This window comes from Ruegeria sp. BB5 (assembly GCF_056539405.1).
The window spans coordinates 1-56912 of sequence record NZ_JBQFUX010000011.1; the positions used below are offsets into that span (position 1 = coordinate 1).

The following is a 56912-nucleotide window of genomic DNA, read 5'->3' on the forward strand; positions in this document are numbered from 1 at the left end:
CGGTGGCGTCGGACCGATGACCATTGCCTGCCTGCTGGCCAACACACTGACCGCCTGCTGCCGCGCAAACGCCTTGCCAGAGCCCGAAGGCCTGACAGCTTGATCTAAGGGAAAATAAAACTGAACAAATGGACCAAAGAGCAAACGCTTTTTGGTCCATTTGCTTTCTGAAGATTGAATTAAGTTTCAAGGGCCGGGTTTGAATGTCCGGTAAATTGGTGATAAGTAAGCTATTCCAGCCGGTTACGAGAGATTGGTGAAAGCCGTGTGGTGTTGGGCTGGAACCTGTAGTCTTGTTTGTTGAGTACGTATGATCGAAGTGCCCAGACCAATTCTGGCCGAATTCACGTTACGCCGAGTGATTGCAGGCGTTGGTTTCCCGCCTTTGTTGGCCAGTGCGTTCCAGCCTTTTCCGGCCATCTACCTGACCTATCCCCAGCGGCTTGTTTTCTGGATCGGTGTACTGGGATTGGCCCTGTGCGTGACCTGGATCGTCAGACGCGTGAGCCGGAAATTTTTCGCAGAAGCCCATTTCAGCTGGCGTGACATTGCGCTGGTTTTCTTCATTCTGGTTCTGTTCGTGCCATCTATGTGGCTTATGTCATATCTGCTGTTCTCTGCCGGGGGGCAACAGGCGCCGGATGTTCTGGCGGTGGCCCCTTATGGTGCCCTGTTTGCAACCGGGCTGGTCCTGGTGCGCGGGTATAGCCACGTTGATGAGCCGGTGCAGGATCAGATCGAGCCACCCTCGCCACGCCTGACCAAGCGTTTGCCAGAGTCGTTTTCCGGTCAGATCTATCGACTGACAGTCCGCGACCATGCGGTTGATGTGGTGACTTCAGCGGGGACATTCACCATCCGATCCCGCCTGACCGATGCGATCGCCGAGATGGAACCGGTACCCGGCCACTGTACGCATCGTTCCCATTGGGTGGCAGACGATGCCATTGTCGGGGTTGAAAAGCTGGACGGAAAAACCTTCTTGCGTCTGAAAAACACCGATCTGGTTCCGATCAGCCGAAAATACAAACCGGGGCTAGAGCTAGACGGCCTTATCTAAGCCACTCTATCTGGGCATTGGAATGACCCGAGGATGCGATCCGGTGAGTATGGCTATGGCCTGACCATCCATCAAAGCGTCCAGTGTATGATCCGAACTGCGTAACCCGCCAGTATATGTGCCGTAGGCCGGTAGGATCAGCCGCGTCTTGTCCACCAAAAAGGCGGGTCGGGTGATGGTTCGACCTCGCGCGTTCAGACGTGCTTTGGGGTGGTAGTGGCCTGACACCTCGGCTTGCGCTGGTGCCTGCGCGATATGGCGGAAAGTCAGCGGGGCAATCTTACACTCGGACAGATGCGTACCGCCCAGATCAATCGGACCAGGGTCGTGATTACCCTCGATCCAGATCCAGCGCCGACCAGCCTGCAGGGCCGTGATATCACGCTGTTCTTCCGCTTGCATTGCGGCCGAAGCTTTCAGATCGTCGAAGCTGTCGCCCAGGCAGATCACGGTGGCAGGATTGGTTCTGGCAATATCCACGGCCAGCCGGTTCAGGGTTTCTTGACTGTCATAAGGCGGCAGACTCGGGCCGCCCCGCCGAGCGATGCGCTCAGACTTGCCCAGATGCAGGTCGGATACGCACAGCAATTGCTGATCCGGCCACCACAAGGCCCCTGATCCCAATGCCTTCAGGGTCTGTCCCGCAAATGAAAACGCCACTTCGTTCATGATGCGTTCTTTGCGTGTTTCACCTCCGGACGCAAGCCGTATCAATCAGGTGTTAACCCCGCCGCCTTCAACAGACGTGCGCTTTCTTCTGCCAATAGCCGTTCTTCGGCCGCGCCCTTGACCGGAACCTTGCCGACCTCAAGAAACAAAGGGGCGGCAAGAGGCGATACGCGATCCAGCCGCAGCAGATCAATACGGTCTCCGATCCGGGCGATCATCGCTTCGATCCGCCCGAAATCCACCAGCCCGCGCATGGCCTCTTCGCGGGTGATCTGCATCAACAAATGATCCGGGTCGTATTTCAACAAGGTGTCATAAAGGATATCCGACGAGAACGTCGCCTGACGACCGCTTTTGCGCTGACCGCCCATGTTCCGTTCGATCAGCCCAGCAATCGTGGCCGAGGCGCGAAAGGTCCGTTTCATCACGGCATTTCCGGCCAACCAAGTCTCAAGCCCGTTACGCAGGGCATCCAGTTGAAACAGTGGCCGCGGGTCGGTCACTGCATCCAGCCCCCAGATTAGTGTGGCATAATCGGTTGCGACAAAACCCAGCGGGGCGAGCCCGGTTTCCTCCATACGTTTGGTCAGCAATAGGCCCAGCGTCTGCTGTGCGTTGCGGCCAGCGAAACCGTAGACGCACAGATTCTCGCGCCCGTCATTCGGAAAGCTCTCGATCAGCAGCCGGTCGCGTTGAGGCAGGCGAGACATGTCGCGCTGCAGAGACAGCCAGTCGGCAGTGTGTTTAGGCAGTTGCGGCCAATCCGGCTGGGCAAACATCCGCAGAACCCGGTCGCTTAACTGCGTCGAGGTGGCGAATTTCGTGCCCGCAAAAACAGCAACTTTCGGTTTTCTGTCCGCACGGCGGCTGACCTCAACCACCATCTCGCGCAGGCCCTCATAGCGGACAATCTGCCCCCCGATCAGAAAGGTATCTCCGGGCGTTAGCGAGGCAGCAAAGGCCTCTTCCACTTCACCCAGCGGTTTGCCTCCGCGGTTGCGTTTCAAACGTACCTTCAGCGTGTCGGTGTCCTGAATAGTGCCCAAGTTCATGCGGATACGCTGCGCTGCGCGCGGGTCGCGCAGCTGCATTTGTCCGTCTGCGCGCTGTTGCAAGCGCTGCCAGCGATCATAGGCGCGTAGGGCGTAACCTCCGGTCGCGCAGAATTCCAGACAGGCGTCGAATTCATCGCGTGACAGATGCGCGTATGGCCCCGCTGTGGTCATTTCCGTAAAAAGCGCGCTGGCGTCGAACGGGCCTGCCGAAGCCGCTATCAAGATATGCTGGCATAGCACATCGCGGGGGCCAGAGCCGCGCGGTTCACCGTCCAGATCACGCGCTCTGGCGGCCTCAAGTGCCGCGACGCATTCCACCACCTCAAAGCGGTTGGCAGGTACCAGCAGGGCCTTGGAGGGCGCGTTGTAGCGGTGGTTTGCCCGCCCGATCCGTTGCACCAGTCGTTTGACATTTTTAGGCGCACCAATTTGGATCACAAGGTCCACGTCACCCCAATCGATGCCAAGGTCCAGGCTGCCGGTACATACTATGGCGCGCAGGTCGCCCCGCACCATTGCGTCCTCGACCCGCTCGCGTTGCTGCCGGTCCAGACTGCCGTGGTGAATGCCGATCGGCAGGCCGTCATCGTTGGCAAGCCACAGATTGTGAAAGAAAATTTCGGCCTGCGCGCGGGTGTTGTGGAAGATCAGCGTCGTTTTGTGTTGTTTGATCTGCTTGAGCACCGCCGGGATCGAATAAGCAGCGCCACCACCGGACCAGGGGGGCATTTCCTGCGTTTCCAGCATGCGGATATCCGGATCAGGTCCGGGATCGGCCTGCACAATCTGACAAGGGTCCGGGTGCCGGGCCAGAAAGCGCGCGATGGCCTGCGGGTCCTCGACCGTAGCTGAAAGACCGACCCGGCGCAGGTCAGGGCACAGGGTTTGCAGCCGCGCCAAGGCCAGCATCAGTTGATCTCCTCGCTTGCTTTCGGCCAATGCGTGGATTTCGTCGACAATCACCCGTTGCACCCCCGCAAACATCCGAGGCGCGTCCTCGTAAGAGGTCAGCAGGGCCAAGCTTTCAGGGGTGGTCAGCAAAATATGGGGTGGGTCTACACGCTGCCGCTTTTTCTGCGTGGCCGAGGTGTCGCCGGTGCGGTCTTCGATCCGAATGGGAAGGCCAATCTCATCGGCAGGGCCGCGCAGGTTGCGGCGGATATCGGCGGCCAGTGCCTTGAGCGGAGACACATAAATCGTGTGCAACCCCTCATGCGTGCCATCTGCAAGTTCCGCCAATGTCGGCAAAAACCCGGCCATTGTCTTACCGCCCCCGGTCGGCGCGATCAGCAACGTGGCCGGGTCCAAGGCCCGGTTGAACATATCTTGTTGATGGGGGTGAATGGACCAGCCCTTGGCGGCAAACCAAGATGTGATCCGGGCGGGAATCTGCGTCATACGCGCAGACTACCCGGCCCTTTACCGAAATGGCACGGCGTTATTTGACGATAGTCTCGTCCTTGACGAACATGTTGGACCATGCGCGGTCGATCAGGTCAGGGCTCATCTGATAAGGGATGCCCTCAAACTCGCAGATCGAGATCATCTGGTCGATCAGGAAGATCGGCTGATAATTCGCATAGATATTGTTGATGGTCGGGTATTTAACCTTCAACAGATGGACCAGAGCAGCCTCGTCAAGCGGCATGCCGCGTTTGCGCGCCACCATGGCAAAGATTTTCAGGAAGTTCTCCTGGTTCGGGCCGTCGATCTTGATCTTGAAGAAGATCCGGCGCAGGGCCGCTTGGTCGAAGATTTCATTCGGGTGGAAGTTGGTCGAGAAGATGACCAGCGTGTCGAAGGGAACTTCGAACTTTTCACCCGACTGCAGGCCAAGGATATCCTTGTTCTCTTCCAGCGGAACAATCCAACGGTTAATCAGGGCCTGCGGTGGTTCCTGCTGACGGCCAAGGTCGTCCACGATGAAGATACCGCCGGTCGATTTCAACTGCAAAGGGGCCTGATAGGTTCGCGCTGTGGGGTTATAAACCAGATCCAGCATACCCAGCGTCAATTCACCACCTGTAACCACGGTTGGACGTTCGCACTGAACATAGCGTGTGTCGAACCGTTTGCGGCGGCGCAGGCTGTTGGGATCGTCTGGCTCCTGTTCAATCGCAGTATGAACGATCGGGTCATAAACCGTAATCACCTGACCGGCATATTCGATGGCGAAAGGCACATAGACATTATCGCCCAGTGCATCGCGAATCCCGTTTGAAATCGAGGATTTACCGTTGCCCGGAGGGCCATACATCAGGACCGAGCGACCGGCGCTGACCGCCGGGCCCAATTGATCCAGCAAGCTGTCGGGCAGAACCAAGTGGCCCATTGCGCCAATCAGCTGGTCGCGGGTCACCTGAATGTTGCGGATCGACTGGCGTTTCACCTGTTCGCGGTAGACGTCCAGCGGTACGGGCATGGCGCCGAAATATTCTGACTGGCTCAACGCGTCCAGTGCGCGGGCCTTGCCGGCATCAGTTAGCTGATAACCCATCTCATTGCCGCTGTTGGCATTCAGGGTGCCGGTGGCCTCGATCAGCTTTTGCTCGCGGGCCATGTCGATCAGTTCCTGCGTGACGGAGCCCGGCAGACAAATCGCCACGGCGATCTCGGACACAGTGTCTACATTCTTGCGAAAGATCGTTTTCAACATGATATCGCGCATCATGACGATGGGCAGTCTCATTTCGCCCAAACCCTTTGGGGCAGGGGGGGCCATTACCGAAGTTGTCTGCATATTCATGAGCGTCGCCCGTCTATCCAGTATTCACGCCAATGGCCCCAAAAAGGGCCGCTTAGGGGAAATCTGGCCCGGCTTTGTGGCAGTACCAAGGCGGCGACAAGGCGCGTTAATGATAGTTTACGAGCCGTAAACAGTGCCTAAGATCAGGTAAATAGCCAGGCTGCCACCAAGAGGCAGGCCCATTGGAAAGTGCTTCTTCCTGTTCCAGCTTTCCCAATTTGGCGCAACGTTGCGCAACGCTGTATGCATGGCCAGTCGATGTGTGACAAAGGCAGCAAGCGTGGTGGCTGCCAGAATAAACATCACCAAAACCCAATCCCCAGACCAGACAAAAGGTGAGGCGGCGGCCATGAACTTGGCATCCCCGGCACCCAAAACGCCAGCGGCATTAAACAGAATGCCCAAAATCAGCACGGTCACAATATGCAGCAAGTGCCAGACGTAAGGGGGAAGTGTCACCGAGAACGACCAGATCGTTAGTGAGGTCCACTGGGTGGACCACGGGGGCAGCACAAACAACCCGACAATGGCGAAAATGACGGCCAGCGCAACAACGGCGTGGTTCTTGATCAGCATGTCCCGCAAGTCTGTAAACGCCACGTAAAAGCAGATCGGCAGAACAAACGGAAGAAACCACAGCGCAGCAAACGCGGGAATACTCATCAATCAGGCATCCTCAAGCGCGCGCAGCGAGCGGACAGCCTCGTCAAAATGCTGTGGATGGGTGGCGATGGCTTCGCGGAACAGGTTTTTGGCTGTCGCCACATCCCCTTGCTTGACCGCAGAGATACCCATCGTGTTCAGCAGCCTGGCGCGTTCCACCTGTGTCATGGGAACAACCGGCAGGCTGTAATTTCCTTGCGCAGCTCGGGCCAGAACCAGATTGTTCTTGGCGGTGAACAGGGATTTGTCCTGACGGATCGCCTCGGTAAACAGGCGTTCGGCTTCGGCAAACTGGCCGCGTGTCAGCTTGGAATAACCCCAATTGTTCATGACACCACCGGGGCGCGTGGTCAGGCCGACCGCGGTTTCATAAAAGTGGTCTGCGCGTTTCCAATCCTGTTTGGAGTCTGCGACCACCGCTTCAAGCCGATACCGTTTGAAGGTTTCATAAGTGGGTGGAATGGTATCCAGAACCGATTTAGCCTGCCCCCAATTGCCGGCACGGACAAGCGCGTCAGCATATTCGAGCTTGTCGACGTTTCCGGCGCCTTTCATCGTCGTCACCTTTTTCCAGGCGGCGACGGCTTCGGTCGACCGTTTCGCACGAGACAAGGAAATCGCCAGTCCCCGCTGCAGGTCAATCCGACCCGGATTTTTGGCAGCGGCGCCTTGAAAGTAAGTGACCGCCTCATTTGGATCGGCGGCGGTCAGCAAGACCTCGTTCAGGTTGGTCTCGTCAATGACGTTGACCTCCTGATAGGTACGCTCGACCTTTTCTTCCTCGGTTTCTTTTTCGCAGGCAGAAAGGATCAGCCCGCACATCACGATTGGCGCAATCAAGAATTGTTGGCGCATTTTTTGCGTCCCTTACTGCTCTTGCCTGTTTTACGGGAGCTTGCGCAGCTTGAATTGCCCGTCGCCTTGCTGCTCCAACGTATATTCTTGTTCTTCTGCCGTAGTATTAACAGGATTTTCCATTTTTGCGAGCGCTAAGCGCAGATTGTCCCGGATTGCGTCACTTTCGCCATCGTCCAGCGCAAATGCCCGCTTGAAAACCTGCGCGGCCTCGGGATATTCGCCCTTTTCGACCAGCACCACGCCTAGATTGTTCCAAGCAACTGGCCAGTCAGGATTGTCCTTGACGGCCCGTCGCAGTAGGGTTTCGGCCTGTCCTAGACGCCTGAGTCCCAGATTGGCCGTGCCCATCGCCGTCAGGATTTGTGTTGTCATCCCCTGATCCAATGCGGCGCGGGCAAAAGAATCCAGCGCCAGCTCGTATTCCCCGGCGGCCATCAACCGGTTTCCCACCGTAATTTCGTCCGCCCTTTGACCTTTAGGGTCAATTCCGGGGACGTCCAGATCATCTGACGACCCTGTCTCAGTGCAAGAGGCCACCATGGCGATCACCATGGCGGCCTTTAGCATGTGGCGTATACCGTCGTGGATGCGCCTGAAGCCTACTAAATTTGGGTTATTAATTACCCGCCGCAAAATCAGCGATTCCTTTTGCCGAAGGTCCGACCAGAATAACCAGCAAAGGCGGCACCGTCAGGATCATTGTGGCAAGAGTCATCTTGGTTGGCAACTTGTTCGCGGCTTCTTCGGCGCGCATGACCCGTTTGTCGCGCATTTCGCCAGCGTAGACCCGAAGCGCTTCGGCGATCGAGGTGCCGAACGTCGCGGACTGGATCATGACGGTCACGAATGAGCTGACATCTTGCACGCCGCAGCGGGTTCCGAAGTCACGCAAAACCGTGTCCTTGTCCTTACCAGCCTTCAATTCATAAGCGACAATTTCGAACTCTTGCGCGATATCGGGGTAGGAGGCCTTCATCTCACGCGCAACCCGTACAATGGCTTGATCCAGAGATTGTCCGGCCTCGACGCAGACCAGCATAAGGTCCAGCGTATCGGGAAAACCGGCGACAATTGCTTCATTACGTTCGGCAACACGCCGGGTGATCCAGTAGCGCGGCAGAAAATATCCTGCACCTGCCGGAATCAGAACCCTAAGAGCCATCTGTTGACCGGTGAATTCCTGGCCACCCGACAGTACGGTAACCAACATGACGCCGACCAGAATACCGATAATACCCAGCGCAAATTGTGCAAAGTGGAAGAACCGCACAGCATCCTTTGAATGATATCCGGCTTGCCGCAGCTTTAGCTGCATTGCCGACAGTTCGGCTTCGTTTTGCGGCTCAAGGAATGTCGCGAACTTTTCAAGCTGCTCGTTGCGGCTGGTGTTGCGAAGCTTGTCCTTTTTGGATTTCTTATCGTGTTTTGGTGCGGCAGTGGATTTTTGCAGCTTTTTCAGAGGGTCCTCTGGTTGGTTCAGCATCAGAGTGACAGCGATTAAGATCATCGCCAGACCCAAAACGCCGATCACGATAAGTGGACCGAATTCGCCAAGGTACTGTTTGATCAGGTCGTTGATTGGGGCCAGAACTTCCATTGCAATTCCCTCAGACCTTGATGTTGGTAAGAACGCGCATCACGATCAGATTCAACGTCAGCATGATGCCCACGAAGAAACAGGCCGGGATGAACAGGGGATGATCAACCACGTCGTCATAGTATCCGGGGTCCGTCACCATGATGAAAAGCAGGCAGAAAAGGGGGAACCCTGACAGAAACTTGCCGGACCATTTTGCCTCGGCGGTGATCGCCTTTACACGCCGGAACAGGCGGAAACGGGCGCGGATCACCTTGGCCAGACCAGCCAGAATTTCAGCAAGGTTACCGCCTGACTGTTGTTGGATACCCACGGCCACCGCCAGAAAGCGAAGGTCCTGCATGTCCAGACGTTCAGCCAGATCACTCAGCGCCTCACCCACGTCCCGGCCATAGGCGCATTCGTCGGCAATGACACCGAACTCGGTTCCCAGTGGGTCCTGTACTTCGTTTGCGACAATCTGAATGGACGACACAAATGGGTTGCCCACGCGCAGGGATCGGACCATCAATTCAACCGCGTCAGGCAGTTGCTCTTCCATCATGCCCATGCGTTTACCGGCCTTCCGGCTCACCCAGGTGTAGACACCGCCAACACCGATAAAGACCGACAATGCCACCCGCAGAACCATTTCCGTTGCGGTGCCGACGCTCAGGCCGACGAAAGCAAAGCCTGACAAAAGGATCATGACCATGATCAGTTGTTTCGGGGTGAAGGCAATAGCTGCCTTCTGCGCTTTGTCAGCCAACAGCGAATAGAGCGGGATGCTCTGCGTTTTCATATGCTGCTGCATTTCCTTGCGCAGCTGTTCCAGCACTTGTTCCCGCCCGACACCTTTATCGAGCATATCCAGACGCCGGTTTACACGGCTGTTCAGGCTGATGGATTTGCCGAAAGCCACCAGATAGATGCCTTCGACTAGGGCGAACACCGCGACGAAGATCACGACATAGATGAGCGCCTCAACAGGCAGTTGCATTGCCAGATCTCCTACATATTCGTTGGTTCATAGACCGAAGCGGGCAGGTCAAAGCCCCACAGGCGGAAGCGCTCAGAATAGTGACTGCGCACGCCGGTCGCTGTGAAGTGACCGATGATTTTGTTGTCCGGTGTTAGTCCAACACGTTGAAATTTAAAGATTTCCTGCATCGAGATCACATCGCCTTCCATGCCCGTAATCTCGGTGATTGAGGTCATCCGACGCGAACCATCCTGCAAACGGCTGGCCTGCACGATCAGGTTCACAGCTGACGAAATCTGGCTTCTTACCGCTTTGATTGGCATTTCGATACCGGCCATCGCGATCATGTTTTCCAGGCGCGAAATCCCGTCGCGCGCCGAGTTGGCGTGGATCGTGGTCATCGAACCGTCGTGGCCGGTGTTCATGGCCTGCAACATGTCGATCACCTCGGCGCCACGCGTCTCACCCACGATGATGCGGTCAGGACGCATACGCAGGGCGTTTTTCAAACAGTCGCGCGGGCTGACCTCACCTTTGCCTTCGACGTTTGGCGGACGGCTTTCCATCCGACCCACATGGGTCTGTTGCAGCTGAAGTTCCGCCGTATCCTCGATTGTCAGGATGCGTTCTGCGTCATCGATGAAACTGGACAAGGCGTTCAGCGTGGTGGTTTTACCCGAACCCGTACCACCTGAAACGATGATGTTCAGACGGGTTGACACGGCGGCCTGAAGATAAGCGGCCATTTCTTCGGTAAAGGCACCGAAATTCACCAGGTCATCGATGCCCAGCTTGTCTTTCTTGAACTTACGAATTGAGACCAGCGATCCATCCACGGCAATCGGCGGCACCATCGCATTGAAACGCGAACCATCAGCCAAGCGAGCGTCAACGTAAGGGTTGGATTCATCGACACGACGTCCCACAGCGGACACGATCTTGTCGATGATCCGCATCAGGTGCTTTTCGTCTTTAAAGGTGATGTCGCTGATTTCCAGCCTACCGTCGCGTTCCACAAAGATCTGTTGCGGACCGTTGACCAGAATATCGTTGACGGTATCGTCCTGCAGCAAGGTCTCAAGCGGGCCAAGACCCGTCACTTCGTCATACAGTTCCTTGTTCAACTGCGAGCGGTCCTCGCGGTTCAGAACAATATTCCGGGTTTCCAAAATTTCGCTGACAATCGAGCTGATTTCCGCGCGCAATTCAGATTCGCCTGCATTTTCGAGCGCCGCTAGGTTCAGGTTTTCCAACAGTTCGCGATGCAGTTCGATCTTGATCTCGCCAAGGCGTTCCTTGCGCTTGCGATCGCGATCTCCGGCCACCGGTTCGGCCGCCTTTTTCTGCACGGGCCGTCGAGCGACGGCATTAGCAGTGGGCTTTTTTTCCGCAACAGGTTCAGGTGTCGCGGCCGGAGTTTGAACCGGCTGCGCTTCGGGCTGTTTCTTGTAACGTGAAAACACGGCGGCTCTCTCCCTTTAGTACTGGTTACGCGGCCTCAGCGTCGCTGCTGCCCAAACTATGAAGCGATTTCGCAAGCTTCGCGATTTCGCGGCGCAGCGGATTCTTGGCGGCTGCATTGGCCAGCGGTTGTCCGTGGTCGCCACTCTGCATGACCGGCTTGCCGCCATCCGGCAATTGCAGGTCAATGGAGATCCCCAGGCTTTCACCCATTCGTTTGACCCGGCTTTTGCCGTTCAGATCGGTAAATTTCGGCGCCCGATTCAGAGCAAAGCGCAATTTGTTGAAAGGCAATTCCTCGGCCTGCAGTGCACGTTTCAGGCGCAGCGCGTTCTGAGCCGAGCGCATGTCCAGTTCAATCATGGCGAAATACACATGTGCGGCCTGAAGAACGGTTTCAGACCAGTGAACCAGCGTCGAGGGCATGTCCACGATCACATAATCAAAGTTCCGGCGGGCTGTTTCGATCACGCGCTGAATATCTTCGGGTGTGATCAGATCGAGCGGCACCATGTCCGATGGCGCTGTCAGAACTTGCAGTTTCTCTTCATAGGTTTGCAACGCTTGAGAAAATACGTCGTCATCCATCAGCGATGTGTCCGAAAGCATTTCAAAGACAGTTTCGCGCCGTGGTAAATCCAGATAGGTCGAAACTGTGCCGAATTGCAGATCCAGATCCAACAGACAGACTGATGGCGCGTCTTTGTCCGATACGGTGGCCAATTCCCAGGCCAGATTGACTGCCATAGTGGTGGAACCGACGCCTCCGGCAAGTCCGTGGACCACAAAGAGGGCCCCTTCTTTCGATTCACCTTGCGCCAAAGGTGCAGCGGCCTGCTGTACTGCAACTGGATCGGGCTGGTTCATCCGGGCGATAGCTTCCTGCAATTCGCCTTCGGGCAGAGGGTAGGGGACGAACTCGTCCGCGCCTTTGCGCAACAGTTGGTGCAGAGACGCCGGAGTGACGTCTTCGGCGATCAGGACGATTTTGATCTTCTTTTCTTTGGCTCGCGTGATGATCTCACCCATCAAGGACAGGTTGTCTTCATCTTCGCCGTCAATCGCCAAGGCGACAAACTCCAAAGAATCAGCATCAGGTTGGCTGAAGAATGCCAGGGCTTCGGCAAAACCGAGATCACCCCACTGTTCTCCCAGTGCAACCTCCATATCCTCGATCAGAAGGTCGAAATTCTGGACGTCACGGCTGATGGTGCAGGCCAGAATGGCGTTTTTATCATCTTGTGGCGATGCGCTCGTCATTAACACAATCCTTGTCGCGAGAGCCGACCAACCCAGAGAACCCGAAGATTCTGTCTGGTTCGCTCTTGCCCCGTCGCGGCCAGATTTGGCCGCAGGTCACCTAATTGTTGAAAATTTGGCTTGGAACTTAGGCAAGATTTAGGCGCAAAAGAACCAATTGTAGGGAAATGGGCGACGATGTCGCCCAAATCCGACTTATTGTTCGGTTGTATCGCCAACTCGGGTCTGGCTACGCAGTTGCGCCTCGTACGTCGCGCTTTGTACATATTCGCGATAGACGATGGCGGCATACTTGCCGTCCAGAACCAGCGGATTGCGATCCACAAAGCCCGAAACCTCGGTCACGGTGCGGCGGTTGCGCCGATCGCGATTCGGAGTATCGATCAGTGGGCGTGACTTGCCGAAGGAAACAACTGCCTCAAGACGCGAGCGCGAGATGCCCTGCTGTGTCAGGAAGGCAACTGCCGCATTGGCGCGTCGCTGACCCAGTGCCTTGTTGTAACCTGTCGAACCGACGGCGTCCGTATGGCCATAGACCCGGAACCGCGCTTCGGGGAATTGTTTGATCCACGCAGCCTGCCGCAACAGGATCCGCTGAGCCGCTTCGTCCAGCTTTGCGCTGTCAAAGGCAAAGTTGATCTGCGTCGGAACTTCGGCCGCGAACCGCTGCCCCAGGATTTGGGCATAGGTCAGTTCGCCGTTCATGACTTGGGTGTTGTTCAGGGTCGCATTCCCGAAAGCACCTTGGTCAACTTCATACCCGGCTTCACGCGTACAAGCGGCGACAGCAACCGAAAGACCCAGTGTGATTATCCACTTCTGCATTGGTCCTATCCTCCTATCAATCCAGAACGTAGCCGTAGGAGCTGCCAAAGTCCTGCTTGGCCACTTCCGAGGCTGCGCCGGCACCCGGGCGCGTTGTACGACCGACTTTGCCGTTCACGAACAGATCAAATTCGCTGGGCGGCTTGACCCGATCTGTTGGCAATGCCAGCGCTTCACCACGTGTCGGCGAAACCAGATGCGCAGTGATTATGATAACCAGTTCGCTTTGTTGGCGCTGGTATTCCGCAGAGCGGAACAACGCTCCCAGCACCGGAATATCACCGACCCAGGGAATTTGGCTGTTCAGGTCTGCAAAGTCATCTTGAATCAACCCGGCGATTGCGAAGCTCTCACCATCTCGCAATTCAACCGTCGTGCTGGTCTGACGAGTGACAAAGCTAGGAACTGTATCGCCTTGGATAGTAAAGTCTGAACTGGTGTCAATGCTGGACACGGCGGCGGCAAGCTCAAGATTGATCAGATCGCCATCCACAACGCGTGGAATAAAGTCGATTTCAACGCCGAACGTCTTGTACTCAATGGCAATAACACCATCTTCTTGCGGCACCGGAATGGGAACTTCACCGCCGGCAAGGAAGGTTGCTTCCTGACCCGACAGGGCAGACAGGTTTGGCTCTGCCAGACTGCGGGCAAGACCTTTGGCCTCCAATGCTTCCAGCAGCAAACGCACCTGCGTCGATCCGGCCCCAAAGCCGAACAGGATGGCACCTGTATTTGTTTGAAGTATGGGGATGTTGTCGTTCAGTGCGTTGGCCAGAGCACCCGCATTGTTGAGGGTGTTGAAACCACCTGTCACGTCACCGCCGCCGAAGCCCAGCGAAGCGGTCAGGCTTTTGGCCACCGAGCGGTTCATCTCGGCAAAGCGTACTTTCAGCATGACTTGCTGTACGCCGCCGACTGACATCAGGTTCGAAACACGCTCGGGCGCGTAACGCTCGGCCAGTTCCAATGCCCGCGCCAGTTTTGCGCCGCTGGAAACCGTTCCCGAAAGGACGATGCCATCATTGGCTGTGCGCACTTCGATCTGTTCACCTGGTAAAATCTGAACCAAACGCTCTTTGAATTCAGATACATCCGGCGATACGCGAACCCGAACATTTGCCAGCAGGTTACCCGCGCCGTCAAACAGGGTCAGCGTGGTCAGGCCCGGAGCCTTACCCAGCACATAAATAGTGCGATCCGAAAGCGACGAGATATCGGCGATACCGGCATTAGCAATGCTAAGTTCGGCGAAAGGTTCTTCGCTTTCCACTACAATTGCGCGGTTCATCGGAACGTCCAGCGTTTCCGCTGAACCATTCTTTACCACGCGCAAAGTTTCAGCCCAGGCCGTATGGCCGACCGGACCAACTATAAGCGCCAACCCCATAAGGGTTGCGCTGATCCAAGTACGTATTGTCATGTGACCTGCCTCTCCGATCACGCCTCGTTTTTTGGGTCTATGCCCTATGTCAGGTAACACTGCGCGAATTACGAATTTATTGCAATAATCAAGGGTTTCTGGAATTTTCCTTATGTGGACAATGCGCAACATGCAAAACGAAACAAGCCGCGCAGTTGGCGCGGCTTGTATTGGTAAATCTCTGATTTAACGTCAGTTTGTGCAAGGAATTTCGGTTTGCACAATTTCTCCGCTACGTCGAACTCTCGTGTAGCATTTCCGTTCTTCAGCCTGAACCGGGGCGGGGGTTGCTTCTTTGATTCCCAACAGTTTTCGCTGGTCCACTTCAACCGCACTTGCGATTGTGTCGTCCTGCACCCCAACTAAGGCCAATGACAAGCGACCTGTGTTCTGTGCTTGGGCCAAAGCCGCGATTTCTTCTGGGGTGGCGGCCACTGTCACAGTACGCGCAATTGTTGTGCCTGTCAGATCTGATCCCGCTGACTGGTCAATCGCGACCAATTCGATGTTGGTCTGAATCAGGCGGGTGATTTCGCCGACACCTTCTTGGAGATTGTTGTTGACAGTTCCCGTCCAATACACATCCACACTATCACCAGGGCGCAAAAAGCCAGAAACACCAGACGCAACATCAACGCTGATCGCAAAAGCGCGTTTACCTTTTTCTATCCGTGAGGTCAGACCTGCAGCCTCCCCAGGATTGGTGACTTTGACCTCCATGAGGGCCTCGTCTTTTTCCATCGCTCTCAGGACGAATCGATCTCCCTTAGCGTCTTCAGGAAACAAAACGGCCATGTCCACGAAGCTGCCTTCCGGGATTGCTTCGTCAGGCCAGTTGACGACACGAACGTCTTCCTTGGTCAGGCGCTCTCCGTATTTCATGGCTCGGTTGGATACAAGAACGCCAGTAGTCCCTTCCAGGGCGGCATTTTCCAACGCTTGTTGCGCGGCCAGGCGTTCTCGGGCGAGTTGGTCCTGATGCTGTGCGATGTAGTCGCGCGCCAAATAGACGGCGCCTCCGGCCAAAGCCACCCCGACAATCAGGACAAGTCCAAATACTGCACGCATTCACGTCCCCTCGTATTGTTCTATTTTGGTTTGTTCGTCGTGACATTACGACGAAGTCCAGTCCTTCGTAATGTTAAATTGTGTCGAAAAGGGGGACAATCTCGATTAATTTCGTGATTGTAATTCCGCACTCATTCTGAGGCGTTTCCGCATCAGGGGCTGGTGGCAGAAAACTTGGTTCGAATGTCTTGAACCTCAACCGCAGAGACTGCGGCACCATTTTTTGCGTCCAGGTTTTGCACAGGATCTGCGATGTAAAGACCGATGAAAGAACCAAATCCAACCAGCATGGCTGTCAGCACGACCCAATCAACCGTTACGGCCCCGTCCTCTTGGCGAGAAAATGTTGCAAGTCTCTTCAGCATAGGAGCACCACTTTAGGGATATTGCATAAAAAGAGGGGCCAAGCCTAAGCAAGCATGGCCCCACCATATAAATCTCTACTGGCGTTTATATTAGCCGCCGGTTGTGCCGAACTTGGTTTTGATGTCTTCAACCGTGGTGCCGTCGATCTCGGTACCGATCTTGTCCGACAGAGCTGCGGTGCCATCACCGATCGCGCTGTAAGCAACTGCGGCCAGGCCAACGATAGCTGCGGTCAGAACGACCCAGTCAACTGTTACGGCGCCGTCTTCGTCTTTGCGGAAGTTCTTGATGAACTTGATCATGTTACGTCCCTCCTAAAGGATCAAAAGTCAAATAAACCTCGGGGTCTATCAGAGCTTTCTCTCTCAGTCCGCTCCCGACCGTCTCGGTATGGCACTATGATTGCCTGTCAGGCGTGGCAGGAATTGGGCTAAACACCATTTTTTTTCTTTTCCGCTTAACTTTTTGGTAGTTTTTTCTTCAAGCTATTGAAAATAAACAAATAAAAATTCGTTACCGATTGGGGTGTTCTGTGTTGCCGATGCAAAATTGCGCCAAATGAGGCGAAATTGCCCCATTTCGACGTGTTTCTCTGGCATTACAACGGGATTCGCGGTTCAAATCCCGTAAAAGAAAAATATGAGGCAGGCAAAATGAAACTCCGGGACGCAATGATCTGCGCCGGCACGTTGGCTTTGATGATGTCAGGGCCCTTGCCCGCTATCGCGAATGAAGTTGAACCCAGGGGCGTATATAAAAGAGTAAAGCCTCCCAAACCGGGGACGCGACCCAAGATAACTGTTCAGATTTCGCCCGAAGAACATGCATCGGCGCCCTTCGCGCCCAGCACCGGGGCCGAGCTCGTTATTCCTGAGATCGTCAAACGCGCCAAGGTTGTACCCCCAAGTGTTCCAGGGACTGGATCGCAAAACAAGCCGGTCGGGTCTTACAAGGCTTTCTGGGATAAAATCTCACCTGCTTTGGCCGAAGCAGGAGCCTGGCGGTTGGATGCAGCCATAAACGCGCTGGCCGCGACCAATGTGGCCTCACCACGTTTGCAGACACTCCAGAACATTGCGCAACAACAAGGGATCGAGATTCTGCGCTCGACCGTAGGAACAAATGTATCGCCGGCTTTGGTGCTGGCCGTGATTTCGGTTGAATCAGCAGGTCGTGAGAATGCGGTCAGCTCAGCCGGGGCGCAGGGGTTGATGCAGTTGATGCCAGCCACCGCCAAACGATTTGGTGTTAAGGACAGCTTGCAGCCGTCTCAGAATATCTCGGGCGGTGTGAAATACCTGAACTGGTTGATGGAAGAATTTGGAAATGATCCGATCCTGGTGCTGGCCGGATATAATGCGGGTGAAGGTGCTGTGCGCAAGCACAGCGGAGTTCCCCCTTATGCCGAGACGCGGGACTACGTGCCCAAAGTCCTTGCGGCCTTTCAGATCGCCAAGGCCCTTTGTTCAACCCCGCCCGAGCTGATTTCGGATGGCTGTGTGTTCCAGACATTGAATTGAAAAGGCCCGCCAGAACTGGCGGGCCTTTTCAATCTAGTGGATTAGTTGACGATCTTGGCCTCGGTGGCGGCGCGAATCTCGTCTTCGGTTACACCTTCGGCGATTTCGACGATCTTCAGGCCACCGTCGACCACATCCAGAACACCCAGATTGGTAATGATGCGATCCACCACTTGTTTTCCAGTCAGGGGCAGAGTGCATTTCCTCAGCAGCTTGGACTTGCCGTGCTTGTTAGTGTGATCCATAACAACGATCACGCGGCCGACACCGGCCACAAGGTCCATCGCACCGCCCATGCCCTTGACCAGAACGCCGGGAATCATCCAGTTGGCCAGATCACCTTCCTCATCAACCTCCATAGCTCCCAGAACCGCTGCAGCGATCTTACCGCCCCGGATCATCGCAAAGGATGTGGCGCTGTCGAAATAGGACGTGCGCGACAATTCAGTGATCGTCTGTTTTCCTGCGTTGATCAGGTCGGGGTCTTCTTCACCTTCGAACGGGAAGGGGCCCATGCCCAGCATGCCGTTCTCGGATTGTAGAGTGATGTCCTTATCACCCACATAGTTCGCCACCAGCGTCGGAATCCCGATGCCGAGGTTCACATACATGCCGTCTTCCAGCTCTTGCGCCGCGCGGGCGGCCATTTGATTGCGGTCCCAGGGCATTATGCTTCCTCCTTCTTGCGGGTGGTGCGCTGTTCGATGCGTTTTTCGTGATCGCCCTGAATGATCCGGTTCACGTAGATGCCGGGCAAGTGGATCTGGTCGGGATCCAGCGAACCGCGTGGCACGATCTCTTCGACTTCGGCGATGCAGACCTTGCCGCAGGTCGCTGCGGGCACGTTAAAGTTGCGGGCGGTCTTGCGAAAGATCAGGTTGCCGGTGTCGTCGGCCTTCCATGCCTTGACGATGGCCAGATCGGCAAAGATGCCTTCTTCCATGATATAGGTTTCGCCGTTGAAGTCCTTATGCTCCTTACCCTCAGCGATCACGGTGCCTACACCTGTCTTGGTATAGAAGCCGGGAATACCGGCACCACCGGCACGCATACGCTCAGCCAGAGTGCCTTGCGGGTTGAATTCCAATTCCAACTCACCCGCCAGGTACTGACGCATGAATTCCGCGTTCTCGCCGACATATGAGCTGATCATCTTTTTGACCTGCTTGGTTTGCAGCAAGATGCCGATGCCGAAATCATCGACGCCCGCATTGTTCGAGGCAAAGGTCAGGTCCTGAGCGCCCGACTCCTTGATCGCCTCCAACAGCAATTCAGGAATACCGCACAGGCCGAACCCGCCTGCTGCGATCATCATGCCATCCGACAACACCCCATCAAGCGCTTCGGTGGCATTGGCATAGACTTTCTTCATGGAAAACTCCCCCAATGACATGGTGATGGGCAGGTTGTGCCGCCACGTCACGGGGAAGTCAACGAATCCAAGGGGGTGGTGGTATTTCTACCTAGCCACCCTTAGGTGGCCGCCTTCTTGGTTGTTTTCTTGGCTGCCGCTTTTTTCTTGGGTGCGGCCTTTTTCTTGGTGCCCTTCTTGGCAGCCCGCTCATTGACCAGCTCAATGGCCATTTCCTGCGTCACGTCTTCGGGCTTGATATCCTTGGGAATGGTGGCATTGACCTTTTCCCACTTCACGTATGGCCCATACCGCCCATCAAGAACCTGCATTGCGCCGCCATCGGGGTGCTCGCCCAGCTCTTTTAGCGGTTTGGCAGCGGCCCTGCGTCCGCGCCCCGGATTGGCGCGCTTCTCGGCCAGCATTTCAACTGCGCGGTTCATACCGATCTCGAACACATCGTTGGGGTCTTTGAGGTTGGCATAGACCGGTTTTGCTTCCTCGGGCAATTGGTGCATCAGATACGGTCCAAACCGCCCAAAATTCGAGCTGATCATACCGCCCTCGGGGTGTTCGCCGATCTGGCGGGGCAGGGACAGCAACGTCAGCGCCCTGTCCAGATCCATGTCATCCTTGCTCCACCCGCGGGGCAGGGACGCGCGCGGCGGCTTCTTGTTCTCGGGCGTGGGTTCGCCGCGCTGAACGTAAGGACCGAACCGGCCGGATTTCAGCCAAATGTCATCGCCCGCATCCTCACCCAGCAGACGTTCGTCGCCTTCGGCCCCTTCGCCCGCGATGGGACGGGTATAGGTGCATTCGGGATAGTTGCCGCAACCCACAAACCCGCCCGTGCGCGAGGTCTTCAGGTGCAGTTGTCCCACGCCGCATTTCGGGCAGATACGCGGATCAGACCCATCCTCGCGCGGGGGGTACAGTTGCGGCGCCAGTGCCTCGTCCAACTTGTCCAACACCTCGGAAATACGCAATTCCGATGTCTCGCCAATGGCGGCTGAGAAATCACGCCAGAACTTGCCTAGCAGTTCTTTATAGTCGCGGCCACCGGCGCTGACATCATCCAGCTGTTCCTCCAGATTGGCTGTGAACTCATAGCCCACATATTGTCGAAAGAAGTTCAGCAGAAAGATCGTAACGATCCTGCCTTTTTCTTCGGGAATCAGACGGTTCTTGTCCTTGCGTACATACTCCCGGTCCTGAATCGTGGTCACGATCGAGGCATATGTCGAGGGGCGCCCGATCCCCAGCTCTTCCATCCGCTTGACCAAGGTGGCCTCGGTATAGCGCGGCGGCGGCTGGGTGTGGTGTTGCAGGGCCAGAACGGATTCGTTGTCGGACAGGATAGCGGCCTTGTCCTCGGCCTTGGTGAACTGATCCTTCAGCGATGTCTTGGCAAACGGTGCCGGATCGCCGTGCATAATCTGCGGCAGGCGCTTCTCGTCGTCATCGGCCACATCATCGCGGCCCTCTTCATAAACACGCATGAAGCCGTCAAACAACACCACCTGACCGGTGGCGCGCAGGCCAACCTGGCCGTCGGCGCTGCCAACCTCAACCGTTGTTCTTTCCAATCGCGCGGCGGCCATTTGACAGGCGATGGTGCGTTTCCAAATTAAGTCATACAGCTTGCGCTGATCCTCATCTGTAACCTTCAGTGCCTTGGCATCCCGCGCCATGTCCGTTGGGCGGATACACTCGTGCGCTTCCTGTGCGTTCTTGGCCTTGTTCTTATACATGCGTGGGCTGTCCGGCACATATTCCGCGCCATACCGGTCGGCAATTGTATCGCGGGTGGCGGCCACGGCTTCGGGTGCCATGTCGATGCCGTCGGTTCGCATATAAGTGATGTAACCCGCCTCATACAGCCGTTGCGCCACCTGCATGGCATGGCGGGCACCCATGCCAAACTTACGGCTGGCCTCTTGTTGCAGGGTCGAGGTCATGAACGGTGCGCTGGGGTTGCGCGCGGCGGGCTTGGCTTCGACCGAAGTAACGCTGAGCGCGCGGCTGGTGATCGCCTGAACCGCCAGTTCCGCCTGAGTGGCATTGGCCAAGTCGTGCTTGTCCAGCTTTTTGCCCGCCAGAGTGACCAAGCGTGCCTCATAGGTCTGACCGCGTGGCGTTTCAAACAGGGCACGTACCGACCAGTATTCGACAGGTTTGAATGCTTCGATCTCCATCTCGCGCTCGACGATCAGGCGCAGACAGACCGATTGCACACGTCCTGCCGATTTCGCGCCGGGCAGTTTACGCCACAAAACCGGAGACAGGTTGAACCCGACCAGATAGTCCAGCGCGCGGCGGGCCAGATACGCCTCGACCAACGGCATGTCGACCTCACGTGGGTTCTGCATCGCCTCGGTCACCGCGTCCTTGGTGATGGCGTTGAAGGTCACGCGGCTGACGGGCGTATCCTTTTTGATCGAACGGCGCTTGGTCAGCGCCTCTTGCAAGTGCCAGCTGATCGCCTCACCCTCACGATCGGGGTCAGTGGCAAGGATCAGGGCATTGTCTTCCTTCAGCGCGTCGGCGATGGCTTTGACATGTTTACGGCTGTCGTTGCCGACCTCCCATTTCATCTCAAATTCATGCTCGGGGTCGACGGAACCGTCCTTGGGGGGCAGGTCGCGAACATGACCATAAGATGCCAGGACAGTGTAATCAGGGCCAAGGTATTTGTTGATTGTTTTGGCTTTGGCCGGGGATTCTACAACAACAACAGGCATTTAAGGGGAAACCTCGCTCGACGGATTGGGCGCCTTCTATGATCGTGCAAGATGTGTAGGGCAAGAGCGAATTGTCAATGCGTTCCTTTAAATACGTGAATTTTACGGCGATTTCAGCGCGATAGCCTTCAAAAAATCAGCGCGGGGCGTGAGACGCTTGCTCAGGCCGTCAACGACAGCAACCCACCGGGCTGACGTTGGATGCGCCCGTCCAATTCCAGATCAACCAGCGCCGGACCAATCTCGCCTGCCGTGGCTGCGATGTCGCGGATCAACTGGTCCTCGGCGATAGGCGACGGGCCAAGTCGGGCCAGAATTTCGCGATGCAGTGTGGCACCCAACGCGGCCGGTTCGGGTGCTATTTCGGGAACTGGGACCTCAAATATTTCGGGCTGTTGTTTTGGCAACGCTTCGATAACGTCTTCGGCGGACCGCACCAGAGTGGCCCCGTCGCGGATCAGCAGGTTGCACCCGGCCGCGCGGGCATCGAATGGGTGGCCGGGTACGGCCAGGACCTCGCGCCCTTGATCCAGCGCGTCGCGTGCGGTGATCAGGCTGCCGGATTTTGCAGCCGCTTCAACCACCACAACAGCCTGTGCCAGGCCCGAGATAATGCGGTTACGACGGGGAAAGTGCCGGGCTTGCGGTGTCACGCCCATGGGCTGTTCCGACAGGCGCAGGCCAGATTGGTCGATGTACCTTGCCAGATCGGTGTTTTCCGCAGGATAAATCACATCTACACCGCCGGCCATGACCGCCACCGTGCCAGTATTCAGCGCCGCCAAATGCGCCGAGGTGTCAATCCCGCGGGCCAGGCCCGAGACCACGACATATCTTTGTTTTCCGAGGTCGGTAGCCAGGCCACGCGCCATCCGCGCCCCTAAAGACGAGCAATTGCGCGCACCGACCATCGCAATCGAGGGCTTGCGCAACATGGATACGTCGCCAATGGCCCAAAGCATCGGTGGGGCATCGGACAAGTCGTTCAGGGCAGTGGGGAAATCAGCGGACCCAAGGCACAATAACCGCGCGTTTGCGGCTTTTGCGGCCTTGAGCTCCGCCTCAATCACGCCAGGTGGGCAAATTTCATACCCTTTGATTCCGGCGGCACGTGCCATTTCAGGCAGCGCGGCCAGCGCATTCTGCGCTGAGCCATGTTCGCGCAGCAGCCGACGAAACGTCGCCGGGCCGACCTTGCGCGAGCGCAACAGACGAAGCCAGGAGAACCGGTCCTCTTCCGTGGTGGGTGGGAGTGTGGGGTGATAGGAAGAAAGCTGCTCTTCGGTCATCCGTTGCTCCGCCTGATTGCAGAACTGGTTTACGACTGAGGGGGTTAACAGCTTGTAAATCTTGTCAAACTATTCAGAAAATTTCCCAGAATTGATAGCGTGTTTGGTGTAACCGTCAGATAACAAACAGGAAAATAAACTGCCTGCCCGATGGAAATTCTCAGACAGGCATCAATATCGATTGATTGTCCACACGTGGCGTTAACCTTGCCGGTGACCGATTCTGTGTCAGGCAGCAGATCCGCCGACGGTCAGGCCGTCCATCAGAACGGTTGGCTGGCCGACACCTACCGGCACCCATTGGCCGTCTTTCCCACAGGTGCCCATACCCGGATCAAGCGCCATATCATTGCCCAATCCCCGGATGCGGTTCAGGGCGGAGGGTCCGTCGCCGATCAGGGTTGCACCCTTGACCGGGGCGCCAATCTTGCCGTTTTCAACGCGGTACGCCTCGGTGCAGGAAAACACGAACTTGCCGTTGGTGATATCCACCTGCCCACCACCAAAGCCCACGGCCCAGATACCGTCTTTGATATCGGCCACAAGCGAAGCAGGATCGGCGTTGCCGCCCAACATCACCGTATTGGTCATTCTTGGCATGGGCTTGTGCGCATAGCTTTGCCGCCGCCCGTTTCCGGTGGGCGCAACATTCATCAGACGCGCATTCTGACGGTCCTGCATATAACCAGTCAGAACGCCATCCTCGATCAGCACTGTCCGCGAACTGGGCGTGCCTTCGTCATCTACAGTGATTGATCCGCGTCGGTCGGCAATCGTGCCGTCATCCACGACGGTGACGCCTTTTGACGCGATCTGCTGTCCCATCAGGCCCGCGAAGGCCGAGCTGCCCTTGCGATTAAAGTCGCCTTCCAGCCCATGTCCGATGGCCTCGTGCAGCAAGATACCGGGCCAGCCGGGGCCCAGGGCCACCTCCATCACGCCCGCCGGGGCAGGGATGGCGTCCAGATTGACCAAAGCGATCCGCAGCGCCTCGCGTGCTTTGTCCTGCCAGTCTGTCGGGTCGATGAGGCCATCCAGACCAACGCGTCCGCCACCCCCGGCCGAGCCGCTTTCACGGCGGCCGTTCTGTTCGACAATGACCGAGATGTTCAGGCGGGTCATCGGACGCACATCGCGCACCAGAACCCCGTCGGGGCGCAGGATCTCGACCTCTTGCACAGCGGCGGCGATCGTGGCGCTGACTTGCACGACGCGAGGGTCGAGGTCGCGGGAAAAGGCGTCGATTTCGCGCAGTGTTTCAATTTTCACCGGGAAACTTGCCGATTCGATCGGATCCTCGTCCGTATAAAGCCGCGTGTTGGTGGCGCGGGGCGCCTCGGCCAAGGTGCCACCACCATCGCCTACCGCCAGACGCGCGGTTTCGGCGGCCCGTTTCAGCGCCGGGATCGAAACATCGGTGGAATGTGCATAGCCCGCCACCTCACCTTGCACAGCACGCAGGCCGAATCCTTCGGAAGCATCATAGGACGCCGTCTTCAAACGCCCGTCGTCAAAGACCAGAGACTCGGATTTTCGCCGCTCGACAAACAGCTCACCATCCACGGCCCCGGCGGTGGCCGACTGCAAAACTGCAAGCGCTTCGTCCTGCGGAAGAACGCTTTCAAACGGGCGAAACGGGTCGTTGGGCATCGGTTGGGACCTTTCCGGTTTGATCCAGATCAAAAATAGCGTCTGTTTGACGCAAGCATTTTGCTTTATCTACCCGCCGGAATATGGTTTTTAACGCGGCCAAAGACAACGGGAGAGGTGCGACTGATTCACACCTTTTCGCCAGAGAAGCTAAGATCAGACGATCAGGACAGAAAATGAAGAACGCTTTGATGCTTTCCGGGCTTGCAACAGCCCTCTCCAGCCTTCCCGCCATGGCTCAGGAGCTTGAGATTATTGGCAAGCCGGTTGCCGGCGGTGTAAATTTCCAGCCTGCAGCTACAGACCTTGCCGTGGGGATTCACAGACTGGACGCGATGATTCTGGTGATCATCACCGTCATCTGTCTGCTGGTCGCGGGCCTACTGGTCTACTGCATCATGCGTTACAATCAGCGCGCAAACCCGACACCGGCGCGATTCTCGCACTATACCCCGGTTGAAATTGCTTGGACCCTGGGGCCGATCCTGGTTCTGGTCTTTATCGGTGCGTTCTCACTTCCGGTTCTGTTCAAACAGCAGGAAATTCCCGAAGGTGACGTGGTAATCAAGGTGGTGGGCAACCAGTGGTACTGGACCTACGAATATGTTGATCACGATTTTGCGTTCGACAGCTATCTGCTGGGTCACCCCGCAACTCTGGACGAAGGTGCCCGCCCGGCGGATGCCGACGTAACGCCGTTCGTTCTGGATGATGCGATGCGCGCTAAGCTGGCCGATTCCGGTTACAGCGATGATGAGTGGCTGCTGGCCACCGATACGGCCGTTGTTGTGCCGGTCGGTAAGATCATCGTCATGCAGGTGACTGCGTCGGACGTGATCCACTCTTGGACCATCCCGTCCTTTGGCGTGAAGCAGGACGGCGTACCGGGTCGTCTGGCCGAGCTGTGGTTCCAGGCTGACAAGGAAGGCATCTATTTCGGTCAGTGTTCCGAACTGTGCGGAAAGGACCACGCTTACATGCCGATCACCGTCAAGGTTGTCAGCGAAGAAGCCTATGAGCAATGGCTGCAAGGCGCTTTGGAAGAGTATGCAGGCCAGCCTGCGGCCTATCAGGTTGCCTCGAACTGATCCGGGCATTGGCCGGATGAATACATGATGCAGGCTGCGCGGTGATCGCGCAGCTTTCGCCCCAAAAGGACCCGACATGAGCGACGCAAGCTTCAATGCCAGCACCGTGACCGCGCAGACCCGCGTGGACGAGGCCAGCTTTGGCGATTATTTCGCACTGCTGAAGCCGCGGGTCATGTCGTTGGTGGTGTTCACGGCGCTTGTCGGTCTGCTGGCGGCACCTGTGCCTGTCCATCCTTTTGTCGGCTTCTGCGCCATCTTGTTCATCGCCATCGGTGGTGGTGCCTCGGGTGCGCTGAACATGTGGTGGGACGCTGACATTGACAAGGTGATGAAGCGCACCAAAGGCCGTCCGATTCCGTCCGGCAAGGTTGATGCTGGCGAGGCCATGGCCATTGGGCTGGCGCTGTCTGGCCTGTCGGTGATAATGCTGGGTCTGGCAACGAACTGGTTTGCCGGAGCCTTCCTGGGTTTCACCATCTTTTTCTATGTCGTGGTCTACACGATGTGGCTAAAACGTTCGACGCCGCAGAACATCGTGATCGGTGGTGCGGCAGGGGCTTTCCCTCCGGTAATCGGTTGGGTCGCGGCCACGGGGTCGATGACGCTTGAGCCGTGGTTGATGTTTGCCTTGACCTTCATGTGGACTCCACCGCATTTCTGGGCTCTGGCGCTGTTCATGCGCTCGGATTACGACGATGCGGGTGTGCCGATGCTGACAGTGACACATGGCCGCCGCGCGACGCGCTGGCACATTCTTGTTTACACCGTACTGCTGGCGCTGCTGGCGGTTGGCACGTCCTTCTCGGGCATCGGTGGCCCGATCTATCTGACCGTTGCTGTTGTGATGAACGCCCTGTTCCTGCGCGGAGCGTGGCAGATCTCGCGCCGCACCGAGGATGACTCAGAGGCAGATAACTTCAAGGTCGAGCGCTCATTCTTTAAGCTGTCGCTGCTCTACCTGTTCCTGCACTTCGGCGCGATTCTGGCTGAGGCGTTGTTGAAACCCTATGGATTGGGAGGTTGGTCATGAGTCTGCGCAAAAGCCATGAACTGCACCAGCGCCGGTTCAACCGCAATCTGGGGGTGGGTCTGACGCTGGCTGCCTTCATCGTGATCATCTTTGGGCTAACGATCGTAAAAGTCTCCGGCACTGGCCTGGGTCAGCCGACACAAGAGGTTCAGAACTGATGGCCTTGTCCGGTCCGCAAAAAACAGTGATGCAGACGGTCAGTGTGGTCGTGCTGATGGGCGGTTTGGCGTGGGCGGCGGTGCCGTTTTACGACTGGTTCTGCCGGGTCACTGGTTTTGGCGGTACGGTTGGTGTGGCCGAAACCGCGCCCGAGGATATTCTGGACCGCAAGGTCACCGTCCGCTTTGACGCCTCGAAAGCCAAAAGCATGGCGTGGGAGTTCAAACCGGTCGAGCGTGAGATGGAAGTGCGCATCGGTGAGACCGGATTGGCCTTTTACGAAGCCCACAACCCGACCGACCGTCCGATTGCCGGGCAGGCGTCTTACAACGTCGCGCCGTATTCGGCCGGTGGGTATTTTCAGAAAATCGCCTGTTTCTGTTTTGAAGAGCAGGTGCTGCAACCCGGTGAGCGGGTGCAGATGCCAGTAACCTTCTTCGTCGACCCGGAAATCGTCGAGGATCTGGAAGCCAAGTATGTGCATACGATTACTCTGTCGTATACATTCTACGAAATAGACCTGCCCGAGGGCTACGCAGCCCTGGATGAGCAGGCAGATACAAATACGAACTAACGCCTGTAGGTGAGGGACGCTGATGGCACACGCAAAAAACCATGATTATCACATTCTGGCCCCGTCGATCTGGCCGCTGATCGGCGCAGTGAGCGGCTTTGTCATGCTCCTAGGTGCTGTTCTGTGGATGCACGACAAAACGCCATTCGTTTTCTGGATGGGACTGGTTGGTGTGCTATACACCATGTTCGCCTGGTGGTCCGAGGTTGTGGCCGAAAGCCGCGCCGGTGATCACACACCGGTGGTACGCATCGGTCTGCGTTATGGTTTCATCCTGTTCGTGATGTCCGAGGTGATGTTCTTCTTCGCCTGGTTCTGGTCGTTCTTCAAACATCGCATGTATCCGATGTACGACTATGCCGGCACTGAATACATCCAGCCGGACATTCACGCGGTCGACCCCTTCCACCTGCCGCTGATCAACACGCTGGTTCTGCTGCTGTCGGGCTGTGCGATCACCTGGGCGCACCACGCGCTGGTGCATGACAATGACCGCAAGGCGCTGATCAACGGTCTGGCTATCGGTATCGTACTGGGTATCGCATTTACCGCCCTGCAGGGCTTTGAATATTATGAATTGCTGGCGCACGAAGGCTGGAAATTCGGCGACGATCAGTTCTATTCGAACTTCTTCATGGCCACCGGGTTCCACGGTTTCCACGTGATCATCGGTACCATCTTCCTGTCGGTCTGCCTGATCCGGGCGCTACGCGGTGACTTTACCCCTGAAAAACACGTCGGGTTTGAAGCGGCAGCCTGGTACTGGCACTTTGTGGATGTCGTCTGGCTGTTCCTGTTCTTCGCCGTCTACATCTGGGGTCAGGCCCCGCTGATTTAACGCCGGTCAGGCGATCCAATTGCAAAAGCCGCCCCAAGGGGCGGCTTTTTCTCTATCCAGGGCGCAAGATTGCGCCCGATACAATTGCGTGGTTGCAATCTTGCACGTGGCACCCTTAACAAGGCGCCGGTTCAACCCGAGCCTTTAGGTAACGAAATCTGGTCCCGATATGCGCCGCATCCTGTTCCTGCTGATATTTGGTATTGCCGGTTTGGCGATCCTGTTGTCTCTGGGCTTCTGGCAAATGCAGCGACTGACATGGAAACAGGGTGTTCTGTCCGAGATTGATACCCGCATCACGGCAGCACCGGTTGCCTTACCCGACAGCGTTTCTCCTGAGGATGACAAGTACTTGCCGGTAACGATTTCTGGTGAGATGGAGCCCGGGGAAATCCATGTTCTGGTTTCGGTCAAACTTGTTGGCGCAGGTTACCGCATTATTCAGCGTTTCAGCACTGAAGACCGAACAATTCTTGTAGACCGGGGGTTTGTTCCGACCACTGCCAAGCAGGCTGAACGGCAGGTGGGTCAGATGGAGGTAACGGGTAATCTGCATTGGCCCGATGAGGTCGACGGGTACACACCCGAACCGGACATGGAAAGCAATATCTGGTTTGCCCGCGACGTGCCCAATCTGGCCGCTGCTTTGGGGGCTGAACCGGTGCTTCTTATCGCCCGTTCACAAACTGACCCGGGCGTGACGCCCCTGCCTGTCGACACTGCGGGTATTCCCAATGACCACCTGCAATATGCAATCACATGGTTTGGTCTGGCTCTGGTCTGGGCCGCGATGACCGGTTATTTCCTGTGGCGCAATCGCGCCCCTTCTGAAAGTGAAGAGCAATGAAATACATCTCGACCCGTGGCCAAGCGCCTGAACTGACCTTTGAAGAGGCGATGCTGACCGGGCTGGCCCGCGATGGTGGCCTGTACCTGCCTGCCGAAATTCCGGTTATGAGCCAGGAAGAGATCGCGGCATTGGCAGGGTTGCCCTATGAGGAAATCGCGTTCAGCGTGATGTGGCCCTATGTCAGCGGGTCCTTTGCCGAGGATGAGTTCAAGGCGATCATCGTCCGCGCCTACGAAGGCTTTGGTCATGATGCCCGTGCGCCACTGAAGCAGCTGAACGAAAACCACTTCCTACTGGAGTTGTTCCACGGTCCGACACTGGCGTTCAAAGACTTTGCCATGCAACTGATCGGGCAACTGTTCCAGGTGGCCCTGAAGCGGCGCGGTGAACGTGTGACCATCGTGGGCGCAACCAGCGGCGATACGGGCTCGGCCGCGATTGAGGCGTTCCGGGGGCTGGATGCCGTGGACGTGTTCATTCTGTTCCCCCATGGTCGTGTGTCCGAGGTGCAACGCCGCCAGATGACCACGCCGGCAGACAGCAATGTGCATGCATTGGCCGTTGATGGCGACTTTGACGATTGTCAGGCTGCCGTGAAGGACATGTTCAACGATTTCGAATTTCGCGATGGGGTGAAACTGGCGGGCGTGAACTCGATCAACTTTGCCCGCGTGTTGGCGCAGGTGGTCTACTATTTCTCGGCTGCGGCCAGCCTGGGGGCACCGCATCGCAAGGTCAGCTTCACTGTGCCTACCGGCAATTTCGGTGACATCTTTGCCGGTTATATCGCCAAGTGCATGGGGCTGCCCATTGATCGGTTGGTTGTGGCCACAAATCAGAACGACATTCTGCATCGCTGCCTTTCGGGGCAGGGGTACTTCAAGGGCGACACCATTCCTTCGATCAGCCCGTCGATGGATATTCAGGTCAGCTCGAACTTTGAACGTGCGCTGTACTATGCCTATGGCGAGGATGGCAGCGCTGTATCGCAGTTGATGGATGAGCTGAAGAATGGCGGCTTCAACGTCAGTCAGGGCGCGATGGAAGCACTGCGCGAGAATTTCGATTCGGGCCGGGTGTCCGAGGATGAAACACTGGCCACCATCAAATCCACATTGGCCCACAGCGCCGAGCTGGTTTGCCCGCACACCGCGGTCGGTATCAAGGTCGCCGAAGATCACCGTGCGGCTGACGTCCCGATGATCACTTTGGCCACCGCTCATCCGGCGAAATTCCCGGCGGCGGTTGAGAAGGCGAGTGACGTACATCCGCCTCTTCCCTCTCGCATGTCTGATCTGTATGAACGTCCGGAACGGGTGACCCGCATCGCCAATGATCTGGGTGCCATTGAGGATCATATCAAAAGGCATATTGCTGAGTGACTGTCAGACAAGACCAACTGAAGAACGGCTTTCGTATCGTCAGTGAACATATGCCGGGGCTGCAATCGGCGGCCATCGGCATTTGGGTAACCGCCGGTGGGCGGCATGAACGGATCGAGCAGAACGGTATTGCCCATTTCCTTGAACATATGGCGTTCAAGGGAACTGAGCGCAGGTCTGCGCTGCAGATCGCCGAAGCGATCGAGGATGTGGGCGGGTATATCAACGCCTATACCTCGCGCGAGGTGACGGCCTATTACGCACGCGTTCTGAAAGACGATGTGGCGCTGGCGATGGACGTGATTGGTGACATCGTTCTGAACCCTATCTTTGACCCGCGCGAGATCGAGGTCGAGCGCGGCGTGATCCTGCAAGAGATCGGCCAGGCTTATGACACGCCGGACGACGTGATTTTTGACTGGTTGCAAGAGCAGAGCTATCACGATCAACCGCTGGGCCGCACCATTCTGGGCCCGACTGAGCGGGTCAGCGCGTTTTCACGCGAGGACCTGTCGGGTTTTGTCGCCGAGCATTATGGCCCCGAGCAGATGATCCTGTCTGCCGCGGGTGCCGTGGATCACGACGCGCTGATGAAAATGGCCGAAGAGATGTTTGGCCATCTTCAACCGCGTAAAGGGCTGGTTCCTGAAACGGCCCGCTTCACCGGTGGCGAAGCGCGACAAGAGAAAGAGCTGGAACAAGCCCATTTCGCACTCGCGCTGGAAAGCCCCGGTTACCGCGACGATGAGATCTATACGGCACAGATTTACTCCACCGCTTTGGGTGGCGGCATGTCCTCGCGCCTGTTTCAGGAGGTGCGCGAGATACGTGGCCTATGCTACACGATCTTTGCGCAGACCGGGGCCTATGCTGATACCGGAACAACAACGATCTACGCAGGCACCTCGGCGGTTCAGGTCGCAGAGCTGGCCACGATTACCATCGATGAGATGAAGCGTGCCGCCGAAGACATGAGCGCCGAAGAGGTTGCCCGCGCCCGCGCGCAGATGAAAGCCGGGATGCTGATGGGGCTGGAAAGCCCATCAAACCGGGCGGAACGCCTGGCGCGTCTGGTTCAGATTTGGGACCGGGTGCCGTCGCTTGAGGATACGGTCGCCAAGATCGATGCGGTCAGCACCGGGGATGTTCGTGCGTTTGCAGAAAAGATGGCGCTTCAGGCGCCGGCAGCCTTGGCGCTCTATGGTCCAGTTTCCGCCGCGCCCACGCTGGCAGAATTGCAGGAGAGGCGTGCGGCGTGATGCTGTTGGGCAGACGCAAGCTGAAACTCGAGACCGAGCGCCTAAGCCTGCGCCCGCCCGTTCACTCTGATTTCAACGATTGGGCGGCGCTGCGGCGAGCGTCCCAAGAATTCCTTACCCCGTGGGAGCCGATCTGGGCTAAAGATCATCTGACGCGCAAATCTTTCACCAATCGCGTCTACTGGGCGCAGCGTTCAGTGGCCAGTGGCACAGCGATTCCTTTGTTCCTATTCCGTCGATCCGATGATGTGCTTCTGGGGGCGATCACGCTGGACAACGTGCGCCGCGGCCCGGCGCAGGCTGGTACGCTGGGGTATTGGACCGGTCAAACCTTTGCCCGCAACGGGTATATGCGCGAGGCGATAGGCGCGATTGTCCATTATGCCTTCACCCGCCTGGATCTGAGCCGGATCGAGGCCGCGTGCCTGCCCGAAAACAAGCCCTCGCGCGGGTTGCTGGAAAGTTCGGGCTTTAAATATGAGGGCGTGGCGCAGTCTTATCTGCAGATCAACGGGCGGTGGCGGACGCATGTCCTGTATGCCAGCCTGCGGTCGGATCGGCGCGGCAAGACGGACGCGGGCTAGGGGCTCTGCCCCCGGCGCGGCCAGCCGCGCCTACCCCGAGATATTTTTGGCCAGATGAACAAGGGGCATGACTTGTTGGCGTTCTGCGCTACACTTGCCTCATGCGCTGGATTGTTGCGGTATTGATGGTGATCTCGGGCGGGGCTGTGGCGCAGGAGCGGCGGCCGAGCCATTGTATCGCCATCGCGGATGCTGCGCCGGGGATCGAGTATATTCACAAGGCGGCGTGGCAGGACCCGATCCCGAAATTTTCCGTGCGGATCAGCTATATCGCCCATGCCTCTTTCCTGATCCAGACACAGGGCGGGTTGAACGCGGTGACGGATTTCACCGGCTTTATCGGTAGTGCCGATTTGATCCCGGATGTGGTCACCATGAACCATGCGCACAGTACTCATTGGACCGCTCATCCCGATCCTGCAATCCCGCATGTATTACCGGGGTGGGGCGAGTTTGGGCAGGGGATCGATCATTACCTTGATCTGGGCGAGATGCTGGTACGCAATGTCTCGACCGATATCCGATCTGCGTATGGCGGCGTTGAAGAGCGCGGCAATTCGATCTTTGTGTTCGAGGTGGAAGGGTTGTGCATCGGCCATCTGGGCCATTTGCACCATATACCATCAGACGAACAATTCGCCGCACTAGGACGGCTGGATGTTGTCATGGCGGCGGTGGATGGGGGAACGACGATGCCTCTGCCCGAGATGATCTCGGTCCTCAAGCGGCTGAAAAGTTCCGTTATCATCCCGATGCACTGGTTCTCGGGCTTTTCGCTGGACCGGTTTTTGGTCGATATCCGCAATGATTTTCCGGTTGAACGCAAGGGAGCGACCGAAATCACTGTGTCGCTGCGTACTCTGCCAAGTCAGCCAACAGTGGTCGTGCTGGAGCCGCAGTATCTGATCGAACTGGAATAGGGCTTGTCCGAGCGCGCTCGCTTGGGCAATGAGGTGGCATGACACTGAATCCTGCCGATGAGAACCTGGCCCGTCTGATCCGGGCTGATCTGGGTGAAGATATTTTGCGCCCGGTCATGGAACGCTATCTGGAAGAGCCACGGGGGCGTTTTACCGGACATGCCGGTTTGTTGGCCTTACCGCGAACGGTTGATGAAGTGGCGGCGCTGGTGCGATTGGCCTTGGATAGGCGGGTTCCGGTGGTGCCTTACGGTGGTGGCACAGGGCTGGTAGGCGGACAGGTAATGCCGGACGGGCCAGCGCCCCTCTTGATCTCGTTAGAGAGGATGACCGCGATCCGGGCGGTTTACCCGACTGAAAACATTCTGATTGCCGAGGCAGGTGCCATTCTGGCAGATGTACAAACCGCCGCGGAAGAGGCGAACCGGTTATTCCCTCTAGCTCTTGCAGCGCAGGGATCGTGCCGGATCGGGGGCAACCTTGCCACCAATGCGGGTGGGGTCAACGTGTTGCGCTATGGCAATGCGCGCGACCTTTGTTTGGGGCTTGAGGCGGTTCTGCCCAGCGGTGAAATCTGGCACGGGCTCAGCCGGTTGCGCAAGGACAACACCGGCTATGATCTTCGTAACCTGCTGATAGGTGCGGAGGGTACATTGGGGATCATCACCGCCGCCTCGTTGAAGCTTTCTCCGCGGCCCGAAGCGGTCGGAACCGCGATGCTTCAGGTCGCTTCGCCCCAAGCGGGCATCGATTTACTATCATTGGCCCACGACCAACTGGGTGAAGCGGTCAGCACCTTTGAGCTGATCCACAAGCAGGGGCTGCAATTCCTGACCGAGGTTTTGCCAGATGTGCGCCAGCCATTTGCAACACAGCCCGAATGGTGCGTTCTGATCGAACTTGGATTGTTTGCGGGGCACTCGCCCGCTGACGCGCTGGAAACGCTGTATATTGAAGCGGACAAAGCTGGCCTCGTCGGGGAGGCGGTTATTGCGCAAAGCGAGGCGCAGCGTATGGACCTATGGGCCGTGCGCGAGCGTATCCCCGAGGCCAACCGGCTGATCGGGTCGGTGTCCAGTCACGATATCTCGGTCCCGATATCCCGAATTCCCGAATTCATTCAACGCGGGGCCGAGGTCGTGGCCGCGCTTGGGTTGTTCCGCATCAACTGTTTTGGTCACGTTGGTGATGGCAATCTGCACTACAACGTGTTCCCGCCCTTGGGCCACAGCCGTTCGGAGTTTGATGACGAGAGACAGTCCGTCAAACACGCTGTGCATGATCTGGTGGAGGCCTTTGGTGGCTCGGTCAGTGCCGAGCATGGGGTAGGGCGTCTGAAAGCCGATGATCTTGAGCGCTATGGCGGCGCGACAAAGCTGTCTGCAATGCGTTCCATCAAAGCTGCGCTGGACCCGCAGGGGATCATGAATCCGGGTGCGGTTTTGAGGGCGGATTGATCGTGCCGCTTCCCGCGCCTTGCCTTTGGGAAATTGATTGACGGGCGTTTACAGCCCTTCGAATTCGCACAGAACGTGCACATCCATACCCATGTCTTCCAACGCCTTGCGGCCGCCCAGTTCCGGCAGGTCGACAATGAACGAGCATGATACGATCTCACCCCCCAGCCGTTCAATCAGCTTGATCCCGGCAGCGGCGGTGCCGCCCGTTGCCAGCAGATCGTCGACGACAAGGATTTTCTCGCCCGGTTGAATGGCGTCATCGTGAATCTCGACGATGGCCTCACCATATTCCAGTTTGTAATCCTGGCTGATGGTTGTGCCGGGCAGTTTGCCCTTTTTGCGGATCGGCACGAAGCCAACACTCAGCTGATGGGCAATGGCACCGCCCAGTATGAAGCCGCGCGCCTCGAGGCCCACGACTTTGTCGATCTGCTCACCCGCGTAGGGGTGCAACATCTGGTCGATTGCCATACGAAAACCGCGCGGATCAGCGAACAGTGTGGTGACGTCGCGAAACATGATCCCCTCATGCGGGAAATCGACGATGGTTCGGATGTAATCCTTGACCGACTTGTTTCTGGACATTGCCAATCCCTCTGACGTCAAAACACGCGGGCGTATTTGGCCCATTGGGGACAGCCTTGCAAGGAAAGATTATCGCTGACTTCCCGACAGGGAGCGGAATTGAGCTTTGATAATACGAAATAGCGATGCTGTGCGGTGGATGACCACGATGGACGCGCCGGACTGGTAAATGGAATGCCTGAGTCGCGGGAAGGTTGATTGCCAAAACTCTGTTTTGTTGGTAGGTCGCCCGTACCTGAAATTGCTATGCATTGTATATGCAGTGTATCGCTTGTGGATTTAGGCATTGAACAGGGTGTGCGGGAAAGATGGACAGCAAGGTATCTGCCAAGAAAAACAGCCAGTTGGTCCTGCGCCTGGACAAGGATGAGCGGGACGCATTTGTTGAATTGTGCAGGGAACTGGATACATCAGCCGCACGCGAAATACGGCGTTTTATCCGTGGGTTCATGAAAGAACACGATGCGAGCTGAACCCTCAGGCCGGGCGGCGCAGCACGGCGGTTGCAACCCCCATTCCAATCAAAGTCAGCCCTCCGAACCGGGTCATCGCAGTGATTACCCCGGCGCGTCCGATCATCCTACGCAGCCGGTCAGCCAGCAGCGCATAGGCCAACGCGTTCAGCCAGGCCAGACCCACGAAAGTCGCGATCAGGATAGCGAATTGCGGGCCCAATGGGTCCGCCGGACGCAGGAATTGCGGTACGAAGGCGATGAAAAAGGCAATGGATTTCGGGTTCAGCGCCGTAACGGCGGCGGCATGGCCAAAGACACTTTGTGCGGTGACATTTCGCCCGGTCGCTGGCGCCTCTAACCCGCCCGAGGGCGCGCTGCGCAGCAGCTTGATGCCCAGCCACACAAGATAGGCCGCGCCCACCCATTTCAGCACAGAAAACAATGTGGCCGAGGCTAGCACCAGCGCCCCCAGCCCTAGTAGCGACGCGGTCATTGCAACCAGATCCCCCACCGCCACCCCTGTGGCCGAGGCCACGGCGACGCTGCGCCCTTTTGATAAGGCATAGCTAAGCACCAGCAACACAGTCGGGCCGGGGATAAGCAGCAAGGCGGTCGATGCGGCCACAAAAGCCAACCAAAGTTCAAAAGACATCGGGTTACCCGTTTTGGTTTCGCCCTCACCAAGCCCCGCCGCGACGGTGAGGTCAAGCCTTTCGTGGCTCGGTGACGCGACGCATCAATGCCTCAAGTGGGCCGCGCTTGAACCGGCGGAACCACAACAGGGCAAAACCCGAGGACAAAGCGCAGAACCCAAGCGCGTAAACCACGATCTGTGTTGGTTTGAGTGTGCCATTTAGCAAACCAAGCTCCTCCAGCAATCCCATCCCGATCAGGATATGCGCCACATAGAGGGTCAGGCTCTGCCGTCCCGGAGCGGTCAGGGCAGAGCCAAGGCGCAGTTTTTCGATCTTCGGCCATAACTTCAGCAACAGTCCGATCACCACGCACGCCGATCCGGTGCTGGCCAGGATATAGAACGGCCCTGGCGGAATCGACGCAGTGCCCAGATAGGCAACCAATTCCGGTTCGGACACTAACCTTTGTGGAAACAAGGCCAACACGGCAGCGCCAAATCCCCACATGATCAGGCGGTGTTGAATGCAGATCGTGCGAAGCTGTGATCGCCCGATGGCCATGCCGATCAGCAGGAAAGCAGCCCAAGGTAAAACCGGGTGCCAACCGTTGAAAATTGCATTTCGTAAAAAGCCGGGCAGGGTCCAGAGGTCGGTATAGCTGAGCGTGGACCAATCCCAGCCCCGCTCATAGTCAAAGATAAGGTTGGCCAAAACGGCCAGCGCAACAATTCCCAACGCCCCCAGCCACAACATACGTCCCGAGGCCGAAAGAAACGACGCCCCCACCACAAAATACAATGCGTAGAAATGCAGAATGTCAGCGTCGAACACGGTCATGTTGATCAGGCCGAGAACGAACAGAAAGGTCGCGCGCCGCAGCAGCACACCAGCGGGGATGCTCGACAGACCCAATCCTATACCAGCCAGAATGACGAACAGCGCGGCGGCCCTCCCCTCCAACGCGTCGACAAGGTTTGACGCCCAGTCTTGCCCCGGCGCAACTTGCGCCGCGATGCGGAAGTTCACCAGCACCATGCCGCAGAAAGCAAAAAAGCGGGCGGCGTCCAGGGCTTCGAGTCGTTTCATGGTGCTCCTCTGTTTGGGGTGTACTGAAATGATTTTGTGGCACAAATGCGGTTCTGTGGCGTGTTTAAGATAAACAAATTGCGAGGATCAGGGCGACCTTGCCACCTTCATCGGTCACAATGTGCCCGAGTTGAGTAAGTTAAAGATTGTGTTAAAGCGTGCGTACCGTCCTTGAAACGCCGGTCTGGCCCTACAACCTAGGGCATATCAAAGGATCGGAGGCGAAGGTGACGCAGACACATCCCGACTATGCAAAAGCGTTCAAGGACATGTCCCGCTCAAACGACGGGCGGCTGAAACGTGTGCTGATCCTTCTGATCCTGATCAGCGTCGTGATTTACGCCGGGATCGTGGGGTACATGTACGCTAATCAGGATGAGCTGCTATACAAACCGTCCGGAGAATTGCCCGCCCCCAATGAGGTTGGGCTGGCCGATGTCGACGTGATCTCTCTGCCCATGTCCGACGGGGTTGTGCTGACGGCATGGTCCGCGCCACCGGCCACTGAAGATGCGCCGACCGTTCTTTTTTTCCACGGTCAAAGCGGCAATCTGGGTGACCGGGCCGACCGGCTGCGGGAAATCCTGAACAGTGGTTTTGGCCTGCTCGCCCCCAGTTATCGCGGTTTTCCAGGCAGTGGCGGCGAGCCCTCGGAACTGGCGCTGATCTCAGATGGGGTTCACATGTTTGACCAACTGGAGTCTGAGGGTGCAGCCGTCGTCCTGCACGGTCAAAGCCTTGGCACCGGCGTGGCGGCCGCTGTCGCCCAACAGCGTCCGAATGCACAGTTACTGGTGCTAGAGGCCCCCTTCACCGCGACTGTGGATGTCGCGGCCGAGCGCTATCCGTTTCTGCCGGTTTCGGTCTTGATGAAGGATCAGTTCGCCACCCGAGACTTTATCGGCGATGTTACGGTGCCAACGCTGATCTTCCACGGAACCGAGGATGAAACCGTTCCGGTGCATCACGGCCAAGCGCTGGCGGCGATGTCGGGCGACACGGCCGAACTTTATGTCATCCCCAACGGCACCCACAACGACCTCTGGTCGTATGGCTTGTGGGACGAGGTGCAGCAGACCCTTGCGAAGTAGTGTGGTTTAAAGAATCCGGCCAGCGACCGCATCCAGCTTGGCCAGTAATGCCGGATCGCGTTTTTCGGGCGCAGTGAGGATCGCAAACTCCAATGCCCGATCGCAGCCATGCGGGCAGGGCGCGCGTTCAGCCCCCAACAGATCGGGCAGGCCCTTGACCAGCGCCCGGCCTTTTTCTGCATTCCCGGTAAGGGTGGCGATAATGGCGGTTACGTCGACCTCGCCGTGATCCGGGTGCCAGCTGTCATAGTCGGTCACCATGGCGATCGAGGCATAACAAAGTTCGGCCTCGCGGGCGAGTTTCGCCTCGGGCATGTTAGTCATGCCAATCACGTCACATCCCCAATGCTCGCGATACATCTTGGATTCGGCCAGAGATGAGAACTGCGGCCCCTCCATCGCCAGATAGGTGCCACCGCGATGGATGGTGATACCTGCCGCCTTGCCTGCGCTCTCACAAGCGTCCGACAGGCGCGGGCAGGTGGGATGCGCCACGCTGACATGGGCGACGCAACCAGTGCCGAAAAAGCTCTTCTCGCGCGCAAATGTCCGGTCAATGAACTGGTCGACAATGACGAAATCCCCCGGCGCCATATGCTCGCGAAACGACCCGCAGGCGGAAACCGAGATCACGTCCGTAACCCCCAGCCGTTTCAGCGCATCGATATTGGCGCGATAGGGCACCTCGGTCGGTGAATGAACGTGGCCACGCCCGTGACGGGGCAGGAAGGCCATTTCGACCCCATTCAAAGCCCCCGTCAGAATCTGGTCCGAAGGTGCACCCCACGGCGTTTCAACCGTAACCCATTCCGCCTTTTCCAGCCCGTCGATATCGTAGATACCTGATCCGCCGATGATGGCGATTTTCGTCTGGGTCATGGCTGCGCTCCGAATAAAAAATACGATGCAGACTGTCTGAGGGGCAGCGGAGGATTTGGCAAGTGGGTTCAACGGTTTGTGTTGGCTGAAGGCGCGGTATGCGTCTGTTGCATATCTGGGTCCCACCTGGCGCGGTATCTCCTGCGGGGATTGACCGCTAAAAGACCCCTTTCGCGCGAACCCAAAATACCAACAGGACCCTCCCATGCCCCGAGCCATGCTGGCAAGCTTTGCCAATCGTATAGCTAAACCCGATCTTCGTTGGGTGCCGGACGAAGGGCTGACTGCCTCGCGCCTGCGGATCGAACTGCTGTCCGGTCTGACTGTGGCGCTGGCGTTGGTGCCCGAAGCAGTGGCCTTTGCCTTTGTTGCCGGGGTTCATCCGCTGGTTGGTCTGTACGCGGCCTTTATGGTCGGTCTGATCACGGCGCTGATCGGTGGCCGTCCGGGCATGATTTCGGGCGCGACCGGGGCGTTGGCCGTAGTGATGGTGGCGCTGGTGGCCCAACACGGAGTTGAATACCTGTTCGCGACCGTGGTTTTGATGGGTATCCTGCAAGTGATCGCCGGGGCCATGCATTGGGGCCGGTTCATCCGGCTGGTGCCGCATCCGGTGATGCTGGGCTTTGTGAATGGTCTGGCTATCGTGATTTTTCTGGCGCAGTTGGGTCAGTTCAAAGTGCCTGGCACCATGGAAAACACCGGCCATGGCGTCGGTGGCGGCGAATGGCTTTCGGGTCTGCAGCTTTACACGATGCTGGGCCTGGTCGCACTGACCATGGCGGTGATCTGGGTCATGCCGCGTATCACGCGCATCATTCCTGCGCCGCTAGCCGGTATTTTTGTCGTTGCCGCGTTGGTGATTGGCTTTGGTTTGGACGTGCCTCGCGTCGGTGACCTGGCGTCTATCGAGGGAGGTTTGCCGCCGTTCCACATCCCGATGGTGCCGCTGACCTGGGAAACTTTTGAAATTATCCTGCCCTATGCCGTCATTCTGGCAGCAATCGGCCTGATCGAATCCCTGCTGACGTTGAACCTTGTTGGAGAGATCACCGGTAAGCGCGGCGGGGCTTCGCAGGAATGCATCGCGCAAGGCGTTGCCAACGTCGCCACCGGTTTCTTCGGTGGCATGGGCGGCTGCGCAATGATTGGTCAGTCGATGATCAACGTGAAGTCCGGTGGCCGGACCCGTATCGCCGGTATCGCGGCGGCGCTGTTCCTGCTGGTGTTCATCTTGTTTGCCTCACCGCTGATCGAGCAAATCCCGCTGGCCGCACTGGTCGGGGTGATGTTTATGGTGGTGATCGGTACATTCGCCTGGAACTCGTTCAAGATCATGCGCAAGGTGCCGTTGACGGACGCATTCGTTATCGTTCTGGTGACTGTGGTGACGGTGATGGAAGACCTCGCGGTCGCGGTTGTGGTTGGTGTCATTGTCTCCGCGCTGGCCTATGCGTGGAACAACGCCAAGCGTATCCATGCCATCACGCGTGAATCGGAAACCGAAAAAGGCGCAAAAGTCTACGAAATCCAAGGGCCTCTGTTCTTTGGTTCCTCCGAGGGTTTTGTCGAGTTGTTCGATGTGCCAAGCGATCCTGACACGGTAATCGTGGATTTTGCAGAAAGCCGGGTTGTCGACCAGTCGGCCTTGCAGGCCATCGAAAACGTCGCGTCGAAATACGAGGCCGCAGGCAAACGCGTCATGCTGCGCCACCTCAGCCGCGATTGCCACAAGCTGCTGAACAAAGCAGGGCATCTGATGGTCGACAGCGATGATGACCCCGATTACCAACTGGCGGTGGATTATTCTGTTCGCACCGGCATTTTGGGCGGCCACTGAGTATTTTGCGAGGCTCTGCCTCGCGCTCCGAGGTGTTTGCGACCAGATGAATACAGGATCCCCTGCTTCATCTGGCTGAAAATACTTCGGGGGAGGCGCCCAAAGGGCGGCGGGGGCAGCGCCCCCCTGTAATTCCTAATCGTCTGGGCGACTAAGCGAGAACAACTCGGTTACGACTGAATAGTCCCGATATCCAAGCCGGGCGAGCGGGTTGAAGGTCGTCACATCGAATATTCCATCCCTCAAACAATCGTCTCGCAGGTGGACACCGGTTACTTCTCCGAAAACAACCCGATTTGCCTCGCCCGGCAGATCGACAATCTTGGTCAATTTGCATTCCAGAGCAGCCGGGACGCCCTCGACTCGAGCGCAGGGGATGGTTTCGCATTCAACCGGCGTCAGGCCAGCATGTTCGAATTCGTCGTGATGTTTGGGAAGGCCTGCGGAACTGGCGTTCATCGCATCGCGGTGTGCGTGTGCCACCACGTTCACGCAGAACACTCCGGTTGCTTCGATGTTCGAAACACTGTCCTTGCCACCGTCCTGATCGTGTTTGGTGCCCGTTGAAGCGAACATCACCTGTGGGGGCGTGTAGGCGACCCCGTTGAAGAAGGAATAAGGTGCCAGATTGTTGATCCCATCGGGGCTGCGGGTGGATATCCAACCGATCGGGCGGGGGGTAATGACAGCGTTGAATGGATTGTGCGGCAGACCGTGGCCGTCTTCGGGTCGATAGAACATCTCTACTCCAAGCGTTTGCCCAAGGCGTAGCGAAGTGCTAGGGCGAATGCCAGCAAGGAAAAGAGGGCTGAGGTGCAGCAGTTCGGGATCAGGCCGGAAGAGCCGGATGATTGGTGGGAGGTCGAAGCCCTCTATGACCTGTGTTTTGCGCCAGGGCGCGAGGCGCTGTCTTCGTATCGTCTGCGCGATGATGTGCCGCCGGTTTCAGGCTTGTCTTTGGTTGCGCGTGACGGGCAGGGCATTCTGGCTGGGGCTATTCGGTTCTGGCCGGTGCATGTGGGTGATCACGATGCCTTGCTGCTGGGGCCGGTAGCCGTACACCCGACCCATCAAGGCGAGGGCCTTGGGGGTTTTCTGATCCACGAAGGTATCGAAGCTGGCCGGGCGATGGGCTGGGATCGGGTCATGTTGGTTGGTGACGCACCCTATTATGCCCGGTTCGGGTTTTCCCGTCTGAATGGGGTTGAAATGCCCCCTCCGACCAACCCGGACCGAATTCTGGGGCTGGAATTATCCTCGGGTGTTTGGGACGGAGTGGATGGGCTTGTCACCCGTTGGACCCGCTGAACTATTGAAACCTTGGCTATAAACCCCGATGTCTAATGGGCAGGAGGGTATTTATGCAGGACGTGGTTCTTGTTGAAAAGCTGGATGCTGAGGCGGAACTGGACCGATTGGCGGGGTACTACCGAACGGCCGGAGGGCCGGGCGTCAAGCTGTTGAATAGCCTCGGAGGTTCGGCAGAATCCTTGTTGGAGCAATTGCCCGAACCGATCAGGCAGGGCCTGACGGGTGCGACGGAACAGGCCCTGTGGTTGGCAATGCATGCTGCCGAAGGGTCAAGACGGGCTGTGCCGGACCAGCATCCCTGGGTCAACACCGCAGTAACCACGGCCATGGGTGCAGCCGGAGGGTTGGGCGGAATGTCCACCGCATTGATGGAATTACCTGCGACGACCGCGATGCTGTTGCGTGCCATACAAGGGGCGGCTGCGCGCGAAGGGTTTGATCCGTCGGAAGATGGTGTGAAATTTGATTGCGTGCGTGTCCTGTCCGCCGCCGGGCCTTTGTCCAATGACGACGGTGCCGATCTGGGGTTCTTCTCGGTCAGGTTGACCTTGACAGGACCTGCCATGCAGAAATTGATCGCAGCGGTCGCTCCGCGGCTGTCAGTTGTGTTGGGGCAGAAATTGGCGGCGCAATCCGTGCCGGTATTGGGCGCCATTGCCGGAGGCGGCACCAACTATGTCTACACGCGGTATTACCAGCAGATTGCCCGCGTGCATTTCGGCCTGCGCCGTTTGGCGGTCGATGCCGATATTCCCCACGATGAACTGGTGCGCAAACTTGCCGCCCGAATGTGATTTTTCTTCAAAGGCTTGGAGAATTTCACCGCATATGGTATTGATGATTTGAGCGTCCGCTAAATAAACCAAAACAACGCGGGCAAACAGGCAAATATCCATATGAAAGGCGGCTCGGCGTGATTGACGCAAGGCTTTCGCCTCATGTTTCCAACATTGCCCGGCACCTGCCGGTGCTGCAGCAATCGGCGGCTTTGTGCTATCGTGTTGAGCAAGGGCAACCCGAAGTGCTGTTGATTACAACGCGCAAATCACGCCGTTGGATCATTCCCAAAGGGTGGCTGATTGATGGGCTGACTGCGTCTCAGACCGCAGGCCAGGAGGCGTGGGAAGAGGCCGGCATTCGAGGAGAGTGCGACACGCAGGCAATGGGGCAGTTTTGCTATCGAAAACGTCATCAGAAAAAAGGCGCAGTATTGTGCGTCGTGGATGTCTTTCCGTTATTGGTGACATCGGTTGCTGCGTGTTTTCCCGAATTCAAACAGCGGCAGAGACAATGGTTTGTGCCGAAAAAAGCCGCAGTTCACGTCAATTTCCCCGAACTTGGGCAAATGTTTCAAAAACTTGAGCCAATCATGCGCTAAGATGCCTCTGGTAGGGCTTGATATTGCCATGTCTGTGGTTATCAATTCGACAACCGACATTTGGACGGATCATGATTCAATACGCATTGAAATGCAGCAACGGCCATACATTTGACAGTTGGTTCCAATCGGCCGCCGCTTACGACAAACTGGCATCCACGGGCATGGTGACTTGCGCTGTGTGTGGATGTGCGGATGTTGAAAAGGCTATCATGACCCCACGTGTCCGCCCGGCCCGTGAGGCCGTGGCAAAGACCATCGCCCCCATGCCCGAGGCTGAAACGATAGATGTGGCCGCCCCTGCGCCAGACATTGAAAAGGTGCTGGCCGAGCTGCGCCGCAAGGTCGAAGAGAACTCGGACTATGTGGGTAAGGATTTTGCCAGCGAAGCGCGCAAAATCCACCTTGGTGATGCGCCCGAGCGTGCGATCTATGGTGAGGCCAAGCCGGACGAAGCGCAGGCCCTGATCGACGATGGGGTTCCAGTGGCACCTTTGCCTTTTGTTCCCAGCAGAAAGACAAATTAAGCCGTGCATGTAGTTATTACGGGGGTCAATCGTGGCATTGGCCGAACGCTGGCCGACAATTACCGGGCTCGCGGGGATAAGCTGACCGGCACCGCGCGGGATGGCAGTGCGCAGGTGGTTCTGGATGTTACCGACCCTTCGCAGCATTCCGACGTGGCCACGTATCTGGCAGATCAACCCGTCGATTTGCTGATCTGCAACGCCGGGGTCTATCTGGACAAAGGGCAGAGCATTAACGGCTATCCCGCCGACATGTGGGCGCAAAGCTTTGCCATCAACGTGACAGGCGTGTTTCTAACCGTTCAGGCATTGTTGCCGAACTTGCGGGCCGCACGAGGAAAGATTGCGATTATTTCATCGACGATGGCCTCGCACACCCGCGCGCCGGGGGGCAGCTATATCTACCGCGCATCAAAGGCCGCAGCCTTGAGTCTGGGACGCAATCTGGCCACGGATTTGCGCGATGATGGAATCGCCGTAGGTATCTATCACCCGGGCTGGGTGCAGACCGATATGGGCGGGCCCGAAGCCGATATCACCCTGGATCAGGCCGCAGAGGGCCTGATTGAAAGGTTCGATGCGTTGTCACTGGAAACAACGGGTTGTTTCGAAAACTGGGACGGTCGCCCCCACGCTTACTGACGTATCAACGCTGCGGTGGGGATTTCGTAGACCTCATCCGGGTCGATGAAAATCACGGTCAGGTCGCCACGTGTTTCATGGCTGATCTTGGCAGGTGAACTGCTGGAATTCGGCACGCCATCGGTGAAATAGATGCTGCGCACTTCACCGCCGCCCAATGACACAGCCAACGTCGTCGTGCCGTCGTCATGGTGGCGCAATTCGGCATGGCAGCTGTCGAGCGGTGCGCCGCCCGAGGCGCAGGGCACAGTGCCCAAAGCATTCTTGCCGTCAGTTGCGGCCAGAGTTGAAACCTGTGCAAGGGCAGGGGAAGACAGCAGGACAACTGCGAGGGCAAGGCGGAACATGGAAAACCTCTTGGAAAATTCGATGACTAAGGCTGACAGCCTCGCTGCCGGATGTAAAGCAGCCCCATGCGGCATTCGGGGCGGTTTTGAACCCTTGCCCTTGCGGCCCCCCTCGCATAAGACGCACGGAACCTGAATTCCAAGGCGCGGAGAGACCACCCCCATGCCCGTACTCGTAATGAAATTCGGTGGCACGTCGGTTGCCAACCTTGACCGTATCCGCCGCGCGGCGAAACGCATCGGTGTTGAGGTGGCCAAGGGCTATGACGTGATCGTCATTGTCTCCGCAATGTCGGGCAAGACCAATGAGCTGGTGGGATGGGTCAACGAAACCTCGCCCCTATTTGATGCGCGTGAATATGACGCCGTGGTCTCCTCGGGCGAGAATGTGACCGCCGGTCTGATGGCGTTGACTTTGCAGGAAATGGATATTCCCGCGCGCAGCTGGCAGGGCTGGCAGGTGCCGCTGATGACTACCAGTGCCCACAGTCAGGCCCGGATCGAAGAAATCCCGACCGAAAACCTGACCCAAAAATTCGACGAAGGCATGAAAGTGGCCGTTGTCGCAGGCTTTCAGGGCATCAGCCCCGAAGGGCGCATCACCACGCTGGGCCGGGGCGGGTCGGACACCACCGCCGTGGCCTTTGCCGCCGCGTTCGGCGCCGAGCGTTGCGATATTTATACGGATGTGGACGGCGTCTATACCACTGACCCGCGCATCTGTGAAAAAGCGCGCAAACTGGACCGTATTTCGTTTGAAGAGATGCTCGAACTGGCCTCGCTGGGGGCTAAGGTGCTGCAAACCCGCTCGGTCGAGCTGGCGATGCGGTATAAGGTGAAACTGCGCGTTCTCTCAAGTTTCGAGGAACAATCCGACGAGGCCGGTACGCTGGTCGTTGACGAGGAGGATATCATGGAATCCAATGTTGTGGCCGGTGTGGCCTATTCCCGTGACGAGGCTAAGATGACCGTCGTTTCGGTAGCGGACCGACCCGGTATCGCCTCGATCATCTTTACCGCGCTCAGCGATGAGGGCGTGAACGTGGACATGATCGTTCAGAATATTTCGGACGAGGGGCGCACCGACATGACCTTCTCGTGCCCGACCGATCAGGTCGCGCGTGCCGAGAAAGCACTGTTGGCGATCAAGGATGCGGGTGAGCTGAACTATGCCGAACTGGTTGCGGACGAAGATGTCTGCAAGGTCTCGGTGGTGGGCATCGGAATGCGTTCTCAGTCGGGTGTTGCGGCCAAAATGTTCAAGATACTCTCGGATGAGGGGATCAACATTAAGGTTATTACAACCTCTGAGATAAAAATTTCCGTCCTTGTGGATCGGAAATACATGGAACTTGCGGTTCAGGCACTGCATGATGCCTTTGAACTGGACAAGGCGGCCTGAGCATTTCAGCCAAGGATTTCGCCTGACACAATAATTTGGTTGGGCCATGGCGGACGGCACCGAAACAGAATCCCGCAAGCTGCTGGGGCGGCTGCGCGAAGAAATGGCGAGCGAAGCCGCCGGTCAGGAACGTCTTGACCGGATTACGCATCTGATCGCCGACAGCATCCGGGCCGAGGTCTGCTCGGTCTATCTGTTTCGCGACGAAGACACGTTGGAGCTGTGCGCCACCGAAGGCTTGGCACCCGAAGCGGTGCACAAGACCCGGATGCGTATGGGTGAGGGGCTCGTGGGCCGCGTCGCTCAATCCGGCAAAGTCGTGAACACGGCGGATGCGCCATCGGCCAAAGGCTTCCGCTATATGCCGGAAACCGGCGAAGAACGGTTTTCATCCTTTCTCGGCGTGCCGGTACAGCGCCTAGGCGAAAAGCTGGGTGTTCTTGTGGTGCAATCCCGCGAGGCGCGTCAGTTTTCGGCAGATGAGGTTTATGCGCTGGAGGTTGTCGCCATGGTTCTGGCCGAGATGGCCGAGCTGGGCGCCTTTATCGGTGAGGGTGCGGCCCTGTCTCCCCTGCACCAGCAATCGGTTCAGCTGAGCGGTGGTCCGGCGCAGGAAGGATACGCCGAAGGTCATGTTTGGCTGCATGAGCCCCGCGTCGTGGTCACCAACCCGATTGCCGATGATCCACATCGCGAACGTGAACGCCTGAATGAAGCGGTCGAAGAGCTGCGCGTTGGCGTCGACAAGATGCTTGAAATCTCGCAGGGCGGCGACAAGGAACAGCTTCAGGTTCTTGAGGCTTATCGCATGTTTGCCAATTCCAAGGGCTGGATGCGCCGGATGGAAGAGGACATCGCCCTGGGTCTCAGTGCTGAGGCGGCGGTTGAAAAAGAACAATCGCAGGCGCGCGCGCGGATGGGGCAGGTGACCGATCCGTATTTGCGTGAACGGCTGGCTGATCTGGATGACCTGTCCAACCGGTTGCTGCGCATTCTGACCGGGCAAGGCAATACAAATGGCGCTGACCTGCCGCCCGACCCCATCCTGATCGCCCGCAATATCGGTCCGGGAGACCTGCTGGAATACGGTCGATCACTGAAAGGCATCGTGCTTGAGGAAGGCTCGGTCGGCAGCCATGCCACCATCGTGGCACGTGCGCTTGCGATTCCGCTGGTGGTGCATGTGGGCCGGATCACGACCGAGGCGCTGAACGGAGATCACATTCTGGTCGATGGCGACCAAGGCATTGTCCATCTGCGCCCCGAGGACACCGTTGCAAATGCTGTGCGTGATAAAATCGCGATGCAGGCCAAAGCGCAGGAACGCTATGCCTCGATCCGCGAAACCCCGACGGTAACGCGGGATGGAGAGCGGATCAATCTGGTAATGAATGCGGGACTGATGGCCGATCTGCCCTCGTTGAACAATTCCGGGGCCGAGGGCGTAGGTTTGTTCCGGACAGAGCTGCAGTTTTTGATCCGCAACAAGATGCCCAAACGGTCAGAATTGGTGACACAATATCAACGGGTTCTGGACGCTGCTGAAGGCAAGCGCGTGATCTTTCGCACGTTGGATATCGGGTCCGACAAGGTTCTGCCCTACATGAAGCACGTGGCGGAACCGAACCCGGCGTTGGGTTGGCGCGCAATCCGCGTCGGTCTGGACAAACGCGGCGTGATGCGGATGCAGTTGCAGGCCCTCTTGCGTGCCGCCAATGGCCGCCCCCTGTCGATCATGTTCCCCTTCGTGGCGCAAGCCGACGAGTTTTACGAGGCTCGCTGGGAGGTCAATAAAACCATCGAGCGTGAGAAACGTCTGGGTCACATCCTGCCCGAAACGCTTGAGGTCGGGGCGATGCTGGAAACACCGTCGTTGGCCTTTGCGCCGCAGAAATTCTTTGACGAGGTCGATTTTGTCTCGGTCGGAGGCAATGACCTGAAGCAGTTCTTCTTTGCTGCTGACCGGGAAAATGAACTGGTACGTCGTCGCTATGACACGCTGAATGTCAGCTTTCTGAGTTTCATCGCGCAGATCGTTGAGCGCTGCAACTCCTCCAACACGCCGCTTTCGTTCTGCGGCGAGGATGCCGGTCGCCCGGTTGAGGCGCTGTGCCTGGCCGCGATGGGTATTCGGACACTGTCCATGCGTCCGGCCTCGATCGGCCCGGTCAAAAGCGTGTTGCTGCGGGCCGATCTGCAATCTTTGCGCAAGATCATCGCGGATGCGCGGCACCGGGGTGAGCAATCGGTGCGCCCCGCCGTCATGGAGTGGCTGCGCAATCAGGGCTGACATCCCAAATCCGGGCTTGCTTTCTGCATTTGCATTGCCTATGCAATTTGCAAATGTTAGCGTTAACATCGCTCAAACCACAAGTGCTGCGACTTTCTGGTGCTATGTTGGCAGAGGTAGAACTGAAGGAGCCCGTCGATGGTTTCACGCGTAATTCCGGTTAACCCGTTCGATCTGGTGCTGTTCGGTGCGACCGGCGATCTGGCGCAACGTAAAATCCTGCCGGGCCTGTATCACCGCTTTGAGGTCGGGCAGATGCCCGAGGACGCCTGTGTCATCGGCTCGGCGCGATCGGACATGGACAGTGATGCGTTTCGCGATCAGATACGCGCCTCGATGGCGGAGTTTGCGCCGGAATTCAAAAAGGACGTTCTGGATCGCTTTCTCAGCCGGGTTTCGTATGTCCCTGTTGATGCGTCAGGCGATGCCGGCTGGTCGAATTTGGCCGAAGCATTGCGCCCTGACGTCGTGCGTGCGTTCTATTTGTCGGTGGGGCCTGGCTTGTTTTCGGGCATTGCGCACCGGCTGAACCAACACGGGTTGGCCACATCAGACAGCCGCATCGTGGTGGAAAAACCCTTTGGTCATGATCTGGCGTCCGCCAAAGCGTTGAACGAGGGGCTGCGTACCTGCTTCGAAGAACACCAGATTTACCGGATCGACCACTATCTGGGCAAAGAGACGGTTCAGAACCTGATGGCCCTGCGTTTTGCCAATTCTCTGTTCGAACCGCTATGGAACTCGACCCATATTGACCACGTGCAGATCACGGTTGCTGAAACTGTAGGCGTTGAAGGGCGCGGCGCTTATTATGACCAGTCCGGTGCCATGCGGGACATGATTCAGAACCACTTGGTACAGCTTTTGTGTCTGACGGCGATGGAGCCGCCGTCGAAATTTGCGCCCAACGCTGTGCGCGATGAAAAGGTCAAGGTGATCGAAGCGTTAGAGCCTGTTGAGCAGAAAGATATCGCGCGCGGCCAATACCGCGCCGAACACGGGCAGGGTGGTTATGTCGATCACGTTGGCAACCCCGGCAGTCGTACAGAAAGCTTCATCGCGCTGAAGGTACATCTGGGCAACTGGCGGTGGGCGGGTGCTCCGTTCTATCTGCGCACCGGCAAGCGGCTGCGGGCGCGGGAATCCGAGATTGCCGTGTTCTTTCGTGACCCACCGCATACGATCTTTCCGAATGTTGGCCCGCTGCACGGGAACGTGCTGGTGATCCGCCTGCAACCGGACGAGGGCATCACCCTACGCACCACCATCAAAGATCCAGGCCCAGGCGGGTTCCGCCTGTCTGATGTGGCGCTGGACATGAGTTTTGCCGACGCTTTGGGCGTCGAGGCCAGCGCGCCGGATGCCTATGAGCGGCTGATTATGGACGTCATACGTGGCGACCAGACCCTGTTCATGCGCGGTGACGAGGCCGAGGCCGCCTGGGCCTGGGTCGATCCCATCATTCAAGGCTGGGAAGATCGCGGCGATCGCCCGGCACGCTATGATCAGGGCAGTTCGGGCCCCGAAGAAGCATTGATGCTGATGCACCGCGACGGACGTCGCTGGCGTCAGATCGGAGGTTAACCATGGTTCATTCTGTTATCACTGAGGTCACCCAGCGGATCATCGACCGCAGCGCCGACCTGCGTGGCCCGCATCTGGAACGGATGGAACAGGCCAAATCCAAAGGCCCGGCTCGCGCGCATCTGTCCTGCAGCGGTCAGGCCCATGCTTATGCTGGGGCGGGGACAGATCAACAGGCGATGGCGACCGGCGCCGCCGGAAACCTTGGTATTGTTACCGCTTATAACGACATGCTTTCAGCTCACCAGCCGTTTGAACGCTACCCTGGCCTGATCCGCGATGCGATCCGCACTGCCGGTGGCACTGCGCAAGTTGCAGGTGGTGTACCTGCCATGTGCGACGGCGTCACCCAAGGCGAGGCCGGGATGGAGCTGTCGCTGTTTTCGCGCGATGTGATTGCGTTGGCCACGGGCGTCGCGCTGAGCCACAATACCTACGACGCAGCTGTTTTCCTTGGCGTTTGCGACAAGATTGTTCCCGGTCTGATAATTGGGGCGCAGGCCTTCGGCCATTTGCCCGCCGTGTTCCTGCCCGCAGGCCCGATGACCAGCGGCCTGCCCAATGATGAAAAGGCCAAGGTGCGCCAGAAATTCGCTGCCGGAGAAATTGGCCGCGATGAACTTATGGCCGCCGAAATGGCTGCTTATCACGGCCCCGGCACCTGTACCTTCTACGGTACCGCCAACACCAACCAGATGCTGATGGAGTTCATGGGCCTGCACCTGCCGGGCTCTAGCTTCATTAACCCGAACACGCCGCTGCGGGATGCCTTGACCGAAGAGGGTGCGCGCCGGGCGTTGTCGCTGAGTGCGCTGGGTAACAACTACACACCGGTTTATCAGATTCTCGATGAGCGGGCCTTCGTGAATGGCATCGTCGGGCTGATGGCCACCGGTGGCTCGACCAACTTGCTGATCCACCTTATCGCAATGGCGCGGGCGGGTGGTATCATGCTGGATTGGCAAGATTTTTCTGACATTTCCGCCGTTGTCCCGCTGGTCGCGCGGGTCTATCCCAACGGATTGGCGGATGTAAACCATTTCCACGCGGCTGGTGGTTTGGGGTATTGCATCGGCACGCTGCTCGACGATGGGCTTTTGCACCCGGACACCCTGACAGTCGCAGGGCAGGGCCTGCACAATTACACCAAGGAACCCAAGCTGAAAGACGGCGATCTGGTCTGGGAAGAGGGCGCGGGCCACAGCCTGAACGACAAGATTGTCCGCCCCGTCAAAGATCCTTTCCAGCCCACCGGTGGACTGTCACGCCTGACTGGCAATCTGGGCACCGCCGTCATGAAGGTTTCCGCAGTCGCGCCCGAACATCAGATCGTCGAAGCGCCCGTGCGTGTTTTCCATGATCAGGCCGAGGTCAAGGCGGCCTTCAAGGCGGGCGACTTCACCGGGGACGTGATCGTTGTCGTCCGCTTCCAGGGACCAAAGGCCAATGGCATGCCCGAATTGCATTCGCTGACGCCAATCTTGTCGATCCTACAGGGCAGGGGGCAAAAGGTGGCGCTGGTCACGGATGGTCGAATGTCAGGTGCCTCGGGCAAGGTTCCCGCCGCGATCCATGTCTGCCCCGAGGCGCTGGAGGGCGGCGCAATTGCCTATCTCCAGGATGGTGATGTGCTGCGCGTCGACGCAGTTAAGGGCGAATTGGAGATTCTGACTCCGGATGTGCTGGACCGCACCCCGGTCACTGCGGATCTGTCCGCCAATCAGCACGGGGTCGGACGGGATCTGTTCGCCGTATTTCGCAACAACGTCGGTTCTGCCGACGCGGGTGCTAGCATTTTCGGAGTGTAATCTTCATGTCAAAAACCCAACGAACCCGCGAAATCTGCGGGCTGGCACCTATCGTTCCGGTTCTGGTCGTCGATGATGCCGCGCAAGCCCGGCCTTTGGCCGAGGCGTTGGTGGCAGGTGGCTTGCCCGCCTTGGAGGTGACCTTGCGCACTCCGGCAGCACTGGATGCCATCCGGGCTATGGCGCAGGTGCCCGGTGGGGTGGTGGGCGCTGGCACGCTGGTCACCCCCGAAGACGTACGCGCCGCAAAAGAGGCAGGCGCGCAGTTCGGTGTTTCGCCCGGCGCAACAGACGTATTGATTGCAGCGTGTGAGGCCGAAGGCCTGCCTCTGCTGCCCGGCGCGGCCACGGCCAGCGAGGCGATGTGCCTGCTGGAAAAAGGCTATGACATGCTGAAGTTCTTCCCCGCCGAGGCGTCTGGCGGCGCGCCCGCGTTGAAAGCCATCGGCGCGCCGCTGCCGCAGATCACGTTCTGTCCGACGGGTGGTGTTTCGCCAGCCAATGCCAGCGATTACCTGTCGTTGACGAATGTCGCCTGCGCTGGCGGCAGCTGGGTTGCGCCCAAACAGATGGTTCAGAACAGAGATTGGGCCGGGATCGAAGCCCTTGCGCGTGACGCCTCAAAGCTGATGGATTGACGCGGCTTTTTGCTGCGCTAGGTTGGGCGTCAATTCAAACAGGTTGATCCCATGACAAACCATCTCTCTCTTGCGCAGGGGCGCGAATATCTGGCGATTCCCGGACCCTCGGTCATGCCTGACGCTGTGCTTCAGGCCATGCACCGCCCGTCACCCAACATCTATGACGGCGAGCTGATCGAGATGGTGCCGACCCTGACACGCGATCTGAAACGCGTGGCGGGCACGGATCACAACGTCGCCATCTATATTGCCAACGGCCATGGCACTTGGGAAGCCGCCCTGTCCAACGTCATTGCAGCGGGGGAAACGGTGCTTGCCCCGGCCTCGGGCCTGTTCACCCACGGATGGGCCGAGATGGCGCGCGGAGTTGGCGCCGAGGTCGAGCTGATCGATTTCGGTGCATCCTCGCCTTGGGATATGGATCGCATCGCCGATAGCCTGCGTGCTGACACGGCTCATCAAATCAAGGCCGTGCTGGCGGTTCACGTGGACACGTCCAGCTCGATCCGCAACGATATCCCGGGGCTGCGGGCGTTGCTGGACGATCTGAACCACCCGGCGTTGTTGATGGCGGACTGTATCGCCTCGCTGGGCTGTGATCGGTTCGAGATGGATGCCTGGGGCGTCGATGTCATTGTGTCGGCCTGCCAAAAGGGGTTGATGACCCCGGCGGGCGTGGGTTTTGTGTTCTTCAATGACAAAGCACAGGCCAAACGGGCAACGATGCCGCGCGTCTCGCAATACTGGGACTGGCAGCCGCGTGTGAACCCGCAGGTGTTTTACCAATACTTCAACGGCACCGCGCCGACGCATCACCTGTATGGTCTGCGGGCAGCGCTCGACATGATCCATGCTGAAGGGATCGAGAATGTCTGGGCTCGCCATGATCACCTCGCCAAGGCCATCTGGGCGGCATGCGAGGTCTGGGCAGAAGGTGGCGCGCTTGAGATAAACGTAGCCAACCCCGCCCATCGCAGCCACGCGGTTACCGCCTTGCGTCTGACCGATGGGCGCGGAACACCACTGCGCCAGTATACCGAGCGCCAGCTGGGCCTGACCCTTGGCATTGGGCTGGGCATGGAGGATCAGAACAGCTGTTTCCGTCTGGGGCATATGGGCCACGTGAACGGCCAGATGATCATGGCGATGCTGGGAGGGGTGGAAACCGCCATGGCCGCTCTGAACATCCCGCGCGGCTCGGGTGCGCTTGAGGCCGCTGCTGCCGCGTTTGCCGCTGAACCCTCCAAAGCCCGGGTCAAATCGTGGCCTTCGCAGTGGCCAGCGCCTTTGGCAGAGCTGCAGCAAAGGCATCCAGATCCGTAACCGTACCACAACTGACGCGGATACAGCGGTTCTGCGGAGCGGCAAAGGGCATGCGCACAAATATCCCTTGTGCCACTAACCCCTCAAGCACCGCTTTGGCAAACGCTCCATCGCCACCGCAATCAATCGCCACAAAATTGGTGGCCGAGGGCAAGGGTACCAAGCCGTTTTCCCGTGCGATCTGGCCGATCCGGTCGCGTGCCTTAGCGATCTGTGCCTGAACTTGCGACAGCCAGTTGGCATCCTGCAAGGCCGCCAAGGCCCCCGCTTGTGCAGCCCGGTTCATTCCGAAATGGTTGCGGACCTTGTTGAAAGCTTCGATCAATCCCGGCGCGCCGATCGCATAGCCAACCCGCGCCCCGGCCATGCCATACACCTTGGAAAATGTGCGCATCCGGATCACACGCGGATCATCGGCTGAAACCGGGGCTGCGGTGCCTTCTGGCGCGCATTCCACATAGGCTTCGTCCAGCACCAGCAGGCATCCCGCAGGCAGGGCCTCCATCGCGGCCAGGATATCCGCGCCTTTATGCCAACTGCCCATTGGGTTGTCGGGGTTCGCCAGATAGACCAGTTTTGCGTCCACCTCGACGGCTTTGGCAAACAGCGCCGCGGGGTCCTCGTGATCGTCACGATAGGGCACCTTGTGCAACGCGCCGCCAAACCCGGCCACGTGGTAGTTGAAGGTCGGATACGCCCCGTCCGAGGTCACAACTGTATCGCCGGGGCCAACCAGCAACCGCACGAGGTAACCCAGCAGGCCATCAATGCCTTCTCCGACCACGATGTTTTCCGGCTTTACACCGTGATGATCGGCCAGTGCATGTCGCAGGTCGTGGCTTTCGGGGTCACCATATTTCCAGATGTCCGTTGCTGCCATCGCCTCGATAGCGCGGGGGGAGGGGCCAAAGATGCTTTCATTCGCCCCCAGCCGGGCGACAAAGGGCGCGCCGCGCTGACGTTCCTGCGTTTCCGGCCCGACAAAGGGCACGGTTGCAGGCAGTGACAGGGCAAGCGGAGTATAGCGTGGGTCAGTCATGGTGCGAGATAACCCCATACCCACTCGTCAGGCAACCATCTGCGACGCGCAGCCAGAAGTGCCCCAACGTTGAGGTGGAACTTGGCAGACCTTCCGGGCATGGTTGGGTCAACAAGATCAGGAGGCCCGCATGACCCGCGTATCCGTCGAGTACAAAGACCACATCGCCCATGTCACGCTGACGCGCGGCGACAAGATGAACGCGCTGGACGACGCGATGATCAAGGCGTTGCTGTCTGCCGGGCAAGAGGTCGCAGCCTCGGACGCACGCGCCGTGGTCCTGTCGGGCGAGGGCAAGAGCTTTTGCGCCGGGCTTGATATGGCCAGCTTTGCCAAGATGGCGCATATGGACCCGACTGAGTGGCTGATGACCCGCAGCCACGGGGATGCGAATGAAATGCAAGAACTTGCCCTGATCTGGCGGCGTGTGCCAGTTCCGGTGATCTGCGCCATTCAGGGTGTTGCTTATGGTGGCGGGCTGCAAATCGCGCTGGGCGCGGATATTCGCATCGCACACCCCGACGCCAAGCTGGCGGTGATGGAGATGAAGTGGGGCATTATCCCCGACATGGGTGGGATGGTTTTACTGCCACATCTGGTGCGCTCGGACGTACTGCGCCTGCTGACCTACACCGCGCGCCCCATCGGCGCGCAGCAGGCGGCGGACTGGGGGTTGGTGACGAAACTGTCAGACGATCCACTGACCGAGGCATTGGCGTTGGCCGAAGACATCGCGGGCAAAAGCCCCTCGGCCATTCGCGCCGCCAAGCGTCTGATCGAAGTGGCCGAAACCAAGACCCGCGCCGAGGTTCTGTTGGAAGAATCCGCCGAACAGGTCGAACTGATCGGAAAACCTGATCAGATGGAGGTTGTGATGGCGCAGATGCAGGGGCGAAAACCTGATTTCAAGTAGCTAGCGCATAAAGGCCCGTCGCGCATCTCGGGCCATGTTGTACCGCATCTCCAACTCGGCGATGCGCGCCATGGCAGCTTTACGGGCATCTGCATCGGTCAACTCGGCGTAATCCTTTCGGGCAGCATCAAGCTTTTTCCTGATCTCGAACTCTTCCGGCAGCACTCCGGCCTGCGCCATGATCCGGTGCCCAGCGGCGATGGCCGGATCACTCTGCGCCTCACCCGACCGATCCGGCAAAGGTTTGCCTTCACCCTCGAGCCCCTGCAACTGGCCCTCGGCCTGTGCCTTTTTGATCTGGCGTTCGATCAGTTTTCCAAGCGATCCGAGCATGGTCAAACTATATCCCAAGCCGAGTGAGCACCGCTAGCGAATTCGCTTCGTGACCAGATACGCAATGCCACCAGCCAGCAAACCCCAGACTGC

General features: G+C 57.9%; 57 protein-coding genes and 1 pseudogene (1 of these 58 running past the window's edge). 29 read left to right on the forward strand and 29 right to left on the reverse strand.

All coding sequences use genetic code 11. The features are described 5' to 3' along the window. Nucleotides 1-103: pseudogene (locus ACR0DL_RS18880) on the forward strand (bifunctional methylenetetrahydrofolate dehydrogenase/methenyltetrahydrofolate cyclohydrolase); the annotation flags it as partial. A gap of 207 nt (nt 104-310) precedes the next feature. Then, nucleotides 311-1060 (forward strand): LytTR family DNA-binding domain-containing protein, encoded by a 750-nt coding sequence (locus tag ACR0DL_RS18885; protein WP_170362500.1) that lies wholly within the window; start codon nt 311-313, stop codon nt 1058-1060. A gap of 6 nt (nt 1061-1066) precedes the next feature. Here ACR0DL_RS18885 and pdeM read toward each other — a convergent pair whose 3' ends face one another. The 15 genes from pdeM to ACR0DL_RS18960 all read right to left on the reverse strand — a co-directional run bounded on the left by pdeM (nt 1067) and on the right by ACR0DL_RS18960 (nt 16314). After that, nucleotides 1067-1729 carry a ligase-associated DNA damage response endonuclease PdeM gene (pdeM, locus tag ACR0DL_RS18890; RefSeq protein WP_480637413.1) on the reverse strand — a complete coding sequence of 221 codons (663 nt, stop codon included), beginning with the start codon at nt 1727-1729 and terminating at the stop codon, nt 1067-1069. 41 nt (nt 1730-1770) lie between these two features. Further along, nucleotides 1771-4182, reverse strand: a complete 2412-nt coding sequence (locus tag ACR0DL_RS18895) for a ligase-associated DNA damage response DEXH box helicase (protein ID WP_480690757.1) — start codon at nt 4180-4182, stop codon at nt 1771-1773. Nucleotides 4183-4222: 40 nt separating this feature from the next. Further along, nucleotides 4223-5530, reverse strand: coding sequence for a P-loop NTPase family protein (locus ACR0DL_RS18900; RefSeq protein ID WP_170351466.1), 1308 nt, complete (start codon nt 5528-5530; stop codon nt 4223-4225). 117 nt (nt 5531-5647) lie between these two features. Further along, nucleotides 5648-6193: a prepilin peptidase gene (locus tag ACR0DL_RS18905; protein WP_170379086.1), complete on the reverse strand. Its 546-nt coding sequence runs from the start codon at nt 6191-6193 to the stop codon at nt 5648-5650. A gap of 3 nt (nt 6194-6196) precedes the next feature. After that, the gene (locus ACR0DL_RS18910) at nt 6197-7048 is read right to left on the reverse strand and encodes a tetratricopeptide repeat protein (RefSeq protein WP_170553807.1); all 852 of its coding nucleotides are present in this window, start codon (nt 7046-7048) and stop codon (nt 6197-6199) included. Between the two features lie 30 nt (nt 7049-7078). Beyond that, nucleotides 7079-7618, reverse strand: coding sequence for a tetratricopeptide repeat protein (locus tag ACR0DL_RS18915; RefSeq protein WP_480690759.1), 540 nt, complete (start codon nt 7616-7618; stop codon nt 7079-7081). A gap of 49 nt (nt 7619-7667) precedes the next feature. After that, nucleotides 7668-8648, reverse strand: coding sequence for a type II secretion system F family protein (locus ACR0DL_RS18920; protein WP_170351461.1), 981 nt, complete (start codon nt 8646-8648; stop codon nt 7668-7670). Between the two features lie 10 nt (nt 8649-8658). Then, nucleotides 8659-9627 (reverse strand): type II secretion system F family protein, encoded by a 969-nt coding sequence (locus tag ACR0DL_RS18925; RefSeq protein ID WP_480690761.1) that lies wholly within the window; start codon nt 9625-9627, stop codon nt 8659-8661. An 11-nt stretch (nt 9628-9638) separates the two neighbouring features. Further along, on the reverse strand, nt 9639-11072 hold the full coding sequence (locus ACR0DL_RS18930; RefSeq protein WP_170351457.1) for a TadA family conjugal transfer-associated ATPase: 1434 nt from the start codon (nt 11070-11072) through the stop codon (nt 9639-9641). A 25-nt stretch (nt 11073-11097) separates the two neighbouring features. Continuing rightward, nucleotides 11098-12330, reverse strand: coding sequence for a CpaE/TadZ family protein (locus tag ACR0DL_RS18935; RefSeq protein WP_480690763.1), 1233 nt, complete (start codon nt 12328-12330; stop codon nt 11098-11100). A 195-nt stretch (nt 12331-12525) separates the two neighbouring features. Further along, nucleotides 12526-13155 carry an OmpA family protein gene (locus tag ACR0DL_RS18940; RefSeq protein WP_480690765.1) on the reverse strand — a complete coding sequence of 210 codons (630 nt, stop codon included), beginning with the start codon at nt 13153-13155 and terminating at the stop codon, nt 12526-12528. 16 nt (nt 13156-13171) lie between these two features. Then, nucleotides 13172-14578 (reverse strand): type II and III secretion system protein family protein, encoded by a 1407-nt coding sequence (locus ACR0DL_RS18945; protein WP_480690767.1) that lies wholly within the window; start codon nt 14576-14578, stop codon nt 13172-13174. 192 nt (nt 14579-14770) lie between these two features. Continuing rightward, on the reverse strand, nt 14771-15646 hold the full coding sequence (cpaB, locus tag ACR0DL_RS18950) for a Flp pilus assembly protein CpaB (protein WP_480690769.1): 876 nt from the start codon (nt 15644-15646) through the stop codon (nt 14771-14773). 152 nt (nt 15647-15798) lie between these two features. Beyond that, complete coding sequence (locus tag ACR0DL_RS18955) at nt 15799-16011, reverse strand: hypothetical protein (protein ID WP_425082206.1); 213 nt, start codon at nt 16009-16011, stop codon at nt 15799-15801. A gap of 90 nt (nt 16012-16101) precedes the next feature. Continuing rightward, complete coding sequence (locus ACR0DL_RS18960; RefSeq protein ID WP_480637405.1) at nt 16102-16314, reverse strand: Flp family type IVb pilin; 213 nt, start codon at nt 16312-16314, stop codon at nt 16102-16104. Nucleotides 16315-16665: 351 nt separating this feature from the next. Here ACR0DL_RS18960 and ACR0DL_RS18965 point away from each other — a divergent pair, with 351 nt between their 5' ends. Continuing rightward, nucleotides 16666-17532 carry a lytic transglycosylase domain-containing protein gene (locus ACR0DL_RS18965; RefSeq protein ID WP_170351443.1) on the forward strand — a complete coding sequence of 289 codons (867 nt, stop codon included), beginning with the start codon at nt 16666-16668 and terminating at the stop codon, nt 17530-17532. A 41-nt stretch (nt 17533-17573) separates the two neighbouring features. On the opposite strand, the gene ACR0DL_RS18970 is transcribed toward ACR0DL_RS18965, so the two are convergent. From ACR0DL_RS18970 to tldD, 5 genes are all read right to left on the reverse strand, one after another. Then, entirely contained in the window at nt 17574-18200 is a 627-nt protein-coding gene (locus tag ACR0DL_RS18970) for a CoA transferase subunit B (protein ID WP_170362510.1), read from the reverse strand. Then, nucleotides 18200-18904, reverse strand: coding sequence for a CoA transferase subunit A (locus tag ACR0DL_RS18975; protein ID WP_170362511.1), 705 nt, complete (start codon nt 18902-18904; stop codon nt 18200-18202). Before ACR0DL_RS18975 ends, ACR0DL_RS18970 begins: the two co-directional genes overlap by 1 nt. 101 nt (nt 18905-19005) lie before the next feature. Continuing rightward, nucleotides 19006-21624 (reverse strand): type I DNA topoisomerase, encoded by a 2619-nt coding sequence (topA, locus tag ACR0DL_RS18980; protein ID WP_480690771.1) that lies wholly within the window; start codon nt 21622-21624, stop codon nt 19006-19008. Nucleotides 21625-21785: 161 nt separating this feature from the next. Further along, nucleotides 21786-22913, reverse strand: coding sequence for a DNA-processing protein DprA (gene dprA, locus ACR0DL_RS18985; protein WP_480690773.1), 1128 nt, complete (start codon nt 22911-22913; stop codon nt 21786-21788). A 228-nt stretch (nt 22914-23141) separates the two neighbouring features. Beyond that, nucleotides 23142-24563, reverse strand: a complete 1422-nt coding sequence (tldD, locus tag ACR0DL_RS18990) for a metalloprotease TldD (RefSeq protein WP_170351433.1) — start codon at nt 24561-24563, stop codon at nt 23142-23144. A 176-nt stretch (nt 24564-24739) separates the two neighbouring features. Between tldD and coxB the strand changes: the two genes are divergently transcribed. The 11 genes from coxB (at nt 24740) to ACR0DL_RS19045 (ending at nt 34707) form a co-directional block, all read left to right on the forward strand. Beyond that, entirely contained in the window at nt 24740-25651 is a 912-nt protein-coding gene (gene coxB / locus ACR0DL_RS18995) for a cytochrome c oxidase subunit II (protein ID WP_170351431.1), read from the forward strand. Between the two features lie 76 nt (nt 25652-25727). After that, nucleotides 25728-26684 (forward strand): heme o synthase, encoded by a 957-nt coding sequence (gene cyoE, locus ACR0DL_RS19000; protein WP_480690775.1) that lies wholly within the window; start codon nt 25728-25730, stop codon nt 26682-26684. After that, the gene (locus ACR0DL_RS19005) at nt 26681-26842 is read left to right on the forward strand and encodes a hypothetical protein (RefSeq protein WP_170351427.1); all 162 of its coding nucleotides are present in this window, start codon (nt 26681-26683) and stop codon (nt 26840-26842) included. Before cyoE ends, ACR0DL_RS19005 begins: the two co-directional genes overlap by 4 nt. Continuing rightward, the gene (locus ACR0DL_RS19010) at nt 26842-27417 is read left to right on the forward strand and encodes a cytochrome c oxidase assembly protein (protein WP_170533601.1); all 576 of its coding nucleotides are present in this window, start codon (nt 26842-26844) and stop codon (nt 27415-27417) included. Before ACR0DL_RS19005 ends, ACR0DL_RS19010 begins: the two co-directional genes overlap by 1 nt. A 22-nt stretch (nt 27418-27439) precedes the next feature. Next, nucleotides 27440-28255, forward strand: a complete 816-nt coding sequence (locus ACR0DL_RS19015) for a cytochrome c oxidase subunit 3 (RefSeq protein ID WP_226689814.1) — start codon at nt 27440-27442, stop codon at nt 28253-28255. Between the two features lie 169 nt (nt 28256-28424). Beyond that, nucleotides 28425-29102, forward strand: coding sequence for an SURF1 family protein (locus tag ACR0DL_RS19020; RefSeq protein WP_170414291.1), 678 nt, complete (start codon nt 28425-28427; stop codon nt 29100-29102). Then, on the forward strand, nt 29099-30487 hold the full coding sequence (gene thrC / locus ACR0DL_RS19025; protein WP_480690777.1) for a threonine synthase: 1389 nt from the start codon (nt 29099-29101) through the stop codon (nt 30485-30487). Before ACR0DL_RS19020 ends, thrC begins: the two co-directional genes overlap by 4 nt. Continuing rightward, nucleotides 30484-31746 (forward strand): M16 family metallopeptidase, encoded by a 1263-nt coding sequence (locus ACR0DL_RS19030; protein WP_480690779.1) that lies wholly within the window; start codon nt 30484-30486, stop codon nt 31744-31746. Before thrC ends, ACR0DL_RS19030 begins: the two co-directional genes overlap by 4 nt. Next, nucleotides 31746-32330 (forward strand): GNAT family N-acetyltransferase, encoded by a 585-nt coding sequence (locus tag ACR0DL_RS19035; protein ID WP_170351416.1) that lies wholly within the window; start codon nt 31746-31748, stop codon nt 32328-32330. Before ACR0DL_RS19030 ends, ACR0DL_RS19035 begins: the two co-directional genes overlap by 1 nt. 101 nt (nt 32331-32431) lie before the next feature. Then, a complete protein-coding gene (locus tag ACR0DL_RS19040) occupies nt 32432-33250 on the forward strand; it encodes an MBL fold metallo-hydrolase (RefSeq protein ID WP_480690781.1) in 819 nt (272 codons plus the stop codon). A gap of 38 nt (nt 33251-33288) precedes the next feature. Further along, entirely contained in the window at nt 33289-34707 is a 1419-nt protein-coding gene (locus ACR0DL_RS19045) for an FAD-binding oxidoreductase (protein WP_480690783.1), read from the forward strand. Between the two features lie 48 nt (nt 34708-34755). Here the strand turns inward: ACR0DL_RS19045 and ACR0DL_RS19050 are convergent, their stop codons facing one another. Next, nucleotides 34756-35295 carry an adenine phosphoribosyltransferase gene (locus ACR0DL_RS19050; RefSeq protein WP_170351410.1) on the reverse strand — a complete coding sequence of 180 codons (540 nt, stop codon included), beginning with the start codon at nt 35293-35295 and terminating at the stop codon, nt 34756-34758. A gap of 308 nt (nt 35296-35603) precedes the next feature. On the opposite strand from ACR0DL_RS19050, the gene ACR0DL_RS19055 reads away from it, so the two are divergent. Continuing rightward, a complete protein-coding gene (locus ACR0DL_RS19055; protein ID WP_480690785.1) occupies nt 35604-35768 on the forward strand; it encodes a hypothetical protein in 165 nt (54 codons plus the stop codon). 4 nt (nt 35769-35772) lie between these two features. Here the strand turns inward: ACR0DL_RS19055 and ACR0DL_RS19060 are convergent, their stop codons facing one another. Then, nucleotides 35773-36402 carry a LysE family translocator gene (locus ACR0DL_RS19060; protein ID WP_170379113.1) on the reverse strand — a complete coding sequence of 210 codons (630 nt, stop codon included), beginning with the start codon at nt 36400-36402 and terminating at the stop codon, nt 35773-35775. A 52-nt stretch (nt 36403-36454) separates the two neighbouring features. Further along, nucleotides 36455-37471 (reverse strand): DUF418 domain-containing protein, encoded by a 1017-nt coding sequence (locus ACR0DL_RS19065; RefSeq protein ID WP_480690787.1) that lies wholly within the window; start codon nt 37469-37471, stop codon nt 36455-36457. A gap of 227 nt (nt 37472-37698) precedes the next feature. Between ACR0DL_RS19065 and ACR0DL_RS19070 the strand changes: the two genes are divergently transcribed. Then, nucleotides 37699-38562, forward strand: coding sequence for an alpha/beta hydrolase (locus ACR0DL_RS19070; RefSeq protein ID WP_367647966.1), 864 nt, complete (start codon nt 37699-37701; stop codon nt 38560-38562). Nucleotides 38563-38568: 6 nt separating this feature from the next. Here the strand turns inward: ACR0DL_RS19070 and ACR0DL_RS19075 are convergent, their stop codons facing one another. Further along, nucleotides 38569-39441, reverse strand: coding sequence for an S-methyl-5'-thioadenosine phosphorylase (locus ACR0DL_RS19075; protein ID WP_170398917.1), 873 nt, complete (start codon nt 39439-39441; stop codon nt 38569-38571). 205 nt (nt 39442-39646) lie between these two features. Between ACR0DL_RS19075 and ACR0DL_RS19080 the strand changes: the two genes are divergently transcribed. Beyond that, nucleotides 39647-41281, forward strand: coding sequence for a SulP family inorganic anion transporter (locus tag ACR0DL_RS19080; protein ID WP_170351401.1), 1635 nt, complete (start codon nt 39647-39649; stop codon nt 41279-41281). Between the two features lie 135 nt (nt 41282-41416). Here ACR0DL_RS19080 and ACR0DL_RS19085 read toward each other — a convergent pair whose 3' ends face one another. Then, complete coding sequence (locus tag ACR0DL_RS19085) at nt 41417-42022, reverse strand: flavin reductase family protein (protein WP_170414317.1); 606 nt, start codon at nt 42020-42022, stop codon at nt 41417-41419. Nucleotides 42023-42094: 72 nt separating this feature from the next. On the opposite strand from ACR0DL_RS19085, the gene ACR0DL_RS19090 reads away from it, so the two are divergent. From ACR0DL_RS19090 to ACR0DL_RS19110, 5 genes are all read left to right on the forward strand, one after another. Beyond that, nucleotides 42095-42589, forward strand: a complete 495-nt coding sequence (locus ACR0DL_RS19090) for a GNAT family N-acetyltransferase (RefSeq protein ID WP_170362527.1) — start codon at nt 42095-42097, stop codon at nt 42587-42589. Nucleotides 42590-42642: 53 nt separating this feature from the next. Continuing rightward, nucleotides 42643-43386 (forward strand): EcsC family protein, encoded by a 744-nt coding sequence (locus ACR0DL_RS19095; protein WP_170379120.1) that lies wholly within the window; start codon nt 42643-42645, stop codon nt 43384-43386. A 119-nt stretch (nt 43387-43505) separates the two neighbouring features. Further along, complete coding sequence (locus ACR0DL_RS19100) at nt 43506-43970, forward strand: NUDIX hydrolase (RefSeq protein WP_170351393.1); 465 nt, start codon at nt 43506-43508, stop codon at nt 43968-43970. 71 nt (nt 43971-44041) lie between these two features. After that, nucleotides 44042-44497: a DUF1178 family protein gene (locus ACR0DL_RS19105; RefSeq protein WP_170351392.1), complete on the forward strand. Its 456-nt coding sequence runs from the start codon at nt 44042-44044 to the stop codon at nt 44495-44497. 3 nt (nt 44498-44500) lie between these two features. After that, nucleotides 44501-45139: an SDR family oxidoreductase gene (locus tag ACR0DL_RS19110; RefSeq protein WP_170414319.1), complete on the forward strand. Its 639-nt coding sequence runs from the start codon at nt 44501-44503 to the stop codon at nt 45137-45139. Here ACR0DL_RS19110 and ACR0DL_RS19115 read toward each other — a convergent pair. After that, on the reverse strand, nt 45133-45486 hold the full coding sequence (locus ACR0DL_RS19115) for a hypothetical protein (protein WP_170351390.1): 354 nt from the start codon (nt 45484-45486) through the stop codon (nt 45133-45135). The genes ACR0DL_RS19110 and ACR0DL_RS19115 overlap by 7 nt on opposite strands. A gap of 163 nt (nt 45487-45649) precedes the next feature. Between ACR0DL_RS19115 and ACR0DL_RS19120 the strand changes: the two genes are divergently transcribed. The 6 genes from ACR0DL_RS19120 to ACR0DL_RS19145 all read left to right on the forward strand — a co-directional run bounded on the left by ACR0DL_RS19120 (nt 45650) and on the right by ACR0DL_RS19145 (nt 54534). Next, complete coding sequence (locus ACR0DL_RS19120) at nt 45650-46888, forward strand: aspartate kinase (RefSeq protein WP_170351389.1); 1239 nt, start codon at nt 45650-45652, stop codon at nt 46886-46888. 46 nt (nt 46889-46934) lie between these two features. Beyond that, nucleotides 46935-49178 carry a phosphoenolpyruvate--protein phosphotransferase gene (ptsP, locus tag ACR0DL_RS19125; RefSeq protein ID WP_170516936.1) on the forward strand — a complete coding sequence of 748 codons (2244 nt, stop codon included), beginning with the start codon at nt 46935-46937 and terminating at the stop codon, nt 49176-49178. Nucleotides 49179-49316: 138 nt separating this feature from the next. Then, nucleotides 49317-50762, forward strand: a complete 1446-nt coding sequence (gene zwf / locus ACR0DL_RS19130; protein WP_480690789.1) for a glucose-6-phosphate dehydrogenase — start codon at nt 49317-49319, stop codon at nt 50760-50762. A gap of 2 nt (nt 50763-50764) precedes the next feature. Next, nucleotides 50765-52570 carry a phosphogluconate dehydratase gene (gene edd, locus ACR0DL_RS19135; RefSeq protein ID WP_480690791.1) on the forward strand — a complete coding sequence of 602 codons (1806 nt, stop codon included), beginning with the start codon at nt 50765-50767 and terminating at the stop codon, nt 52568-52570. A gap of 5 nt (nt 52571-52575) precedes the next feature. Continuing rightward, nucleotides 52576-53208 carry a bifunctional 4-hydroxy-2-oxoglutarate aldolase/2-dehydro-3-deoxy-phosphogluconate aldolase gene (eda, locus tag ACR0DL_RS19140; protein ID WP_480690793.1) on the forward strand — a complete coding sequence of 211 codons (633 nt, stop codon included), beginning with the start codon at nt 52576-52578 and terminating at the stop codon, nt 53206-53208. Between the two features lie 51 nt (nt 53209-53259). Beyond that, a complete protein-coding gene (locus ACR0DL_RS19145; protein ID WP_480690795.1) occupies nt 53260-54534 on the forward strand; it encodes a pyridoxal-phosphate-dependent aminotransferase family protein in 1275 nt (424 codons plus the stop codon). On the opposite strand, the gene ACR0DL_RS19150 is transcribed toward ACR0DL_RS19145, so the two are convergent. After that, the gene (locus ACR0DL_RS19150) at nt 54467-55573 is read right to left on the reverse strand and encodes a pyridoxal phosphate-dependent aminotransferase (RefSeq protein ID WP_170398889.1); all 1107 of its coding nucleotides are present in this window, start codon (nt 55571-55573) and stop codon (nt 54467-54469) included. The two genes, ACR0DL_RS19145 and ACR0DL_RS19150, sit on opposite strands and share 68 nt — an antisense overlap. A gap of 130 nt (nt 55574-55703) precedes the next feature. Between ACR0DL_RS19150 and ACR0DL_RS19155 the strand changes: the two genes are divergently transcribed. Next, a complete protein-coding gene (locus ACR0DL_RS19155) occupies nt 55704-56486 on the forward strand; it encodes a crotonase/enoyl-CoA hydratase family protein (RefSeq protein ID WP_170533616.1) in 783 nt (260 codons plus the stop codon). Here ACR0DL_RS19155 and ACR0DL_RS19160 read toward each other — a convergent pair whose 3' ends face one another. Both ACR0DL_RS19160 and ACR0DL_RS19165 read right to left on the reverse strand, forming a co-directional pair. Next, nucleotides 56487-56819 (reverse strand): DnaJ family domain-containing protein, encoded by a 333-nt coding sequence (locus ACR0DL_RS19160; RefSeq protein ID WP_170398883.1) that lies wholly within the window; start codon nt 56817-56819, stop codon nt 56487-56489. Nucleotides 56820-56852: 33 nt separating this feature from the next. After that, on the reverse strand, nt 56853-56912 hold the 3' portion of the coding sequence (locus ACR0DL_RS19165; protein WP_480690797.1) for a benzoate/H(+) symporter BenE family transporter. It continues 1104 nt past the right edge of the window; the window shows 60 of its 1164 coding nt (coding positions 1105-1164); the start codon falls outside the window, past its right edge — the gene reads right to left on this strand; its stop codon occupies nt 56853-56855.

Coding starts and splice junctions, on each gene's coding strand:
- ACR0DL_RS19150 (WP_170398889.1), bottom strand. CDS start 55,573: ATGACTGACCCACGCTATACTCCGCTTGCCCTGTCACTGCCTGCAACC.
- ACR0DL_RS18940 (WP_480690765.1), bottom strand. CDS start 13,155: ATGCAGAAGTGGATAATCACACTGGGTCTTTCGGTTGCTGTCGCCGCT.
- ACR0DL_RS18900 (WP_170351466.1), bottom strand. CDS start 5,530: ATGAATATGCAGACAACTTCGGTAATGGCCCCCCCTGCCCCAAAGGGT.
- pdeM (WP_480637413.1), bottom strand. CDS start 1,729: ATGAACGAAGTGGCGTTTTCATTTGCGGGACAGACCCTGAAGGCATTG.
- ACR0DL_RS19060 (WP_170379113.1), bottom strand. CDS start 36,402: ATGTCTTTTGAACTTTGGTTGGCTTTTGTGGCCGCATCGACCGCCTTG.
- ACR0DL_RS18905 (WP_170379086.1), bottom strand. CDS start 6,193: ATGAGTATTCCCGCGTTTGCTGCGCTGTGGTTTCTTCCGTTTGTTCTG.
- ACR0DL_RS19045 (WP_480690783.1), top strand. CDS start 33,289: ATGACACTGAATCCTGCCGATGAGAACCTGGCCCGTCTGATCCGGGCT.
- tldD (WP_170351433.1), bottom strand. CDS start 24,563: ATGCCCAACGACCCGTTTCGCCCGTTTGAAAGCGTTCTTCCGCAGGAC.
- ACR0DL_RS18935 (WP_480690763.1), bottom strand. CDS start 12,330: ATGACGAGCGCATCGCCACAAGATGATAAAAACGCCATTCTGGCCTGC.
- edd (WP_480690791.1), top strand. CDS start 50,765: ATGGTTCATTCTGTTATCACTGAGGTCACCCAGCGGATCATCGACCGC.
- ACR0DL_RS19035 (WP_170351416.1), top strand. CDS start 31,746: ATGCTGTTGGGCAGACGCAAGCTGAAACTCGAGACCGAGCGCCTAAGC.
- ACR0DL_RS19160 (WP_170398883.1), bottom strand. CDS start 56,819: ATGCTCGGATCGCTTGGAAAACTGATCGAACGCCAGATCAAAAAGGCA.
- ACR0DL_RS18885 (WP_170362500.1), top strand. CDS start 311: ATGATCGAAGTGCCCAGACCAATTCTGGCCGAATTCACGTTACGCCGA.
- ACR0DL_RS18925 (WP_480690761.1), bottom strand. CDS start 9,627: ATGCAACTGCCTGTTGAGGCGCTCATCTATGTCGTGATCTTCGTCGCG.
- cpaB (WP_480690769.1), bottom strand. CDS start 15,646: ATGCGTGCAGTATTTGGACTTGTCCTGATTGTCGGGGTGGCTTTGGCC.
- ACR0DL_RS19015 (WP_226689814.1), top strand. CDS start 27,440: ATGGCACACGCAAAAAACCATGATTATCACATTCTGGCCCCGTCGATC.
- ACR0DL_RS18955 (WP_425082206.1), bottom strand. CDS start 16,011: ATGCTGAAGAGACTTGCAACATTTTCTCGCCAAGAGGACGGGGCCGTA.
- thrC (WP_480690777.1), top strand. CDS start 29,099: ATGAAATACATCTCGACCCGTGGCCAAGCGCCTGAACTGACCTTTGAA.
- ACR0DL_RS18975 (WP_170362511.1), bottom strand. CDS start 18,904: ATGAAGAAAGTCTATGCCAATGCCACCGAAGCGCTTGATGGGGTGTTG.
- ACR0DL_RS18970 (WP_170362510.1), bottom strand. CDS start 18,200: ATGCCCTGGGACCGCAATCAAATGGCCGCCCGCGCGGCGCAAGAGCTG.
- ACR0DL_RS18960 (WP_480637405.1), bottom strand. CDS start 16,314: ATGATCAAGTTCATCAAGAACTTCCGCAAAGACGAAGACGGCGCCGTA.
- ACR0DL_RS19005 (WP_170351427.1), top strand. CDS start 26,681: ATGAGTCTGCGCAAAAGCCATGAACTGCACCAGCGCCGGTTCAACCGC.
- ACR0DL_RS19120 (WP_170351389.1), top strand. CDS start 45,650: ATGCCCGTACTCGTAATGAAATTCGGTGGCACGTCGGTTGCCAACCTT.
- ACR0DL_RS19095 (WP_170379120.1), top strand. CDS start 42,643: ATGCAGGACGTGGTTCTTGTTGAAAAGCTGGATGCTGAGGCGGAACTG.
- zwf (WP_480690789.1), top strand. CDS start 49,317: ATGGTTTCACGCGTAATTCCGGTTAACCCGTTCGATCTGGTGCTGTTC.
- ACR0DL_RS18895 (WP_480690757.1), bottom strand. CDS start 4,182: ATGACGCAGATTCCCGCCCGGATCACATCTTGGTTTGCCGCCAAGGGC.
- ACR0DL_RS18945 (WP_480690767.1), bottom strand. CDS start 14,578: ATGACAATACGTACTTGGATCAGCGCAACCCTTATGGGGTTGGCGCTT.
- ACR0DL_RS19105 (WP_170351392.1), top strand. CDS start 44,042: ATGATTCAATACGCATTGAAATGCAGCAACGGCCATACATTTGACAGT.
- dprA (WP_480690773.1), bottom strand. CDS start 22,913: ATGACCGAAGAGCAGCTTTCTTCCTATCACCCCACACTCCCACCCACC.
- ACR0DL_RS18915 (WP_480690759.1), bottom strand. CDS start 7,618: ATGCTAAAGGCCGCCATGGTGATCGCCATGGTGGCCTCTTGCACTGAG.
- ACR0DL_RS19155 (WP_170533616.1), top strand. CDS start 55,704: ATGACCCGCGTATCCGTCGAGTACAAAGACCACATCGCCCATGTCACG.
- ACR0DL_RS18910 (WP_170553807.1), bottom strand. CDS start 7,048: ATGCGCCAACAATTCTTGATTGCGCCAATCGTGATGTGCGGGCTGATC.
- ACR0DL_RS19020 (WP_170414291.1), top strand. CDS start 28,425: ATGCGCCGCATCCTGTTCCTGCTGATATTTGGTATTGCCGGTTTGGCG.
- ACR0DL_RS19145 (WP_480690795.1), top strand. CDS start 53,260: ATGACAAACCATCTCTCTCTTGCGCAGGGGCGCGAATATCTGGCGATT.
- ACR0DL_RS19075 (WP_170398917.1), bottom strand. CDS start 39,441: ATGACCCAGACGAAAATCGCCATCATCGGCGGATCAGGTATCTACGAT.
- topA (WP_480690771.1), bottom strand. CDS start 21,624: ATGCCTGTTGTTGTTGTAGAATCCCCGGCCAAAGCCAAAACAATCAAC.
- ACR0DL_RS18965 (WP_170351443.1), top strand. CDS start 16,666: ATGAAACTCCGGGACGCAATGATCTGCGCCGGCACGTTGGCTTTGATG.
- ACR0DL_RS18920 (WP_170351461.1), bottom strand. CDS start 8,648: ATGGAAGTTCTGGCCCCAATCAACGACCTGATCAAACAGTACCTTGGC.
- ACR0DL_RS19040 (WP_480690781.1), top strand. CDS start 32,432: ATGCGCTGGATTGTTGCGGTATTGATGGTGATCTCGGGCGGGGCTGTG.
- ACR0DL_RS19080 (WP_170351401.1), top strand. CDS start 39,647: ATGCCCCGAGCCATGCTGGCAAGCTTTGCCAATCGTATAGCTAAACCC.
- ACR0DL_RS19010 (WP_170533601.1), top strand. CDS start 26,842: ATGGCCTTGTCCGGTCCGCAAAAAACAGTGATGCAGACGGTCAGTGTG.
- ACR0DL_RS19055 (WP_480690785.1), top strand. CDS start 35,604: ATGGACAGCAAGGTATCTGCCAAGAAAAACAGCCAGTTGGTCCTGCGC.
- ACR0DL_RS19115 (WP_170351390.1), bottom strand. CDS start 45,486: ATGTTCCGCCTTGCCCTCGCAGTTGTCCTGCTGTCTTCCCCTGCCCTT.
- eda (WP_480690793.1), top strand. CDS start 52,576: ATGTCAAAAACCCAACGAACCCGCGAAATCTGCGGGCTGGCACCTATC.
- ptsP (WP_170516936.1), top strand. CDS start 46,935: ATGGCGGACGGCACCGAAACAGAATCCCGCAAGCTGCTGGGGCGGCTG.
- coxB (WP_170351431.1), top strand. CDS start 24,740: ATGAAGAACGCTTTGATGCTTTCCGGGCTTGCAACAGCCCTCTCCAGC.
- ACR0DL_RS19065 (WP_480690787.1), bottom strand. CDS start 37,471: ATGAAACGACTCGAAGCCCTGGACGCCGCCCGCTTTTTTGCTTTCTGC.
- ACR0DL_RS19050 (WP_170351410.1), bottom strand. CDS start 35,295: ATGTCCAGAAACAAGTCGGTCAAGGATTACATCCGAACCATCGTCGAT.
- ACR0DL_RS19085 (WP_170414317.1), bottom strand. CDS start 42,022: ATGTTCTATCGACCCGAAGACGGCCACGGTCTGCCGCACAATCCATTC.
- cyoE (WP_480690775.1), top strand. CDS start 25,728: ATGAGCGACGCAAGCTTCAATGCCAGCACCGTGACCGCGCAGACCCGC.